This window comes from Blastococcus sp. MG754426 (assembly GCF_021699055.1).
GTDB lineage: Bacteria > Actinomycetota > Actinomycetes > Mycobacteriales > Geodermatophilaceae > Blastococcus.
In genome coordinates, this window is sequence record NZ_SSXC01000027.1 from 1 (window position 1) to 46,024 (window position 46,024).

Genomic DNA, 46,024 nt, shown 5'->3' on the forward strand with positions numbered 1-46,024 from the left:
GGCCGTGGGGGCGGCGGTGGCGGGAACTCCGGCCGCCGGCCCGACCCCGCCGACCTCGCCCAGCTGGAGCGTTCCCCGGTGCGCTGGGGTCGCGTGGCCGCCCTGTTCCGCCCCTACCGCGGGCAGCTCGCCGTCGTGGTGGGACTCATCGTGGCGTCCTCCGCGGTCGCGCTCGCCACCCCGTTCCTCATCCGCCTGGTCATCGACGAGGCGATCCCCCGGCAGGACGTGCCGCTGCTGCTGTGGGCGGTCGGCGGGATGCTGGCCGTCACCGTCGTCACGGCCGTGTTCGGCGTCGTCCAGACCTGGCTGTCCACCACCGTCGGGCAGCGGGTCATGCACGGCCTGCGGACGGCGGTATTCACCCACCTGCAGCGCCAGCCGCTGGGCTTCTTCACCCGCACCAGGGGCGGCGAGGTGCAGTCGCGGCTGATGAACGACATCGGCGGCATGCAGTCGGTGGTCACCTCGACCGCCACGTCCTTCGCGGCCAACGCCACCACGGTCGTCGGCACGGTGGTCGCCATGGTGGTGCTCAGCTGGCGGCTGTCGCTGCTCTCGCTGGTCGTGCTGCCGCCGGCGGTCTGGCTGACCCGGCGGGTCGCCCGCATGCGCCGCACGATCACCGCCCAGCGGCAGCGGCACCTCGCCGACCTGCACTCCCAGGTCGAGGAGGGGCTCAGCGTCAGCGGCGTACTGCTGGGCAAGACCCTCGGCGCGGGGCCCGCGCAGTCGCAGCGCTTCGCCGGCACGTCGGAGTTCCTGGTGGACCTCGAGGTGCGCTCGCAGCTCGCCGGCCGCTGGCGGATGGCCACGATGAGCGTCGTCTTCGCCGGTATCCCGGCGCTGATCTACCTCGCCGCAGGGCTGCCGGCGACGTCGGGCGGGATGACCATCGGCACGCTGGTCGCCTTCACCACCCTGCAGGGCGCGCTCTTCCGCCCGCTCATGCAGCTGCTGGACATCGGCGTCTCGCTCACCGCCTCCATGGCGCTGTTCAGCCGGGTGTTCGAGTACCTGGACCTGCCCGTCGACATCGACGACCCCGCCTCCCCCGTGCCGCTGGACCCGGCCGGGGTGCGTGGTGAGGTCCGCTTCGAGCACGTCGGCTTCCGGTACCCCGACGGCGTCCGCCCGGCGCTCGACGACGTCGACCTCACCGTGCCCGCCGGCTCCACCCTGGCGCTGGTGGGCGAGACGGGCTCGGGCAAGAGCACGCTCGCCTCGCTGGTCGCCCGCCTCGACGATCCCACGACCGGCCGGGTGGTGATCGACGGCGTCGACGTCCGCGACCTGCGGCTGGCCGACCTCGCCCAGGTCGTGGGCGTCGTCTCCCAGGAGACCTACCTGCTGCACGGGACGGTGCGGGAGAACCTGCTGCACGCCCGGCCCGGCGCCACCGACGCCGAGCTGGTCGACGCCGCCCGCCGGGCCCAGGTGCACCACGTCATCGCGGCGCTGCCCGACGGCTACGACACGGTGGTGGGGGCACGCGGGCACCGCTTCTCGGGCGGGGAGAAGCAGCGCCTGGCGATCGCCCGCACGCTGCTGCGCGACCCGCGGGTGCTGGTGCTCGACGAGGCGACCAGCGCCCTGGACAACGAGACCGAGCGGGCGGTGCAGGCGGCGCTGGACGAGGCGGCCCGCGGCCGCACGACGATCACCATCGCGCACCGGCTCTCCACCGTCCGCGACGCGGACCGCATCGTCGTCCTCGACGCCGGCCGGGTCGTCGAGCAGGGCACGCACGAGGAGCTCCTGGTGCTCGGCGGCCGGTACGCCCGGCTGGCCGGCCTCGCGCAGCGGGACGCCGCCCTCGCCGGCTGACGCAGGACCCCGTCGCCCCCCAGCACTCGCTCCGCTCGCGCCGGTTCCCTGCGACGGGGCCGTTCCAGCACGTCACCTGCTCGCGGCGGGACCCTGCAGCGGGGCCTTTCCGGTCGTGACGCTCGCCGCACGTGGAATCCCCCGCGCGCGCCCGGCGGTTGCGCCCTGTCATGGACCTGTTCTCCCCCGTGCGGCTCGGTGACCTCGAGCTTGCCAACCGCGTCGTCATGGCCCCGCTCACCCGCATGCGCTCCGGGCGGGCCGCCGTCCCCCGCGACGTCGTCGTCGAGCACTACGAGCAGCGCGCCGGCGTGGGCCTGATCATCACCGAGGGGACGTTCCCGAACGAGGAGTCGCGGGCCTTCGCCGGCCAGCCGGGCATCGTCACCGACGAGCAGGCCGCCGGCTGGCGGCGGGTCGCCGACGCCGTCCACGCCCGCGGCGGCCGCATCGTCCTGCAGGTCATGCACGGCGGGCGGGTCTCCCACCCCGAGCTGACCGGCACGCGCGTCGTCGGGCCGAGCGCGATCGCCATCGACGGCGAGGTGCACGTCGGCGGTGGGGTCAAGAAGCCCTTCCCGGTGCCGCACGCGCTGACCACCGAGGAGGTCCGCGCCACGGTCGCCGACTTCGTCGCCGCCTCGCGCCGCGCCGTCGACGCCGGCCTGGACGGCGTGGAGCTGCACGGCGCCAACGGCTACCTGCTGCACGAGTTCCTGTCGCCGGCGTCCAACCGGCGCGAGGACGCATACGGCGGCAGCCCGGAGAACCGGGCCCGGTTCGTGCTGGAGGTCGCCGGCGCCGTCGCCGCGGAGATCGGCGCCGGGCGGGTGGGCCTGCGCATCTCGCCGGAGCACAACATCCAGGGCGCCCTGGAGACCGACCGCGCCGACGTGCTGGCCACCTACGGCGCGCTGGTCGACGGGCTGCGCCCGCTGGGCCTGGCCTACCTCAGCGTGCTGCACGTCGAGCCCGCCGGTGACCTGGTGCAGGAGCTGCGCCGCCGCTTCGGCGGGCCGCTGATCGCCAACAGCGGCTTCGGGACGGTCACCACCCGCGCGGAGGCGGTGCAGCTGATCGAGGATGCGCACGCCGAGGCCGTCGCCGTCGGCCGGCCCGTGCTGGCCAACCCGGACCTGGTCGAGCGGTGGGCCGGCGAGCACCCGGAGAACGAGCCCGACCCGCGCACCTTCTACACCTCCGGCCCGGAGGGCTACACCGACTACCCGACGCTGGCCACCGCGGGGCGCTGAGCGGCAGGGGCCGGGCGGTCCGCCGCCCGGCCCTCCTGCTCAGTCCAGGTCCGCCTGCCAGAGGTCGGGGCCGAACACCTCGTACTGGATGTCCTTCGGCGGGATGCCGCGGTCCATGAGCCGGCTGCGCAGCGCCTGCATGAACGGCAGCGGCCCGCAGAGGTAGTACAGCGCGCCCGCCGGCAGCTCCACCTCGTCGAGGTCCACCTGGCCCTCGTGCACGCCGTCGACCGGCAGCGAGCACTCGCCACCGCGCTCGAACCAGACGTCGATCCGCCCGTTGGGCAGCGTGCGGATGTCGTCGAGCACCTGGCGGCGCAACGCCCAGGAGGGCTCGTCCAGCGCCGCGTGCCACAGCCGGATGTCCAGGTGCGAGCCGGCGTTCACCAGGTGCGAGAGCATCCCGGCCATCGGGGTGATGCCGATGCCGGCGCTGGCGAAGACCACCGGCCGGCCGGAGTCGTCGAGGACGACGTCGCCGAAGGGCAGGGACATCTCGATCCGGTCGCCCACCTGGACCCGGTCGTGCAGCAGGTTGGACACCTCGCCGTCGGGCTTGCCGCCGCCGTGCACCCGCTTGACCGCGAACTGGCGGTGCTCGCCGTCGTCGGCGGCGGTGAGGCTGTACTGCCGGGGTTGGCGGACGCCGTCGGGCATCACCGGGCGCACGGTCACGTACTGGCCGGGCAGCGACGTCTTCACCAGCCGGTCGTCGACCCGCTTGACCTTGACGGTGAGGACGTCCTCGGTCTCCCGGATCCTGTCGGTGACCTCCCACTCCCGCCAGACGGTCTCGGGCCGGACGCCGCGGGCGCTGTAGAGGCCGCGCTCCTGGTTGATCAGGGCGTTGGCCATCAGCCAGTACACCTCGTCCCAGGCGGCGGCCACCTCCGGCGTGACCGCGTCGCCCAGGACGTCGGCGATCGCCCAGAACAGGTTGTCGTGGACGACCTGGTACTGCGCCGGCGTGATGCCCAGCGAGGCGTGCTTGTGCGCGATCCGGCTCATCAGGTGCTCGGGCAGCTGGTCGGGGTGGTCGACCAGCGCGCTGGCGAAGACCGCCACGGAACCGGCGAGCGCCACCTGCTGGGTGCCCTCGGCCTGGTTGCCCCGGTTGAACGTGCCGTCGAGCAGTTCGGGGTGCTCGCCGAACAGGTGCGCGTAGAACCGCCGCGCGATCTCCTGGATGTTCTCGGCGACGACCGGCAGCGTGGCCTGGATGACGGGTGCGGACCTCTCGGAGAGCATGTCGCTTCCTTCCCCCTCGGTTCTCGGACCACCGCCACGTTAGGCAACCCGGGATGCCTGGGCAGTCCGGAGCGGTCGCCGCGGAGGGGCTCCCGCCGTAGGGTCACCGCCCCGGGCGCGGGAACAGGTCCGTCCGACGAGCAGCGGGGGTGGGAACGCGATGCCTGCGCAGGAAGGCGCGGGGGCGTGCGGTGACGCAGCCGCGGGGCTCCCGGACGGCCACCTGGCGTGCGCCTTCGTGCAGGCGGTCGACGCACTGCTGTGCATCATCGACGCCGAGGGCAGGATCGTGCTCGCCAACCCTGCGCTGCAGCGCTTCACCGGCCTCGACCGGGACGACCTGCTCGGCCGGCGGTTCGTCGACGTCTGGGTCATCCCGGGCGACGTCCCCTATGCCGAGGACGCCGTACGGCTGGCGATCGCCACCGGGACGGCCCACCCGCTGGAGGCCGACTGGATCGACGGGCGCGGCCAGCTGCGGCGGATCACGCTGCGCAACACCGTCCTGCGGGACGAGGCCGGCCGGCCGTACGCGATCGCCTGCGTCGGGCTCGACGTCACCGAGGAGCGGGCCCGGGAGGCGTGGCTGCACGAGCAGACCCGCACCGATCCGCTCACCCGGATCGCCAACCGGGGGGCGCTGTTCGACGTGCTCGGGCTCCGCCTGGAGATGACCGGGTGCGGGCTGCTGTTCTGCGACCTCGACGAGTTCAAGCAGGTCAACGACCGGTACGGGCACGGGGTGGGTGACCGCCTGCTCGCCGAGGTGGCGACCCGCCTCGTCGAGGTCGCCGGCGCGGAGAACCTGGTGACGCGCTTCGGCGGGGACGAGTTCGTGATCGTCTGCCCCGCCGGGAACGAAGCCGAGCTGGTCGACCTCTCGCGCCGCGTCGTCACCCGGATGAGCCTGCCCTTCCCCGGGCCCGACGGGCCGCTGTCGATCGGGGTGAGCGTCGGGGTGGCCGTCGGGCGCCCCGGGGAGCCGGCGGACGACGTCATCGCCCGCGCCGACCGCGCGATGTACGGCGCGAAGAGCAACCAGCGCCGGCGGGCGCGCCGCCTGCCCTGATCCGCCGTGCCCGCCCGGGTTCGCGATGAGTTACGGCGCCGCCGGTCGTCTAACCGGCGACCCACCCGTTCCAGCAAGGAGCACCCCATGCGTCCGCTCGTCGTCACCACGTTCCTGACCCTCGACGGGGTCATGCAGGCACCCGGCGGCCCGAGGGAGGACACCACCGGCGGCTTCCGCTGGGGCGGCTGGCTCGTGCCACACTTCGACGAGGCCATGGGGGCCCGGATGGAGCGGTGGTTCGCCCCCGCCGGGGACTTCCTCCTGGGCCGCGGCACCTACGAGATCTTCGCCGCCCACTGGCCGAAGGTGCCGACCGACGGCGACCCCGTCGGCACGGCGCTCAACACGCTGACCAAGCACGTGGCCTCGCGGACGCGCTCCGCACCGCTGGAGTGGGACACCGCGCGGCTGCTCGAGGGCGACGTCCCCGCTGCGGTGCGGCGGCTCAAGGCCACGGACGGCGGCGAGCTGCAGGTGCACGGCTCGGCCGGGCTGGTGCACACGCTGCTGCGCGAGGACCTCGTCGACGAGCTGCGGCTGATCACCTTCCCGGTCGTCGTGGGCGCGGGCAAGCGGCTGTTCCCCGACGACGCGGCGGCGCGGTCGTGGCGGCTGACCTCCTCGGAGGTGACCTCGACCGGGGCGGTCATGGCGGCCTACCAGCGGGTCGGTGAGCTGCAGACCGGGGACCTGACGCTGCCGGGGTGAGCCGAGGGCGGCGGGTTCCACGTGGAACCCGCCGCCCGGGTCCGGGATCAGTAGGCGACGGTGAAGTGGGCCCGCCGGTGCGCCGGCTGCTCGATCTCGTCGACCAGTGCGCGCGCGAAGTCGGCGCCGCTGATGTACGAGCCGGCCTCGTCGTCGGTCAGCAGCACCTCGCCGCCGACCCGGTAGGTGCCCCGGGGCTCGCCGGGGGCGTAGGCGCCGAAGCCGGCGGGCGGGCTGACGTAGAACCAGTCGAGGCTCTCCGTCCCCCGCAGCTCGGCCAGCGCGCCGGCCATCTCGACGCTCTCCGGGCGGTACTCGGCCGGGAAGTCGGGGGTGTCGTACACCAGCGGGCCGTCCGCGCTGACGCGGAGCGACCCGGTGCCCCCGACCACGCCCAGCCGGACGCCGGCCCGCTCGGCCTCGGCGGCCAGCGCGGCGATGCCCCCGCGCACCTCGCCGGCCATGTCGCCGCGCGGCGCCACGGCGACCACCACGACGTCGGCCGCCTCGAGGGCCGCGGCGCGGGTGGCCGGGTCGAGCAGGGAGCCCTGCTCGTAGCGCACGCCGTCGGTCCGCTGCTCGGGGAGCGACCGGCTCCAGGACGTCACCTGGTGCCCCCGGCGGGCCGCCTCGGCGACCAGGTGGCCGCCCGCGTAGCCCGTGCCGCCGAACACGCCGATCCGTGCCATGTCGTCTCCTCCGCTCGACCTTGCCGTCGCGCGGAGGAACCCGCTTCGGTGGTTGAGCATTCCACCACCGCGCCACCGGCGGGCATCGGTGGCGCACCACGGCCGCGCCGGGGAGTGTGGTCATGATCGGTTGAGGGCGCGACGACGAGGTCGCGGGCGAGCGAGGAGGTCCCATGGCGGAGGTCCACGGCAGGTGCGACGAGCGGTTCGCGGGGGTGCGCGAGGCGCTGGCGCAGCAGCTGGACGGCGAGGAGCTCGGCGCATCGGTCGCCGTGGACCTCGGCGGCGAGACCGTCGTCGACCTCTGGGGCGGCTACCGCGACGAGGCGCGCACCCTGCCGTGGTCGGAGCACACGATCGTCAACGTCTGGTCGACGACGAAGTGCGTGCTGGCGCTGGCCGCCCTCGTGCTGGCCGACCGCGGCGAGCTGGACCTCGACGCGCCGGTGGGCGACTACTGGCCGGAGTTCTGCGCCAAGGGCAAGAAGGACGTCCGGGTCCGCCAGCTGCTCTCGCACACCTCCGGTGTCTCGGGCTGGGAGCAGCCCTTCTCCATCCGCGACATGTACGACTGGCCGTCGGCCACCGAGCGGCTGGCCCGGCAGCGGCCCTGGTGGGAGCCGGGGACGGCGTCGGGCTACCACGCGAACAACCAGGGGCACCTGGTCGGCGAGGTGATCAGGCGGATCACCGGCACGACGTTCAAGAAGTTCGTCGCCGACCGGATCGCCGACCCGCTGGGCGCGGACTTCCAGATCGGGGCCCGCGAGTCGGAGGTGTCGCGCATCGCGCCGGTGGTGCCCCCGCCGCCCCCGGACGTCGACCCGCGCACGCTGGACCCCGAGTCGGTGTCGGTGAAGACCTTCACCGGCCCGCTGGCCTCGGCCAAGGCCGCCAACAGCCCCGAGTGGCGGGCCGCGGACCTCGGCGCCCTCAACGGGCACTCCAACGCCCGCGGCGTCATGCGGGTGCTGCGCACGCTCGCGCTGGGCGGTGAGGCCGGCGGGGTGCGGCTGCTCTCACCGGAGACCGTGGACGAGGTCTTCCAGGTGCAGGCCGACGGCGTGGACCTCGTGCTGGGCGCGCCGTTCCGGTGGGGGACGGGCTTCTGCCTCGGCTCGCCGACGGTGCCCTACGTGCCTGCGGGCCGGACCTTCTTCTGGGGCGGCTGGGGCGGCTCGCTGGCGGTGGTCGACCTCGACCGGCGGCTGACGATCACCTACATGATGAACAAGATGGGCGGCGGGTTGATCGGCTCGCCGCGCAGCGAGGCCTACGTGCGGGCCGTGTACGACGCGCTGGGCTGATGGACCTCGACGACGTCCTGCCCCGGCCGGAGCACGTCACCCGGCAGGCGCGCTGGATCCCGGCGGAGCCGGCCGCCGTCTGGGGCGCGCTGCACGAGGTGCGGCTCTCCCAGCTGCCGGTGACGCTGGTCCTGGGCGCCGCCCGGTTCCTGCCGGTGGTGCTCTCCGGCCGCGGGCTCGGGCAGCTGCACGACCGGCCGTTCCTCGACGCCCTGCCGGTGCCGCTGCTGGGCGCTGAGGCCCCGTCGGCGGTGGTCTTCGGTGGCCCGCTGCAGGCCTGGCGCCTGGACGGCGGCGAGGACGGGCCGGCTCTCGACGCGCAGGCGTTCCGCCGGTTCACCCAGCGCGGCTGGGTCAAGGCGGCGATCGACTTCCGGCTGACCCGCCGCGGCGCCGGGACCGAGCTGAGCTCGGAGACCCGCGTGGCCTCGACCGACGAGGTCACCCGGCGCCGGTTCGACCGCTACTGGCGGCTGATCCGGCCGGGCAGCTCGGCGGTCCGCTGGGAGGTGCTGACGGCGGTCGAGCTCAAGGCCACCGGCCGCCTGCCCTGATCCTCGTGCGTGTGCGCAGGCACCGGGTCCTGACGCCGCTCATCCGGCGCCGGCGCACACCGTCGGAGAGGGGGCCGGGCCGGTCGGGGAGGATCGGCCCGTGCCGTGGACCGAGGCCGACATCCCCGACCTGACCGGCCGCACCGCGGTGGTGACCGGCGCCAACGGCGGGCTGGGCCTGCAGACGTCGCTGGCGCTGGCCGGCGCCGGTGCGCACGTGGTCCTCGCCGCGCGGGACCCGCGGAAGACCGACGCCGCGGTCGCGCGCATCGCCGAGCGGTACCCGGCGGCGTCGCTGGAGGTGGTGCCGCTGGACCTGGGAGACCTCTCCGTGGTGGCGACGGCGGCGCGGCAGGTGCTCGCGGCCCACCCGCACCTCGACCTGCTCGTGAACAACGCCGGGATCATGGCGATGCCGCAGCGCAGCACCGCCGACGGGTTCGAGCTGCAGCTCGGGGTGAACCACCTCGGGCACTGGGCGCTCACCGCGCACCTGCTGCCGGCCCTGCTGGCGGCGCCGGCGGGACGGGTCGTGACGGTGACCAGCACGGCGCGCCACCGTGCCCGGCGACTGGACCCGGCCGACCCGCACCTGCGGAGCGGCTACGGGGCCTGGGCCTCCTACGCCCGGGCCAAGATGGCCAACCTCCACTTCGGGCTGGGGCTCCAGCAGCGGTTCGAGCGGGCGGGGGTCCCCACCGCCTCGCTGCTCGCGCACCCCGGGCTGACCGGCACCGACCTGCAGGCCCGGGCGGTGCGGGAGGGTGGCGCCGGGTGGGTGGGCGCGTTCTTCGAGGCGCTGACGGCGCGGTCGGGGATGACCCCGCTCGAGGGCGCCCGGCCGCAGCTGCGGGCGGCGACCGATCCCCGGGCCCGGGGCGGTGAGCTGTACGCGCCCCGGTTCGGCTCGACCGGCGCGGCGGTGCGGCGCCCGGTGCTGCGCCGGTGGGGCCTGCAGGAGCAGATCGACGTCCTGTGGGAGGTGTCGGCGCGGGAGACCGGCATCCCCGTCGAGGTGCCGCCCGCCTGACTGCTGCCCGGGCGCCGGAGTGGCGCGCTCGGCCACGACATGCGGGAAGCCGGGCTCCCGGGAGGCCGGTGAGGCCCCGTTTCCCGTAGGTCGGCCCACCCCGGTCCGGTCCGGGACGCCGACCGTGCGGGTCAGCGGGGGAGCGGGCCGTGCCCGGGTTCGCTGCCGTCGGGCACGTGCCGCTCGGTGCCCCGCCCGACCCGTTCCCCGCAGACGTCGCACACCCAGGAGGCGCTGATCCGGTGCCCGTGGTGGTGCAGCTCGACCGGGGGCGTGTCCGCGACGTGGCGGTCGCCCCACTGCATGAGCGCCTGCAGCACCGGCAGCAGGTCGCGGCCGGACCGCGTGAGGTGGTAGTCGGCGCGCGGCGGCGTGCGGCTGTACTCGCGCCGCTCGAGCACGCCGGCGTCGACGAGGGCGGCCAGCCGCGCGGCCAGCCGTTCCCGGGGGGCGCCGGTGCCGCGCAGGATCTCGCTGAACCGGTGGGCCCCCAGCGACACCTCGCGGACGATCAGCAGCGCCCACCGGTCGCCGACGACGTCGAGCGCGCCCGCGATGGAGCAGCGCCGGCCCGGGAGCTCGTCCAGTCGCGTCGTCACCCCTACAGGTTCGCATGTCGAACCGAGTCGTGTAGCGTCCCGGCCCATCCGGTTCGGAAACCGAACCATCGACGACGCAGGGGTGCCCATGAGCACGACGGCGGAGCGGCAGGGGGCGAGGGCGACCCGGCCGGGGCTGGTGCTCCTCGTGGTGTCGGCGGCGGTGTTCCTCGCCGCCCTCGACCTGTTCATCGTCAACGTGGCGTTCCCCGCGCTGAGCCGGTCGCTCGACGCCTCCACCACGGCGCTGTCCTGGGTGCTCAACGGCTACACGATCGGCTTCGCCGCGCTGCTCGCCCCGGCGGGCCGGGTCGCCGACCGCGTCGGCCGGCGGCGGGTCTTCCTCACCGGGCTGGCGACCTTCGGCGCCGGCTCGCTGGGCTGCGCGCTGGCCTGGGACGTGGGCAGCCTGGTCGCCTTCCGCGTCGTCCAGTCCACCGGTGCGGCCCTGGTGACGGCGACGTCGCTGGCGCTGCTGCTGCACACCTTCCCCCCGGCCCGGCGGGCGCAGGCGATCGCGGTCTGGTCGGCCGTCGGCGGGGTCGCCGCCGCGCTGGGGCCGCCGATCGGCGGGCTGCTGGTCGAGGCGTCGTGGCGGTGGGTGTTCCTGGTCAACCTGCCGGTCGTCGTCGCCGCGCTGGTGGTGGGCCTCCGGGTGCTGCCCGAGTCGCGGGACGAGGCCGAGACCCGCCGCCCCGACGTCGTCGGCACCGCCCTGCTCGTGCTGGCCGTCGGTGCGCTGGCGTACGCGCTGGTCGACGCCCCCGAGCGGGGCTGGGGCGACGCCGTCGTCCTCGGGGCCTTCGCCGTCGCCGTCGTCGCGGGCGTCCTGGTCGTGGCCCGGGCGGCGCGGGCGCCGCGGGGCACGGTGCCCGTGCTGCCGCTGCCGCTGTTCCGCGCCCGGGCGTTCGCGCTGGCCTGCCTGTCGATCGCGGCGTTCATGGCCGCCTTCGCCGCGATGCTGCTGGGCAACGTGCTGTGGCTGACCGGCGGCTGGGGCTACACCGCCGTCGAGGCCGGCTTCGCCCTCGTGCCCGGGCCGCTGCTGGCCGCGCTCGCCGCGGTGCCGGCCGGGAGGCTGGGCGCGCGGGTGGGGTGCGGTGCGGTGGCCGCGGCCGGGACGGCGCTGTTCGCGCTCGGTGCCCTGTGGTGGCTCACCCGGGTGGGGGCGGAGCCGGGCTACCTGACCGCCTTCCTGCCCGGGCAGCTGCTCACCGGCCTGGGCGTGGGGCTCACCCTCACCAACCTGTCGGCCGCGGCCTCCTCCGCGCTGCCCCCGGGTGCCCTGGCCACCGGCACCGCCACGTTCGGGGCGTCCCGGCAGCTCGGCGCGACGCTCGGCGTGGCGCTGCTGCTGGCCGCCGTCGCCCGCAGCGGCGGGGAGCTGCCCGGCGCCGACCGGGGCTGGCTGCTCGTCGTCGTCCTCGCCGCCGTGGCCAGCGCGCTGTCGCTGGCGATCGGCCGCGCCCGGCACCCCGAGCTCACCCCCGTCACCCGAGAGGAAGTGCCGTGACCACCACGACCACCAGCGGACGCCGGCTCGCCTTCGACCCGACCTGGCGCTCGTTCACCGCGACGCAGGGTGGGCTGGTCGTCGGCCACCTGCTCGACGCCGCCGCCGCGCTGGCGGGTGCGCCCCCGCGTGCGGGCACCGCCCACCTGCTCGGCGGGGTGGCCGCCGGTGTCGAGGCGGAGGTGACCGCCGTGGCGGACCGGGCCGGCCGCACCGGCAGCGTGCGCAGCGAGCTGCGGCAGGACGGCGAGCTCCGAGCGGTGGCCCAGGTGCTCACGCTGGCCCGCCCGGTGTCCGCCGGCATGGAGCACGGGGCGCCGGACGAGCAGCCGCGGGTGGCCGACGGCGTCCCCTTCGAGCTGCCGCGCGAGTACGTGCCGGTCGCCGAGCACACCGAGATCCGGGCGCTGGGGGCATCCCGGCCGCTGGCCGGGGGGAGCGAGCCGCGGTTGCACGCCTGGGTCCGCATCCGCGGCGCGCAGCTCCCGCCGCTGGTGCAGCTCGGCGTGCTGCTGGACGCGCTGCCGCCGTCGCTGTTCGCCGTCCGCACCACCCCGGCCGCGATGCCGACCGTGGAGCTGACCGCCCACCTGGCCGGGCCGGTGCCGGCGACGGGAGCGTGGGTGCGGGTCGACCAGCGGACCGTCTGGTGCGACGACGACGTCGCCGTCGACGACGTCGAGCTGCGGGCGGAGGACGGCGCGCTGGTCGCCCGCGGCCGGCAGACCCGGCGGCTCCCCGCCGGCTGACCGGTGGTGCTCAGCGGGCGGGCGCCTGCACGTCGGCCGACGGCGGCTGGGTGAACTGGCGGACCGCCGCCAGGAACGCCGCCGGGTCGTCGGCGAACAGCCCGACCCGGCGCACCGTCGCCTCGCCCTCGGGGAGGCGGACGGCGACGGGCCGGTCCAGCTCGACCTCCACGTTGGTCCGGTCCTGCATCCACAGGTCGAGGGACCCGGCGTCCCGGTCCAGTCTGGGGGCCTTCTCCTCCCGCGTGCGCAGCCGGCGGGAGACGGCGTCGACCGCGTCCCAGGGCAGGTCGACGTCGACGTCGGCCGTGAACCGGGCGCGGATGCCGTCCGGGCCGACGGCGTGCGGCCGCGTGACGTGGGCGGCGAGGAACCCGATCATCCAGGTGAGCCCCCAGATGCCGAGGACGAGCAGCGGGATGCGCACGAGCGGCCACCGGTGGACCAGCACGTCGACGACGACCAGTTCGATGGCCGACACGACGATGAAGGTGATGATCACCGGCAGCACCGACCGGTGGTAGGTGAACGCCGCTGCGCCGGCCGGGACCCGGGGGCGGCGGAAGGCCCACCGGTAGAGGCTCTGCCAGATGCCGATCTCCATCTGCACCGCGCGGGCGGCCAGGTGGCGGACGAGCTGCCCGGTGGTGCGGCGGCCGGGGTCGGGGGTGGTCACGGTCGGGCCTCCGGGTCCATCAGCTCGTGCAGGCGGGCGGCGACGGCGTCCAGGTCGGCGCGGAACCGCTCCAGCCGGGCCGGGTCGAAGCCGTCGACCAGGTGGGCGGCGATCCGGCGGTGGTCGGCGTCCATCTGCGCCGTCGTCCGGACGCCGAGGTCGGTGAGGGTGACGAGGGTGATCCGCCGGTCGGTCGGGTGCGGCTCCCGGCGGACGTAGCCGCGCTCCTCCAGGGCGTCCACGAGGCCGGTGACGTTCCGCGGGGTGACGTCGAGGGCGGTGGCGAGCGCGCGCTGGCTGGACGGGCCGCGCCGGTGGACCTCCCACAGCAGGTGGGTGCGGGCCGGGGTCAGACCGGCGGGCTCGAGCTCCCGGGCCATGTCGGCCTGGACGAGCAGCGCGATCTCGAGCAGGCGGTCGAAGACGGCGACGTCGGCGGACACGACTGTGAAGGTACTACACGATTACCGTCATTCCGGGGTCTGCCGACCTGTCGAGCAGGCACGGGCATCTGGCACCGCCTCGCCCATCCCTGGTGACGTGGACCACAGTCCGGGTAGCCTGGTTGAACATTCCACTATCTCGGCCGGTCCCGTGCCAGGGCCTCGGCCGCTCCGTCGAAGGGATCCCGATGACCGCTCTCCCCACGGACGCCGCCGAGCCGGGAGTCTCCGTCACCACCGACGTCCTGGTCGTGGGATCCGGCCCGGCGGGGGCGTCGGCCGCGCTGTTCCTCGCCTCGTACGGCACGTCGACCCTGCTGATCACCAAGTACGGCCGGCTGTCGGACACCCCCAGGGCGCACATCACCAACCAGCGGACCATGGAGGCGATGCGCGACATGGGGCTCGAGGAGCGCCTCGTGCGCGAGGCGACGCCCTGGGCGTCCATGGGCAACACGACCTTCTGCACCAGCCTGGCGGGCGAGGAGCTGGGCCGGATCCCGTCCTGGGGCACCGACACCGTCCGGCACGCGGACTACGAGCTGCAGAGCCCGTGCACGATGCTGGACGCGCCGCAGACGATCACCGAGCCGATCCTGGTGCAGGCCGCCCAGGAGCGCGGTGCGCGGGTGCGGTTCGACACGGAGTACCTCGGCCACGTCCAGGACGCCGACGGCGTCACCACGACCGTGCGCGACCGGCTCACCGGCGCGGAGTTCACGGTCCGGTCGAAGTACCTCGTCGGGGCAGACGGCGCGCGCAGCAAGGTCGCCGCCGACCTCGGCCTGCCCTTCGAGGGGCCCGGCGCGGTCGCCGGGGCGCTGAGCATCGTCTTCGAGGCCGACCTGTCCCGCTTCGTCGCCCACCGCCCGTCGGTCCTCTACTGGATGCTGCAGCCCGGCGCGGAGAAGGAGGGTGTCGGGCTCGGGGTGCTCCGCATGATCAAGCCCTGGGACGAGTGGATGCTGATGTGGGGCTACGAGGTGGCGGCCGGGCCCCCGGAGCTCACCGACGACGTCGTCCGGGAGCTGGCGGTGAAGCTCGTCGGCACCGACGACTTCGAGATGCGGGTCAAGTCGCGTTCGCCGTGGACGGTCAACCACCACTTCGCGACGACGCTCGCCCGCGGGCGGGTCTTCTGCGCCGGCGACGCCGTCCACCGGCACCCGCCGACGAACGGGCTGGGCTCCAACACCTCCATCCAGGACTCCTACAACCTGGCCTGGAAGCTCGCCCACGTCGTCGCCGGTACCGCGGACCCCTCGCTGCTGGCGAGCTACGACGCCGAACGGGCGCCCGTCGCCCGGCAGATCGTCGAGCGGGCCAACCAGAGCATCGCGGACACCGGGAAGATCCTCACCGCCCTCGACCTGGAGCACACCGAGGCCGACGCGCTCGAGCGCCAGCTCGCGCTGTGGAAGTCGCCCGGGCCGGAGGGGGAGAAGATCCGGACGGCGCTGCGCGAGGCGATCGCCTACAAGGCCTACGAGTTCGACGCGCACGGCGTCGAGCACAACCAGCGGTACGCCTCCTCGGCCGTCGTCCCCGACGGGACGCCGATGCCGGAGTACCGCCGGGACCCCGAGCTCTACGCGCAGCCCACGACCTGGCCGGGCGCGAAGCTCCCGCACACCTGGGTGACCCGCGACGGCCACCGGGTCTCCACGCTCGACCTCGTCGGGCACGGGCGGTTCAGCGTCGTCACCGGCATCGGCGGCGAGGCGTGGGTGGACGCGGCGCGGTCGCTCGGCGAGGAGTGGGGCCTGGCGATCACGCCGGTGTCGATCGGTCCGGGTCAGGCGTTCGAGGACCCCTACGGGACCTGGGCCGAACTCAGGGAGATCGAGGACGGCGGCGTGCTGCTGCTGCGGCCGGACGCGTACGTCGCGGCGCGGCACGCCTCCGCGCCGTCCTCGCCGGAGCAGGCCGCCGGCTGGCTCCGGGACGCCGTCGGCGCCGTGCTCGGCCGGGCTGCGGGCTGACCTCCCCGGGCGCGCGACCCCGGCTCAGGTCTCCGGTTCACGCGGGGCCCGGGTGAGGGCGAGCACGCTGCCGGCGACGCCGATGAGCAGGAGGGCGAGCCCCACGCTGACCCAGCCGAAGGTGTCCCAGTAGACGTCCTCGAGCTGGATGAGCAGCGCCGCCTCGTCGACGACCAGCGCCAGCCCGATGCCGTAGCCCAGGCCCATCGCCGTGCGCACCCGCGGGCTCCGGTCACCCAGGCCCAGGAAACCGATGACCGCGAGCAGCAGGATGCCCCACACGTAGTGGTGGATGTGCACGCCGCCGGCCGAGACGTCGCCCAGGCCGGCGATGTCGACGTCGATGCGGATGAGCCAGGTCAGCAGGCGTAGCAGCGCGAAGGTGGCGGTGAACCCCCACCAGGCGAGGACGTAGCCGCGCCGGGTCGCGGCCACCTCGCGCAGGCGGTGGGGCCGGCGCTGCTCGGGCACACGTGCCCCTCTCGGCTCGGTCGGGATTCGGTGGCCATCCTGCCCGGATCAGCGGCGGGCGGCCGGATCGGCCGTGCGGCGCTCGCCCCGCCGAAGCCGGTCCTGCGGCCCCGGCCTCCCAGGCGCTCGGCGAGGTCCCCTGCGGACTTGCCGGCGCGGCTCGTGGGCGCCCTGTCCCGTCAGCGCTTCGTGCCGTGCGCGGCGACGGAGAGCGGCTCCCAGGCGCGCCACTCGGCCAGCCGGGACTCGTAGTCGCGGGTGGCGATCCCGAGCGGCCCGTCGCCGAAGAAGACGCGGAGCGGCGGGTGCTTCGCGTCGACCAGCTGCAGCACCGCTTCCCGGGTGGCCAGCGGGTCGCCCGGGTTGCCGGCGCGGGCCTTGCGCTGCTCGGCCGCCTTCTGCCGGAACTCGTCGTAGGCCGGGTTCGCCGTGGCGTGCCTCGCCGAGGAGCCGCCCCAGTCGGTGGAGTAGGCGCCGGGCTCGATGATGGTCACCTTGATGCCGAAGTCGGCGACCTCCGCGGCCAGCGACTGGCTGAACCCCTCCAGGGCCCACTTGGAGGCGTTGTAGATGCCGATGTTGGGGAAGGCGCTGATCCCGCCGATGCTGCTCACCTGCAGGATGTGGCCGGAGCTCTGGGCGCGCAGGTGGGGCAGCGCGGCCTGGGTGACGAACAGGGCGCCGAGGACGTTGGTGTCGAACTGGGCGCGGGCCTCGGCCTCGCTGATCTCCTCGACCATGCCGAACTGGCCGTAGCCCGCGTTGTTCACGACGACGTCGAGGCCGCCGAACCGCTCGTGGGCCCGGTCCACCGCGGCGACGACGGCGGCGCGGTCGGTCACGTCCAGCCGGATCGGCAGCACCCGGTCGCCGAACCGCTGCACCAGGTCGTCCAGGCTCGCGGTGTCCCGGGCGGTGGCGGCGACGCGGTCACCGCGCTCGAGGGCGGCGATCGACCACTCGCGGCCGAAGCCGCGGGATGCGCCGGTGATGAACCAGGTCCTGGGCATGCGGGGTCTCCTTCGTCGGGCGTCCGCGCCCGTCAGCGTGCGTCCCCCCGTCCTGTTCCACGGCGGGCGTGCCGAAACCGGTGCGCGGAAACACGCGGAGATGCGTCCCGCGGGCACTCTCCGGCGTTCCCGCGGGAACGGCCGGGGAGTGCTCGGCGCGTCCCGCCCTGCCCGTGTGCTCCGTCGGCCGGCCGGGGCTGGACGAGCAGTCGGTCCCTGCCCACCCACGCGGGGCAGGGACCGACGGCCGCGGACTCAGCGACGGCGGCCGAGGCGGTAGCCGACCAGGATGCCGATGAGCGTCAGCGCGGCCCCGCCCAGAGCGCCCAGCGCGAGCGTCTGCACGTCGCCGGACGGCCCGGCGGGAGCGCCCGCGCGGCCGGCGAACACCTGCGGCGCGGCCTCGGCAGCCGGGGCGGCGTGCTTGCCGGCCGGCTCCGCCTCCGTCGAGCTCACGGCGGCGGCGGACGGGACCGCCACCGGCACCGCGGCCCCGGTCAGCTCGGCGTCGATCGCCTTGAAGAACTGGCCGGCCATCCGCTTGGCGACCCCGGTGATCATCCGCTGGCCCACGCCCGCCACCGGCCCGCCGATCACGGCGTCCGCGGAGTAGGTGAGGTCCGTGGCGCCGTCCTCGGCCGGCGCCAGGGTGATCGTCACCGTCGCCCGCGCGTTCCCCGGCGCACCCGCGCCCGACGCGTGCATGACGTAGGACTTCGGGTGCTCCTTGTCCGACAGGCGCACCTCGCCGGCGTACGTCCCCTTGATCGCGCCGACGCCGACGGAGACGTTCATCTTGTACTCGTCGTCGCCGACCTGCTGCAGCGACTCGCAGCCGGGGATCGTCCGCGCGAGCACCGCCGGGTCGGTGATCACGGCCCAGACCTTCTCGGGGTCGCCGTGCAGCACCGCAGAGCCGTCGAGCTTCACGCCATCACTCCAGTCCCCGCCCGGCGCCCGGCCGTCGCGGTCATCTCCGAATCAGGGGAACGCACCAGGTCGTACAGCTCGGTGGGCGAGATCGGCATGGCGGCGATCCGCCGCCCCACCGCGTCCTCGATCGCCGAGGCCAGCGCCGCCGTCCCCGGGATGACGCCGGCCTCGCCGGCGCCCTTGATGCCCAATGGGTTCAGCGGCGAGGGCGTCTGCTGGTGGTCGATGTCGATGTCGGGCACCTCGGAGGCGTACGGCATCAGGAAGTCCATGAACGAGGCGTTCTGCAGCTGCCCGTCGGCGTCGTAGGCCATCCGCTCGTACAGCGCCCCGCCCACGCCCTGGGCGACCCCGCCGTGCACCTGGCCCTCGACGATCATCGGGTTCACGACGTTGCCGCAGTCGTGCACCACCGCGTACTTCACGACGTCGATCTCCCACGTCGCCGGGTCGATCTCCACGATCGCCGCGTGCGCGCCCGAGGCGAACGTCGAGCGGATCGGTGAGTAGTAGTCGCGGTGCTCGAGCCCGGGGGCGTCGCCCTCGGCCACCGGCGGCTTGTCGTCGTCGCCGGCCTTCGCGAACTGCGTCGCCTGCTTGGCGGCCTCGTCGAACGCGTACCGCAGCGGGTTGGACAGCACGGCGACGGTGCGCAGCGGGATCGACGTCCCCGGCACGCCCTTGACCTGCACCAGGCCCGCGTCGATCTCCAGGTCCTCCGGGGAGGCCTCCAGCACGTCCGCGGCGATCCGCAGCGCCTTCTCCCGCACACCCCGGGCGGCCAGCGCGATCGCGTTGCCGCTCATCACCGCGGCCCTCGAGGCGAACGTGCCGACGGCGTAGCCGAAGCGGCGGGTGTCGCCGGTGGTCACCTCGACGTCCTCGATCGGCACCCCGAGCTCCGAGGCGACGATCTGGGCGAACGCCGTCTCGTGGCCCTGCCCCTGCGAGGTCAGGCCGGTCGACACGAGCACCTTGCCGCTGCCGAGCACCTGCACGTGCCCGCCCTCGTAGGGCCCGGGCCCGGTGCCCTCCACGTACATCGCCATGCCGACGCCGAGCAGCCTGCCGCGCGCCTCGGCCTCCTCGCGGAGCCGCTCGGCCTCGGACCAGCCGACCAGGTCCTTGAGCTTGTCCAGGAGGCCCGGGTAGTCCCCCGAGTCGTAGATGACCGGCCGGCCGTCCTGGAACGTCAGGTGGTGGTCGTAGGGGAACTGGTCGGGCTGGATCAGGTTCCGCTCGCGGACCACGGAGCGGTCCAGGCCCAGCTCGTCGGCGATGCGGTCCATCGTCCGCTCCATCGCGTAGCAGCCCTGCGGCCGCCCGGCGCCGCGGTACGGCGTCACGATCACGGTGTTGGTGAACACCGACTCGACGACCACCCGGTACACCGGGATCGCGTACGGCCCGACCAGCTGGGTCGCCGTCACGATCGGCACGATGATCCCGTAGGGGGTGTAGGCGCCGTTGTCGTGCCAGATGTGCACGTCCAGGGCGGTGATCCGGCCGTCGTCGTCGTACCCGACGGTGATCTCCTGCCGCTGCTGGCGCTCGTGCGCCGAGCCGATGAAGTGCTCGCGCCGGTCCTCGGTCCACTTGACCTCGTGCCGGAGGTTGATCGCGGCCATCGGCACCAGCAGCTCCTCGGGCCACGGGTGCACGATCTTCACGCCGAAGCCGCCGCCGACGTCCGGCGCGATGACCTCGACCGCGTCCAGGCTCAGCTCCAGCTTCGCCGCGATCGCCGCGCGCACCGACGTCGACGCCTGGGTGCTCGTGTAGACCCGCAGCGAGCTGTCGTCGGGGTCCCACTTGGCGTGCACGCCCTTGCCCTCCATCGGCATGCAGGCGCTGCGCTCGATGTACTGGGTGAAGCTCAGGGTCCGCGGGGAGCTCGCCAGCACGGGCTCGACGTCGCCGGTCTCCTGGTGGTGCCGGGCCGCGACGTTGTCGGGGATCTCCTCGTGCACGGCGTGCGCGGCCTCGCGGGCGGCGTCCACGCCGACGACGACGGGGAGCTCCTCGTAGGTGACCACGATGCGGTCGCAGGCGTCCTCGGCGACGTACCGGTCGGTGGCGACCACCATGACCACCGGCTCGCCGACGTGGTTGACCTCGCCGTTGGCCAGCGGGAACCCGGTGCGCGGCGCGTGCAGCTGCGGGTGCGGGATGAGCACCGGCAGCGGCTCGGCCATGGGGCCGGTGAGGTCCTCGTAGGTGTAGATCGCCACCAGGCCCTCGACGTCGAGCGCCTCGTCCACGTCGATCGAGACGATCCGCGCGTGGGCGTGCGGCGAGCGGACGAACGCCGCGGCCAGCGCCTTCGACCCGATGTCGTCCAGGTAGCGGCCCCGGCCGGTGATCAGCCGCTGGTCCTCCCGCCGGCGGACCGGCTCACCGAACAGCTTCGTCGTCACCGCAGACCCCCCTCCCGTGCGTTTTGTGCACATAACGCCGCTCGCGCGACGCGCGGCGGGCGGCAGAACGCGGCGTTATGTGCACAAAACGCCGTCGGACCCATCAGGCGCCGTCCTTCATCGCGGCCGCCGCGTGGTGCACGGCCTTCTTGATGTTGGCGTAGCCGGTGCACCGGCAGAGGTTGCCGCCGACCATGTCGTCGACCTCCTCCTCGGTGAGCTCGGCCGAGTTGTCGCGGCCCTCGAGCCCGGCCGCGATCGTCATGAGGAAGCCCGGCGTGCAGAACCCGCACTGCAGGGCGTGGCACTCGCGGAACGCCTCCTGCACCGGGTGCAGCACCTGCCCGCCCTGGTGGTCCTCGCGCGCCAGGCCCTCCACGGTGCGCACCTCGGCGCCGTCCACCTGCACGGCCAGCATCAGGCACGAGCGCACCGCGGCGCCGTCCACGACCACCGTGCAGGCGCCGCAGACGCCGTGCTCGCAGCCGACGTGGGTGCCGGTGAGCCCCAGGTCGTGGCGCAGCGCGTCGGAGAGCAGCCGGCGCACCGGCACCGTGGCTTCACGTGGAACACCGTTCACGGTGACCGTGATGGTGCGCTCGCTGTCGATGCTCGTCATGCGGCCCTCCCCATGTCGTCGGCTCGGATTCGCTCCGCTCCTCGCTCGCTGTCCCCCGCAAGCGGGAGGTGCCCCCAGCTCGCTGCGATGCTCACTCGCGCGCCGCTCTCGCGCCGGCCTCGGCGGCGGCGTCCGCCAGCGTCCGCTCGGTCAGCACCCCCACCAGCAGCCGCCGGTAGTCGGCGCTGGCGTGGATGTCGGTGTCCGGGTCGACCAGGGTGCGCGCGAGCGCCCCGGCGGCGGCCCAGTCGGCCTTCTCCGCCGGCGAGCCGGCGACGGCCTCGGTCAGGTCGTGCACCTCGGGGGTCAGCCCCACCGAGACGTAGGAGGCCAGCACCCGCTCGACCCGGCGGTCCTCGGACAGGGTGACGACGACGCCGGCGCCGCAGACCGCGTAGTCGCCCTTGCGCCGGGCGACCTCGGCGAACGCGGTGCCCGACCGCGGCGGCAGGGCCGGGAACGTGGCGGCGGTGACGACGGCGCCCGCGGGGATCGAGGTCTCCAGGGGGCCGACGAAGAAGTCCCGCCAGCCGACGACCTCGCTGCCGGCCGTCGTCGCCACGGTGACCGATCCGTCGGTGAGCGCGAGCACCGAGGTCATCTCGCCCGAGGGGTCGGCGTGCGCGATCGAACCGACGGTGGTGCCGCGGTTGCGGATCGCCGGGTGGGCGACGTTCGCCGTCGCCCGGCCCAGCAGCGGCTGCACCGCGGCCGCGCCCCCGTGCCGGAGCAGCGCGTCGTGCCGGACCAGCGCGCCCACCGTCACGGCGTCGTCGGTCACCTCGACGGCGTCCAGGTCGGGGATGCGGTTGATGTCGACCAGCGTGGCGGGTGCGGCCAGGCGCATGGACAGCAGGGGCAGCAGCGACTGGCCGCCTGCGAGCACCTTGGCGCCCTCGTCGGACAGGACCGCCAGCGCTTCTCCCAGGGTGCTGGGATCGGCGTAGCGGAAGGGGGCGGGCTTCACCGGCTCCGGTCACCTCCGTGCTCGCTGCGAGAGGTCACTCTGTCACCGGCGGGAGGGTCGGCGAAAGTACCTCAGCGCTAAAACTTCGTTGCGGGCTTGCGGACCTCATCGGTTCCGCCGGACGGCGGCCCCGAGCGCGGGCCACCCCGGGACGCACGCCGCCCCCGGTGCCCGGACGCTTGGGTCCGGGTGCCGGGGGCGGCGGGGGGAGCGGGTCAGCGGTTGCGGGTGTCCGTCCCGGGGGTGTTGCCACCCAGCACGCCCGGTCGGCCCACCTCGTCGACCGACGACGGGTCGGAGCTGACCTGGTCGCCGGCGTCGTGCCCGAAGGTGCTGCCGGCGGCCGGGTGCGCGCCCTCGCGGAGCAGCGCCGCCTTCATGTCCGCCGGGGCCAGCGCCCGCGCCACGTGCCAGGCGACGACCGCGACGATCGAGCCGAGCGCGATGCCGGTGAGGGAGAAGTCCTCGGAGAAGTTGAGGGTCACGTTGCCGATGCCGATGATGATCCCGGCGGCCAGCGGCACCAGGTTGATCGGGTTGGCGAAGTCGACCCGGTTCTCCTTCCAGATCTTCGCGCCCAGCAGGCCGATCATGCCGTAGAGGACGACCGTGATCCCGCCGAGGACGCCACCCGGGACGATGTTGATGAGCGCGCCGAACTTGGGGATCAGGCCGAGCAGGATCGCCACGAGCGCGGCCACGTAGTACGCCGCCGTCGAGTAGACCCGCGTGGCGGCCATGACGCCGATGTTCTCGGCGTAGGTGGTGGTGGGGGAGCCGCCGACCGACGTGGCGACCATGGTGGCGAAGCCGTCGGCCCCGACCGCCCGGCCCATGTACGGGTCGAGGTCGCGCTTGGTCATCTCCGCGACCGCCTTCACGTGGCCGGCGTTCTCCGCCACCAGGGCGATCACCGCGGGGATCACCAGCAGGCTGAAGTTCAGCGAGAAGGACGGGGCGGTGAAGTCGGGCAGGCCGAACCAGTCGGCGTCGGCGACCGAGTCGAAGTTGATCCGGTCGCGGGTGCTCTCCACGCCCGTGCCGTCCGGCGAGGTGATCGGGCCGGCCGTGACGTCCAGCAGCACCGACAGCAGGTACCCGAAGACGAGGCCGAGCAGGATCGAGATGCGGGCGAGGAAGCCGCGCAGCGCCAGCGAGGCGATGATCACGAAGGCCATCGTGGCCAGGGCGACCCACTGGTCCTGCGGCCAGTACACGCCGGCGGCGACCGGGGCCAGGTTGAAGCCGATCAGCATGACCACCGCGCCGGTCACGGCGGGCGGCAGCACCTTGTTGATCAGGCCGAGCCCGGCGAAGTGGATGAGCACACCGACGAGCGCCAGGACGGCACCGGCGACGAACAGCGCGCCGACGACGTCGCTCGAGTCGCCGCCGTTCGCCCGGATCGCGGCGACGCCGCCGACGAAGGCGGCGCTGGTGCCCAGGTAGCTCGGTACCCGGTTCTTCACGATCAGCAGGAAGATGATCGTGGCGACGCCGCTCATCATGATGGCGAGGTTGGGGTCCAGGCCCATGATGATCGGGAAGACGAAGGTCGCCCCGAACATCGCGACGACGTGCTGCGCGCCGATCCCGACGGTGCGCGGCCAGGAGAGGCGTTCGTCAGGGGCGACGGCCTCTCCCAGTGGGGGCGTCTTACCGTCCCCGTAGAGCTTCCAGCCGAACGACATTGAGTGCCTCCTCGACGTGCACTTCCGATGCGGTCCGGTGCTGGTCGACAGGGGTGTGCCCGCACCGGAGGGCGCCAATGTGGCACGGCTCGCACCCTGGCGGAAGTACCTCAGTGCTAAATCGTTGTTGCAACGAGATGCCGATACTTCACCGCTGAGAGATCTGTGGGTACGGTGCCGAGGATGAGCCCCTCAGCCCCCTCCGGTGGAGACGCCGCGGTCTCGGTGCAGCTGCGATCCGGCGTCTACGCCGACTCGGTCAAGCTGATGCAGGTGAGCCGCCGGATCGGTGCCCGGGAGGGCGTCTCCGCCGTCCTCGTCGCCATGGCCACCCCGCTGAACCTCGAGCTCGCGGCGAACATGGGCCTCGCGCCCGAGGAGCCGACGAGCCCCGAGCAGCTGCTGATCGCCGTCCGCGCGGCCGACGAGGGGGCGCTCGCCGAGGCGCTCGCCGACGTCGACGCCGCCCTGGCCGAGCGGGAGCGCTCGACCGGCACCGCCGCCGCGATCCCGCACCGCACCACCGGCGCCGGGCTCGACGAGCTCTCCCCCGAGTCGCCGGCCCTGGCGATCGTCAGCGTGCCCGGCCAGTACGCCGCCGCCGAGGCCGCCGACGCGATCGCCGCCGGGCGCAGCGTCCTGGTCTTCTCCGACGGCGTCCCGGTCGAGCAGGAGGTCGCCCTCAAGCGCGCCGCCCACGACGCCGGGGTGCTCGTCATGGGGCCCGACTGCGGGACGGCGATCGTCTCCGGCGTCGCCCTCGGCTTCGCCAACGTCGTCCGCCCCGGGCCGGTGGGCCTCGTGGCGGCGAGCGGCACCGGCGCCCAGCAGGTCTCCTGCCTGCTCGACATGGCCGGCGTCGGCGTCTCGCACGTGCTCGGCGTCGGCGGGCGCGACCTCAAGGAGGAGGTCGGGGGGCTTGCCACGCTCGACGCGCTCGCCGCCCTGGACGCCGACCCCGCCACCGAGCGCGTGCTGCTGGTGTCCAAGCCACCCGCGCCCTCGGTGGCCGCCGCGGTCACCGAGGCCGCCGGCAAGCTGTCGGTGCCGGTGCGATCCGCCGTCCTCTCGCCCGAGAGCCCCGACCTGACCGCCGCCGTCGAGGCGCTGCTCGCCGACATGGGGCTCGACGTCCCGGTGTGGCCGTCGCGTCCGGGCCCCGCCGAGGCCGCCGTCCCCGGCGCAGCGCTCAAGGGGCTCTACTCCGGGGGCACGCTGGCCGACGAGGCGATGCTGCTGGCCTCCCCGGCGCTCGGCGGCATCCGCTCGAACATCCCGCTGCAGCCGGACCTCGACCTCGGTACGGACCTGTCCGCCCCCGGCCACCTGGTCGTCGACTTCGGCGACGACGCCCTCACCGTGGGCCGCGCGCACCCGATGATCGACCCCACGCTGCGGCTGGAGGCGATCGAGGCGCTCGCCGCCTCCGACGAGCCCGCCGTCCTGCTGCTCGACGTCGTCCTCGGGTACGGCGCGGACCCCGATCCCGCCGGCGCGCTCGTGCCGGCGCTGACCGCCGCCCGCGAGCGGCGCGCGCTGCCGGTCGTCGTCGCGCTGATCGGCACCGAGGGCGACCCGCAGGGCTGGTCGCGGCAGGCCGACGCGCTCGCCGCCGCGGGCTGCGCGGTCTTCTCCTCCAACGCCGCGGCCACGCGGTACGCCCTCGACCTGCTGGGAGCCTCCGCATGAGCCTGCAGAACCTGCTCTCCGGCCCGCCGGCGATCGTCGCCGCCGGCGTCGACGTCTTCTCCGAGGCGCTGCGCGCCCAGGGCGCCGACGTGCACGACGTCGACTGGCGCCCGCCGGGCTTCGGCGACCCGGCCGACCTCGCCGCGCTGGCGCTGGACCCCCGCCGGGCCGCGGCCAACCGCACCGCGGTCGAGCGGCTCATGGCGGCCGGCTCCGTGCTCGTCGACGTGCGGCCCGCCCGCGAGGTGATCGGCCTCACCGACCGCACGCTGCTGCACTCCGGCCCGCCGCTGGAGTGGGAGAACGCCTCCGGGCCGATGCGTGGCGCCCTGGTGGGCGCCTGCCTGTTCGAGGGGTGGGCCGCCGACGTCGAGGAGGCCGAGATCCTCCTCGCCACCGGCGCGGTCACCCTCGACCCCTGCCACCACCACCGCACCGTGGGCCCGATGGCGGGCGTCACCAGCCCGTCGATGTGGATGTGGTGCCTGGAGGACCCGGTCACCGGCGGGCAGGCGTTCTGCAACCTCAACGAGGGCCTCGGCAAGGTGCTGCGCATGGGCGCCTTCAACGAGGAGGTGCAGGCCCGGCTGCGGTGGATGCGCGACGTCCTCGGTCCGGTGCTGTCCAAGGCGGTGCGCGGCTCGATCGACGCCGGCAACGACCCGCTCGACGTCAAGGCCGTGCTGGCCCAGATGCTGCAGATGGGCGACGAGGCGCACAACCGCAACCGCGCCGGCTCCCTCATGGCGCTGCGCGAGCTGTCGCCGGCCATCGTGGCCAGCGGCGCGCCGTCGTCCGACATCGCCGACGTGCTGCGCTTCATCGGCGGCAACGAGCACTTCTTCCTCAACCTCGGCATGCCGACGGCGAAGCTCGCGCTCGACGCCGCCCGCGGCATCCCCGGTTCGACGATGCTCACGGTGATGTCGCGCAACGGCACGGAGTTCGGCATCCAGACCTCCGGCACCGGCGACCGCTGGTTCACCGGCCCGGCCAACACCCCGGTCGGCCTGTTCCTCGGCGACTACGGGCCGGACGACGCCAACCCCGACATCGGCGACTCCGCGATCATGGAGACCTACGGCATCGGCGGGTTCGCGATGGCGGCGGCGCCGGCGATCGTCCGGTTCGTCGGTGGCACCGTGCCCGACGCCCTGGCGACGACGGAGCGCATGTACCAGCTGACGCTGGCGGAGAACCCGGCGATGCAGATCCCGATCATGGGCTTCCGCGGCTCGCCCACGGGGATCGACGTGCTCAAGGTGGCGCGCACCGGGTGGCTGCCGCAGATCAACACCGGCATGGCCGGCCGGGTCGCCGGCACCGGCCAGGTCGGCGCCGGGCTGGTGCAGCCGCCGCAGCAGTGCTTCGAGCAGGCCCTGGCCGCGCTGGCCGAGGAGGCCCGCACCGCCTGATCCCGCGGCGGACGCGAGGAACTCGTGGCCATCAGCGGCTGGTGACCACGAGTTCGTCGCATCCGGTCAGAGCATGCCGCGGGAGCGCAGCTGGCGGAGCCCGGCGAAGACGTGCCGGCGGATCAGGTCCTGGGTCTTCTCCGGCATGTCGAGGAACCGCAGGCTCAGCTCGATGCCGCCGTCCTGGCGCGGGATCCGCCGGATGACCTCGCCGCGGCAGGCGACTTCCTCCCGGTCATCCAGGCGCACGACCAGCGGGAGGACCGCGCCGACGCGCAGCGGGTTGCCGGCGTCGGGGCCGCCGTCCGCCACCGGCTGCTCCGGCGCGACGCCCGCCGTGGGCTGCCCGGCCGGCGCGGGGGCTCGCGCGGGCTCGCGCGGGGCGAACAGCGCCCGGATCCCGCCCTCGCTGATGTCCACGGTCAGGCCGTGCAGCACGTCCGGCCCGACGGTCATCTGCACCTGCAGGCTGAGCGGCGCGCGCACCGCGGACCGCCGCTGCCCCCGGGTCGACGGGCCGACGGGGCGCAGCCGCCACTGCGGCGGGTGCAGCTCCGCGGCGATGAGCTCGGTGGGGAGGGAGCGCAGCTCCTCCGGCCCGCGCCAGATCACCTCGACGTGCTCGCCTGCCTCCAGGCGGACCCGCCGCCGCGAGCGGTCCTCGCCGATCGACACCACGATCTCGGTGGGGTCCGAGGACTCGACCAGGCTGATCAGCACGTCCCCCCGGCTCGTGGCCAGCAGGTCCACCACCGTGCGCGCTTCCGGGTAGTCCACCCCTGCGTCCACCAGCATCACGGCCCCTCCTCCTTCTAGAACGGACGCGTCTTGGATCGCGCGCAGGCTAGTGGGCGGAGAGGGGCGCTGCCCCGCATTCCCGGCGGAACGGCGGCCGGCGTGTCGTCGTACCGGGAGGCGGCGGCTCAGGCGGGGCCGCAGGTGAGCAGGTGGTCGACGGCGGCGGCGAACCCGTCCACGTCGTCCAGCGCCTCCGCGAACGGCACCCGCAGGTCGTAGCAGCCGCTGCGGCCCTGCACCCGGAACCGGACGCCGAAGCGGTCCAGCCCCAGCAGTCGGACGTCGTCGTGCCGCCCGGCCCAGCGCTGGACCCGCCCGCGGAGCCGCCCCAGTGGCGCCCGGTGGCGGGCCACCAGCTCCGACTCCGCCCCGCTGACGGGATCGGGCCGGGCGGCCCGGAAGTCGTCGGGGTCGACGTCGGCGCGGGTGCCGGACTCCTCCAGCTCCACCTCGGCGAGGTCCAGGCGCACCAGCGACGCGCCGAGGCCGACCTCGAACAGGACGTCGGCCGGCGAGCTGCCGGCGAAGTCGAGCACCAGCCGCGGCACGTCCCGCTCCTGAACCGGCGCGAGCCACCCGCCGAGCTGCACCAGGCCGCGGACGGGGTGGCGCAGCGGGAAGGGCGCCCGGTCGGCGACGGTCAGCCGCGCGGGGACGTCGCCCAGCGGGGAGCTCCGCAGCGCCGCCACGACCCCGCCGTCGGTCGGGACGACGAGCAGCACGTCGCCGTCGGCCGTCGTCGTCGCGGCCAGCACCGCGCAGGACCCGGTCCCGGCCACGTGGAGGGCGGCGGAGGAGCGCACCGCGACCGTGCGGGCGCGCTCGGCCGCCGGCGGCTGCCGGTCGACGGCCGCGGAGGAGGGGGTGGGGCCGGCCGTCATGGACCACCTCGGGGTGCTCGCGGATGAGTAGTAAGGTGAGCCTAACCAAACCGGAGGTCCCGAGTGAACACGCCCCGTCCCAAGGTCCGGCTCAGCCGCGCGCTGGGCATCCCGCTCACCCCGAAGTGCGTGCAGTACTTCGAGCGCCGCCCCTACCCGCCGGGCGAGCACGGGCGGAAGCGTCGCAAGGACAGCGACTACTCCACCCGCCTCAAGGAGAAGCAGCGGCTGCGCGCCCAGTACGACATCAGCGAGACGCAGCTGCGCGCCGCCTTCGACCGCGCGAAGCGCTCCGGCGGCAAGACCGGCGAGGCGCTGATCCAGGACCTCGAGTCGCGGCTGGACGCCACGGTGCTGAGGGCCGGCTTCGCCCGCACGATCTACCAGGCCCGCCAGTTCGTCACCCACCAGCACGTGCTGGTCAACGGCAAGCGGGTCGACCGGCCGTCCTACCGGCTCGCGCCCGGGGACTTCGTGCAGATCGCGGAGAGGTCGCGGACGAAGGAGCCGTTCGTCGTCGCCGCATCCGGCGCGCACGCCGAGGCGCCGACGTACCTCGAGGTGCGGCTGGCCGACCTGACCGCCCGCTACGAGCGGACGCCGTCGCGCGAGGAGGTGCCGGTCGTCTGCGAGGAGCAGCTGGTCGTCGAGTACTACTCCCGCTGACCGGTGCGCCCGGGCCCGTGCCCGCCGTGCGCCGGTCGCCGCGGGCCCGCGTCGGGCCGGAGATCCGGCGACCGCGCGTGCATCCGGTGGGGTGGCGCCCGGTCGTGCCCGATTCACCTGCGGTCGGTCCAGGTGCGAGGATGCGAGCGGCGCGCGCGGACAGCCACCGGTTCGGTGGTGCGGGCGTGCCCGGCGGGTGGGGAGCGGTGCGCTGAACAGCCAACTGGCGGAGCTGATCCCCGGTCACCCCCGGTCGGAGCTCCAGCGGATGGTCCTCGAGCACGACTGGGCGCGCACCCCGCTGGGCCCGCAGCAGGACTGGTCGCCGACGCTGCGCACCGCCGTCGGCCTCTGCCTGAACTCCCGGTTCCCCATGCTGCTCGTGTGGGGGCCCGAGCTCGTCATGATCTACAACGACGGCTACGCCGCGATCCTCGCCGGCCGGCACCCCGCGGCCCTCGGCGGGCGGGTGGCCGACGTCTGGCCCGAGGTCTGGGCCGACATCGAGCCCATGATCACCGAGGTCCTCGCCGGGGGCGCCACGTACGACGAGGACCTCCCGCTGACCATGACGCGGCACGGGTACGACGAGGAGACCTACTTCACCTTCGCCTACAGCCCGGTCGTCGAGCCGGGCGGCGGCGTGGTCGGCTTCCTCGACACCGTCGTCGAGACGACGTCCCGCGTCCTCACCGCCCGGCGGCTCGGCGTCCTGCAGCGGCTGGGCAGCCTGCCGCGCGCCGCGCACGGGGACACCACCGAGGCGGTCGTCACCGCGCTCGGGCTGCTCGCCGATGCCCGGTCCGACTGCCCGTTCGCCCTGGTCTACCTCGCCGACGACGAGGGCGTGCCGCGCTTCGTGGCCGGGCAGGGACTCGCCGGGCACGAGGGGCCGGCGCCGGTGGAGGTCCCGGAGCAGGTGTTCCGGGCGATGGCCACGGGGGAGGCGCAGGCGGTCACCGGCCTGGCCGCCCTCCTCCCGGGCGGACAGGCCTCCGGTGCGAGCCCCGCCGGGCGGGACGCCGTCCACACCGCCGTCGTCCTGCCGCTCACCGCCGCCGGCGCGGAACGGCCGATCGGGGCCGTGGTCCTCGGCGCCAGCCCCCACCTCCCGCTCGACCACGACTACCGCGTCTTCATGGCGCTGGTCGCGGGGCAGGTCGCCGCGACCGTCGCCGACGCGCAGGCGGTCGCGGCCGAGCGGCGCCGGGCCGAGGAGCGGGCGCGGTCGGACCAGGCTCGCGCCCAGTTCTACACCGACGTCGCCGTCACCCTGCAGCGCGCGGTCCTCGGCCCCACCGTGCTGCCTCCGGGCTTCGCCGTCCACTACCAGCCGGCGACCGGGACCCTCGAGGTGGGCGGCGACTGGTACGACGTGGTCGACCTGCCCGGCGACGGCTACGGGGTCGTGGTGGGCGACGTGGTCGGGCGCGGGCTCTCCGCCGCCGCGGTGATGGGTCAGCTGCGCAGCGCCGGGCGCGCCCTGCTGCTGGAGAGCAGGTCCCCCTCGCAGGTGCTCGCGGCGCTCGACCGGTTCGCCGACATGGTCCCCGGTGCCGCCGTCAGCACGGTGTTCTGCGCGGTCGTCGATCCCGCCACGGGTGCGCTGCGCTACAGCAGCGCGGGTCACCCGCCGGCGGTCCTCGTCGACGCCGACGGCCGTACGAGCCTGCTGCGGGACGCGGACTCCCTGCCCCTCGCGGTCGTCGACGAGCTGCACCGGCCCGAGGCCGAGGCGGTGCTCCCGGCCGGCTCCACGCTGCTGCTCTACACCGACGGCCTGGTCGAACGCCGGGACGAGGCGATGGACGAGGGGATCGAGCGGGCCGCGGCGGCCCTGGTCGAGGGGCGGCACCTGGCCCCGGCCGAGCTCACGGCGCTGCTCACCGAGCGCCTGCTGGGTGACGCCCCGGACGACGACGTCGCGTTCGTGGTCGTCCGGCGCAGCTGAGGCGGGCGGAGCGGGCCGTGGACGTCGTCCGGACGAGCAAGCGGCTGTCGTTCGTACTGCGCCACCGCCCCGACTCGGTCGGCCTCACCCTCGACGAGGCGGGCTGGGCCGACGTCGGCCGGCTGCTCGCCGCGCTCGGGATCACCCGGGAGGAGCTCGAGCACGTGGTGGCCGCGAACGACAGGCGCCGGTTCGCCTTCGACGGCACCGGCACGCGGATCAGGGCCAGCCAGGGTCACAGCGTCCCGGTCGACCTCGGCTACCTCCCCGAGCCGCCGCCGCAGGAGCTGTTCCACGGCACCGTCGAGCGGTTCCTCCCGGCCATCCTGCTCGAGGGGCTGCGGCCGGGCCGCCGGCACGCGGTCCACCTGTCCGCCGACGTCGTCACCGCGCGGGCGGTCGGCGGGCGACGCGGCCGCCCGGTCGTGCTCCGGGTGGACGCGGCCGGCATGACCGCGGACGGCGCCGCCTTCCGCCGGTCGGCCAACGGCGTGTGGCTGGTGGACGCCGTTGCCCCGCGCTACCTCACCGTGGTGGGCGCCGCCACCGACCCGGGAGGGGAGCCGCCGCTCACCCGTCCAGGACGCCGCGGAAGGTCTCCTCGGTCTCGGTGAACAGCTCCGCCAGGCCCTCGCCGTCGATGAACTCCTCCGGTACGTAGCGCTCGTCCAGCGCCTCGACCACGCTCGCCTCCTCAGCGGCGCTGCGGAGCGTCTCCTCGAGCGTCTGCTGCACGTCGTCGGGCAGCCCGGCGGGCGCGATGACCCCGAAGGTGGTCGTGCTCTGGACGAGCTCCGGGTACCCCTCCTCGACGAAGGTGGGGGCGTCGACGTAGGGCAACGGCTCCTCGCTGCCGACGGCCAGCACCCGCAGGTCGCCCGCCTCGATGGCCGGCAGCACGTCCTGCGAGAGGTTGAGGAAGCCGGCGGTCACGTTGCCGCCGAGCAGCGCCGTCTGCACCTCGGAGTTGCCGTCGAACGGGACGACGGTCAGCGGCACGTCGTAGAGCTGGGTGATCCGCCGCGTCTCGGCGGCGTGCGTGTTGGTGGCGCCGGGCGTGCCGACGGTGACCGCACCGGGCTCCTCCTGGGCGGCGCCGAACAGCGACGCCAGGTCCTGGTGGGGTGAGTCGGCGGGCACCACGATGCCCGACGGGACCCGGGTGACGACGCCGATCGGGGTGAAGTCCTCGCGGGTGTAGCCGACGTCGTTGGTCAGGTAGTTGAGCACCGCCGTCGGCAGCGCGGTCATGGAGAGGGTGTGCCCGTCGGCGTCCTGCTGGATCAGCTCCTGGTACGCGGTCGCCCCCGAGGCGCCCGGGAGGTTCTCGACGACGACGGTCTCGCCCAGCTCCTCCTGCATGTGCGAGGCCAGGGCGCGCGCCGCGATGTCGGTCGGCCCGCCCGCGGTGTACGGGACCAGCAGCCGGACGTTCTGGGACGGGAAGCCGCCCTCGCCCGGCCCGGGGTCGTCGGAACCGCACGCGGTCAGGGCGGTGGCGGTGAGCAGGGCGGCGAGCACGCGGGAAGTTCGCATGGGGGCTCCTGATGTGGGGACGGCGTCGCCGTCGCACCGGGTCACCGCCCGTGTCCGGCGGTGCGCCCATCGTGCGGCATCCCGGCCGGCCCGGCATCTGCGCCGCCCGTCAGGCGGGGAGCCGCACCGCCAGCAGGGCGATGTCGTCGTCGCCCCGGCTCCCCAGGGCGCTGAGCAACCCGTCGCACATGCGGCCCAGCGGTTCGCGGCCGATGTCCCGCAGCGTCCGCACCAGCCAGGTGGTGCCGTCGTCGAGGGTCATGCCGCGGCGCTCGACCAGCCCGTCGGTGTACAGCAGCAGCGTGTCCCCCCGGCGCAGCAGCACGTCGTGGTCGGTGCGGGCCGGCCCGTCGCCGGGGCCGGCTCCCAGCAGCCGGTCGGGCATCCGCTCCAGCACCTCGACCCGCCCGTCGGCCCGCACGACCACCGGCGGCGGGTGCCCCGCGTTGGACCACTGCAGCGGCACCGCGTCGGCGCCCCCGTCCCGCGGGTCGACGGTGGCCACGGCGACCGTCACCAGCGTGTCCAGGCCCAGGCCCGCGAGGACGTCGTCCAGCGCGGTGAGCGCGGCCGCGGGGGAGCCGTGCCCGACCCGGGCCAGGGCACGCAGCATGCCGCGGGTCTGCGCCATGGTCGCCGCCGCCGGGGCGTCGTGCCCGGCGACGTCGCCGATGACCAGCATCGTCCGTCCGTCGGTGAGCGGGAAGGCGTCGTACCAGTCCCCGCCGACCTGGGCGTCCCGCGCGCCGGGCAGGTAGCGGGCGGTGGTCTCCAGCCCCGGGACGGTCGGGACCTCGCCCAGCAGGGCCCGCTGCAGCGTCTCCCCCGTACGGACGGCGGCCCGCGTCGCCGCGGCCTCCGCGCTGAGCCGGGCGACGTGGGCCTCCCGGCGCAGCCGCAGCTGGCAGGTGAGCACGGCGAGGGCGCCACCGAGGGCGACGGCGACCAGGCGGATCGTCTGCGCCACCGCCGTCTCGGCGGTGTACTGCTGGCTGTAGAGGCCCAGCAGGGTGGCGACGACGAAGGCGGCCGCGGCATAGGCGACCGTGGCCCGCCGTCCCAGGAAGGTGGCCGACGCGAGCGGGGCGATGACGCTGAGGCCGAGCACCACCTGGCCGCGGCCGCTGACGATCTCGGCGGCGACGACGAGCAGCAGCACGAGGGCCGGGAGGGCAGCGTTGACGCGCCGTGACCGCTTCACCGCATCCCCCTCGAGCCGCCCGGCGACGGGGCGCGTACGGCGCTCAACCTAGAGGACGGGCACCGGTGGACAGGTCGTGGCGGACGCGGTCACGCCCCCGTGCCGGGCAGCGCGTCCAGCGGCAGCCCGACGTAGAGCATGCCGATCAGGGCGCCTCCGTCGTCGTGCAGCCCGGTGTAGGCGGTGAAGTACGGCCGCTCGGCCACCGTGGCCGCGCCGGTGTAGGTCTGGCCGGCGAGGACGGCCGCGAGCACGGGGTTGGGGCGGCCGTCGGGGTCGGTCCGGGAGATGGCGGTGCCGATGTTGCGCCGGCCGGCCGGGTCCAGCACCGTCGTCGCCACCCGCACCATGCCGGCGTCGCCGTCCAGGCGCTGGAACAGCGTGCAGCTGCCCCCGACCTCGCGGACCACGTCGTCCACGAGCACCGCCGGGCGCCGGGGGTCGTCGGTGCGCTCCAGCGGCCGGTCGCCGAGGAGCAGGTCGGGGAGCTCCGCGGTGCGGGTGGCCCCGGTGGCCTGGTCGCGCACGGTCAGCCGGGTGCGGCCCTCGCCGAGCCGCGCGCCGCCGAGGCCGGCCAGCCGCTGCTCGGCCACCGCCAGCGCCCGGCGGACGTAGACCACCCGCTGGCTCTCGGCCAGCTGCCCGACGGCCTCGCTGATCCGGGCGGAGCCGCCGGCGGCCCGCTCGACGTTCTGCACGACGCGGTCGGTGGCCGCCCGCTGCTGCTCGACGGCGGCGGCGATGGTGTCCTGCGCCTCGGCGATGGAGCCCAGCGTGCCGGTGATCCGGCGGACCGCCTCGACGGCCTGCTGGGTCTCCCGCCGCACCGCGGTGATCTGCGCGTCGATGTCGCGGGCGGCCTGCGCCGTCCGGTCGGCGAGCTCCTTGACCTCGTCGGCGACGACGGCGAACCCGCGGCCGAGCTCGCCGGCGCGGGCGGCCTCGACGGAGGCGTTGAGCGCGAGGAAGCGGCTCTGCTGGCTGATCGCCCCGACCAGCCGGACGAACCGGGTGATCGACTCGCTGGCGGCCTGCAGCGCGGCGATCCGCTCGTCGACGGCGCGCGCGTCGTGCACGGCCTCCTCGGCGACGACCGAGGCGCGGCCGGTGCTGGCGGAGATGTCGCCGATGGCGGCGCGCAGCTCGGCGAGCGAGGCGGCGGCCTCCGCCGAGGTGTCGGAGACCTCGCGGGAGGCCCGCGCGAGGACGCCGGCCTGCTGGGCGGCGTCCTCCATGCTGGTGTCCCGCTCGGCGGCGCGCCGGGGTGCCCGCGGTGCCGGGACGGCCGCCGCCGGGGCGAGCGGAGCGGGGCCTGACGACGCGGACGGACGCACGACCCGTTCCCTCCTGCAGTTGCACCTGCCCGCGGGCCGGGGAGGTTCCGGGACACGCTAGGCCGTACCCCCGCCGCCCCTGGAAGGCGCGCCGGGAGGTGGCCGAGACGACTCGGCCGAGCCATTCCGGAGCCATTCCGGAGCCATTCCGGTCACCGTCCCGGAACTGTCGACTCGGCGACTCCGGCTTCTTCTGGGACAGGAGTTGAGAAGGCGCGGGGCCCTGCCGAGAACTGGGGCGTCAACGAATCGGCGCAGCCAGCACGTGGACCGGGTGACCAGCATCCCGGCGGGTCTGGGCCACTGAGAGAACAGGACCACTGCCATGCGCCTGTCGCGCGTTCTGCTCGCCGGTGTCGCGGTCGCCGGCGTCGCCGCCACCTCCTCCGCCTTCACCGCGGGCAACACCAACAACGCGACGAGCGATGACGTCGTCGGCTACATGGACTACACGGCGACGGGTGTCACCGTCAGCAACATCGCCTACACCCCCCTCGGCACGGACGCCTCGAAGCTCGACATGATCGTCTTCACGATCACCGAGGACGCCACCGACATGAACGCCCTCCTGACTCTCCGTGCGGGAGCCACCCAGATCACCGGTAGCCCCTTCACCTGTGGCTACGAAGCGGTCGCCACGACCACCCACACCATCAAGTGCGACGTCTCCAACACGATCGACATCGAGACGATCACGGAGGTCGGCCTGACGGTCACGTCCAAGTAGTCGATCCCTCTTCGGCGGAGCGGCTCGCAGAGCCACTCCGCTCCCCGTGGACAGGGCCCCATGACCGCCGCATCACGAGTCGCCAGCACCAGCGCCGTCATCGCGCTGGTGCTGGCGACCGTGTGGTTGTTCTGGCCCGCCGGCCTCGGCGGTGGCACGACGTACGTCTCCACCTTCGGGGACAGCATGGAGCCAGGGTTCTCCGCCGGTGACCTCGCCATCCTCAGCAGGGCCGGTTCCTACTCGGTGGGCGATGTGGTCGCCTACCAGAGCGAGTCGCTGAACACGATCGTCATGCACCGCATCGTCGCCGCGGACGCCGAGGGGTTCGTGACCCAGGGCGACAACAACGACTGGCTCGACGAGGACCGCCCCGCCCAGGAGGAGATCCTGGGCCGGCTGTTCGTCCGCATCCCCCAGGGCGGCACGGCGCTCGAGGCGATCGCCTCCCCGTGGGTGCTCGGCGCCGTCGGTCTCGCGGCCTCCCTCGTCCTCTCCGCGGCACGCCGGAAGCGCGGCGGCTCCCGCGCCCGGGTGCTCCGCCGCCGGCTGCCCGCCCTGCGCCGGCCGTCCCTCGCCGTCCCGTCCTTCCCCGTGCCGTCGATCTCCGTGCCCGCGGTGCGGCTGCCCCAGGTCCGCCGCGGCACGCCGACGGCGCTGGTGCGGGCCCGCGCCCGGCAGGCCGCGCTGGCCGCCGGGGCCGTCGCGCTCGTCGCCGCGCTCGGCGCCGGCGCCCTCTTCGCCGTCCCCGGCACCGAGACCGTCGAGGAGCCGGCCACGGTCACCCAGCAGGGGCGCTTCTCCTACACCGGGACCGCCGAGCGCGGCACCACCTACCCCGACGGGACGGTGGCGACCGGCGACACCGTCTGGACCAGGCTCTCGACCGGGCTGACCGTCTCCTACGAGGACACCGTCACCGGCCCCGACCTCACCGGCCTCCAGGGCGCGCTGCGCCTCGACGTCACCGTGCAGGCCGCCGACGGCTGGACCACCTACCTGACCAGCGGCCCCGTCGTCGGCTACGCGGGCGGGGTGGCGACGGCGTCGGTCGACGTCGACGCCGCCCGCGCCGCCGAGGTGCTGGCGCAGCACTACGCCGAGGTCGGGGCCTCGGGCAGCACCGCGACGCTGACCGTCACCCCCACCGTGGCGCTGTCCGGCAGCGTGCGCGGCACCGCCTTCGAGGCGGGTTCCCCGGCCGGGCTGGACTTCGCGCTGGACCCGACGGCGCTGCGCCTGGCCGGCGACCCCGGGACCGTCCTGACCACGCTGACCCCGACCTCCGTGCCGGTGACGACGGTCGGCCCCCGCTCGTTCGACGTCCTGGCGCTGTCGGTGCCGATCGGCGTCGCACGGGGCGTCGCGCTCGCCGTGCTGGTGCTCGCGCTGGCCGTCGCCGGCGTCGGGGCTCTGCTCGGCCGGGCGGGCCGCGGTGACGCCGCCGACGAGTTCGTCGTGCGGCACGCCGACCGGATCGTCCCCGTGGCGGGGCTCGCCGCGGGCGGCACCGTCATCGACGTCTCGGACGCGGACTCCCTCCGCCGTGTGGCGGAGCGCTTCGACACCGTCGTCCTGCACCACGCCGGCCCGGACGCGGACGTCTTCGCCGTCCGCGACGTGGACGCCACCTACCGGTTCGTGATCCCCGGGGGAGCCGAGCGCCGCGGGCGGCCGCCCGTCCCCGCGCCGTCCCGGCCGGTCGCGGACCAGGAGCTCACCTCACCGCTCCCGCCGGTGGCGGGCCTGCACGGCCTCGTGGCCTGATCCTCGCGAGGAACGACTTCGGGGAAGCAGGGCCCCGGACGACCGTCCGGAGCCCCACCTCCCCGAAGTAGGCGTGCCGCTGAGAGCTGATCAGGCCTTGACGATCGCGGCCACCGGGCCACCGCCGGACGGGCCCTGGTGCACCGCGGCCACCGAGACGAACACCGCCGGGTCGCCGGTCACCGACGCGGTCACGCCGCCGACGCACGCCTTGATCTGGCGGTGCCACGAGACGTCGGAGTCGTCCAGCATCGCGTTGCGGCGCCCGCGCACCTTGCCGTCCGGCGAGGCCTCGCACTTGAGGAACACGTTGACCAGCCGGTCGCCGAGGTCGGTGTGGTGCGGGCGCTCGGGCAGCTCCAGGCCGGCGTCGCGGATCGCGGCCCAGATGCCGTCCTGGTCCAGCGCGTCCTTCATGACCGAGTGGCCGACGCGGTAGCTGCCGCCGTGGCCGCGGGCGTTGCCGACGACGACGATCTGCGCCCGGTCCAGCTCCACGCCCGACGAGCACGACGCGACCGACGAGTACAGCGACAGGTCGCGCATGATCTGCTCCTGCGTCGGCAGCTCGATCTCGCCGAGCGCCACCGCGATCCCCAGCGCCGTCGTGCCGTTGGAGATGTCCATCGAGCCGTGCGGCTCCTCGAGGATCGTCGTCTCCCCGCGCTGGTGGGCGTCGCGGATCGTGTCGATCGTCAGCAGCGGCGTCTTGGTCTGCACGTAGTGCACGTCGGCCGGGTCGGTGATGCCCGCGGCCGCCATCGCCTTCTTCACGCCCTCGGCGACCTTCTCGACCATCGCGACGCGGCCGATGTCCTCGGGCAGCAGGACGTCGCTCATGGCGTAGCCCACGGTCAGCCGCGGCTCGTCGGTCTTCTCGACGGCGTCCTCGGGCAGCGTGGCGAAGATCGTGGCGTGCGGGCTGATGACGCCGTCGGTGCCGCCGGACCACACGATCGGGATGTCGCCGACCTCCTCCTTGCTCCGCGAGCCCTTCTCGAGCAGGACCTCGCGGAAGGCGCGGTCGGCGATGATCCGCGTGTAGTCGTTGATCCCGCCGTTGCCCTCGGTCTTGCCGATGACGGCGACGACGCGGTCGGCCTCCATCACGCCGTCGTCGATGAGCTTGGCGAGCTCGGAGGCGTCGCTGACGTTGTGCAGCGGGACCTTGCGGACCTCGATCGGTGCGGGCATGCGGGTTCCCTTCAGGTGGTGGTGACGACGGTGCCGGCGTCGTCGCCGCGGACGGCGTCGGCGATGTGGTCGAGCGAGGTGATGACGGAACGGGCACCGCCCGCCTCGACGAAACGTAGGGCGGCCTCGACCTTGGGGCCCATCGAGCCGCGGGCGAACTCGCCGGCGGCGGCGAGCTCGCGCAGCTCCGCGACGGTGACCCGGCCCAGCGGGCGCTGCGCGGGGGTCCCGAAGCCGACCATCACGTTCGGGACGTCGGTGGCGATGACCAGGGTGCCGGCGTCCACGTCGCGGGCGAGGATCGCGGCGGTCAGGTCCTTGTCGATGACCGCCTCGACGCCGCGCAGGGCGTGGCCGTCCACGCGGTCGTCGACGACCGGGATGCCGCCACCGCCGGCGCAGACGACGACGAACCCGGCCGCGGCCAGGGCGTGGATGGCGGCGGAGTCGACGACGGACAGCGGCTCCGGCGAGGCGACGACGCGGCGCCAGCCCTTCTCGCCGCGGTCCTCCCACGTCTGCCCGAGCGAGATGAACCGTTCCGCCCGCTCGCGGGGGAGGAAGCGGCCGACCGGCTTCGAGGGCTCGGCGAAGTGCGGGTCGTCGCCGTCGACCAGCGTGCGGGTCACCAGCGCGGCGGTGCGCTGGGGCAGGCGGCGCGCGGCGAGGGCGGCGTCGAGCTCGTCGGCGACGGTGAAGCCGATGGTGGCCTGGGTCTGGGCGACGTTCCAGTCCAGCGGCACCGGCGGCACCTCGTGCGCGGCGAGCTCGTTCTTCACCAGGAGGTTGCCCACCTGCGGGCCGTTGCCGTGGGTGAGCACCACCTGCACGCCGGCGGCCACCACCTCGGCGACGTGCCCGGCGGCCTGCCGGATCGCGTCGCGCTGCGCCTCCGGGGTCGCGGAGCCGTCGGGGCCGGTCATGGCGTTGCCGCCGAGGGCGATCACCACGCGGGTCGACGTCACCCCGCCGACCCTAGCGGCATTTTCCTTAGCGGTGAAGTAGTTGGCCGGAGGAGGTCAGCTCGGATCGACCGGTTCGTCGTCGTACGGACCCAGCGGCCGCTGCGCCCACAGCACGTCGCGCCACCGGCCGTGCTTCCAGCCGATCCGCCGGTAGGTGCCGATCGGCTCGAAGCCCATCGCCGCGTGCAGGGCCTCGCTCGGGTCGTTGGGCAGCGTCATGCCGGCGACCGCGGTCCGGTAGCCGCGCGCGGCCAACCGCTCGAACAGCGCGGTGTAGAGCGCCCGCCCGCCGCCGCGCCGCCCGCGGCCCGGCGCCAGGTAGACGCTCACCTCGCAGGACCACCGGTACGCCGCGCGTTCCTTGTAGGGCCCCGCGTAGGCGTACCCGACGACGGCGCCGTCGTCCTCCAGCACCAGCCAGGCGTGCGTGCGCAGCGCCGCGGCGATCCGGCCGGCCATCTGCTCCGGCGTCGGCGGCTCGGCCTCGAAGGTGATCGCGGTGCCGGTGACGTAGGGCCCGTAGATGGCCGCGCAGGCGGCGGCGTCGGCCACCGTGGCGTCCCGGATGGTCGGAGGAGCACCCATGGGCAGCAACGTAGGGCGGGGACGCCGCCGCGCGGGCGTGAGGTCGCCCACCCCGGCCGGCCGCGGTCCGTGCGCCCCGCCGGGCTGGGCTAGCGTCCCGCGCCGTGCCCGCCGCCCCGTCGTCGACGACCGTCGCCGGGCTGGTGACCGCGCTCGTCGGCTTCCTGAGCTCGTTCGCCGTCGTGCTCACCGGGCTGCGCGCGGTCGGCGCCACGCCGGGGCAGGCGGCCTCGGGCCTGGTCGTCCTCTCGCTGGCGATGGGGCTGGCCACCGTGCTGCTGGCCCAGCGGACGCGGATGCCGATCACCGTCGCGTGGTCCACGCCGGGTGCCGCCCTCCTGGCGACCGCCGCCGCGCCGTCCTGGGAGGTGGCCGTCGGCGCCTTCGTCGTGGTCGGCGCGCTGGTGCTCCTCACCGCGGCGTGGCCCCGGCTGGGTGCCGCGATCGGGGCGATTCCCCCCGTGCTGGCCCAGGCGATGCTGGCCGGCGTCCTCGTCCCGCTGTGCCTGCAGCCGGTCCGGTCCGCGCTGGAGATGCCCTGGCTGGTGGTCCCGGTCGTGCTGGTCTGGGCGCTGCTGCTGCGGTTCTCCGCGCGCTGGGCCGTGCCGGCCGCCTTCGCCGTCACCCTCGGCATCACCGGGTGGCTGGCCTGGCGCGACGGAGGCGTCGACGCCGCGGCGCTGGTCCCGGTCCTCGAGTGGACGACGCCGGACCTCACCTCCACCGCCGCCGTCGGGCTGGCGCTGCCGCTCTTCCTGGTCACCATGGCCTCGCAGAACGTGCCGGGGATGGCGGTGCTGGCGGCCTACGGTTACCGGGCGCCCTGGCGGTCGGCGATGGCCGTCACCGGGGCCGGCACGCTGCTCGGCGCCCCGTTCGGCGGGCACGCGATCAACCTCGCCGCCATCAGCGCGGCGCTGGCCGCCGGGCCCGAGGCCGACCCCGACCCGTCCCGGCGCTGGCTGGCCGCCCGCACCGCCGGCCTCGCGTACGTGGGGTTCGCGCTGGTGTCGGCCGCCGTCGCCGCGCTGGTGGTCACCGCCCCGGCCGGCTTCGTCGCCGCGGCCGCGGGCCTGGCGCTGTGGCCGGTGCTGGCGGCGTCCCTGAGCGGTGCGCTGGCGCGGGCCGAGGACCGCATCCCCGTCGTCGCCACGTTCCTCGTGGCGATCAGCGGCGTCACCGTGGGCGGCATCGGGTCGGCGTTCTGGTCGCTCGTCGTCGGCCTGGCGTTCTGGGCCTGGTACCGGCCGCAGCCCGCCGCCGCCCCGGCCTGATGGTCAGCGGCGCCAGAAGTCGAAGCGGTCGCGCCCCGGCCGGAAGCCGGCGGCCTCGGCGACGGCGACGGCGAGGTCGAACTTCTGCCCGACCGCCGTGGGGGCGTGGGCGTCGCTGCCGAAGCTGACCGCCTCGCCGCCCTCCTCGCGGAACCAGCGGACCTGGTCGGCCGAGGCGAGCGGGCTGCTGGTGTTGATCTCCAGGGCCCGGCCGCTGCCGGCGAGCGCCCGGAACACCGCCCGGTACTCCTCCTCGTAGTCCTTCTCCACGTACCGGTGCGAGCCACCCGGCCAGTACCGGCGCGGGAAGTCCACGTGCGCCAGCACCTGGAAGACGTCGCTGCTCTCGATCATCCCGACCATCTCGCCGAGGTAGCGGCGCATCGTCGCGTCGGCGTCCACGTGCAGCAGCCGTCCCACCCCGACCAGCCGGCCCTCGTCGGAGAGCGAGTGCAGCGAGCCGAGGATCCGGTCGACGGGGGAGTCCTCGAGGTGCTGGGCGATGCTGGCGGCGAACAGGTGCGGCTCGCCGGTCTCGATGCCCGACCAGATGCGCAGCTCGGGGAACCGGTCGCGCACCTCGGCCAGCTCGGCGAAGTACCCCTCGACGTCGATGGGCAGCTGGTGGGCCGGGTAGCGGTCGACCAGCCCCTCCGCGGTGGCCCGGTCCTCGTCGTGCCACACGGTGAAGTCCAGGTGCTCGGTGAACGCGATCGCCGGCAGCCCCTGCGCGATCGCCCGCTCGCAGGCCTTCCGCATGGTCGAGGAGTCGGGCGTGTCCCACGACCAGTGGGTGTGCACGTGGTTGTCGGCCGGCAGCTGCCCCTGGTGTGCCCTCTCGAGTGCCATCGCCTGTGGATTCTCCCCCGCCGTCCCCAGGTCCCGCGCGGCCACCCGTTCCGTCCCTGCCCGTGCCTACTGTCGTCGCCATGAGCACCGCCGCACCGCCGTCCTCGATCGCCGGCTCGGTCCAGGAGGAAGCCCTTGCGATCCTCCGCGAGCTCACCGGCCGCCCCGACGCCGTCTTCCGCGAGGGGCAGGACGCCGCCGTCGCGGCGCTCGTCGAGCGCTCCCAGCGCGCGCTGGTCGTCCAGCGCACCGGCTGGGGCAAGTCCGCCGTGTACTTCGTCTCGACGGCGCTGCTCCGCCGCCGCGGTGCGGGCCCGACGCTGCTGGTGTCGCCGCTGCTGGCGCTGATGCGCGACCAGGTGGCCGCCGCGGCCCGCGCCGGCATCCGCGCGGTGGAGATCTCCAGCGCCAACATGACCGAGTGGGACGACATCGCCGCCCGCCTGGCCGCCGACGACGTCGACGTCCTGCTCGTCTCCCCCGAGCGGCTGACCAACCCGCGCTTCCGCGAGGAGCAGCTGCCCGGCCTCGTCGCCCGCTGCGGGCTGGTCGTCGTCGACGAGGCGCACTGCGTCTCCGACTGGGGGCACGACTTCCGCCCCGACTACCGCCGCATCCGCGACCTGCTGGGCACGCTGCCCACCGGCACACCCGTGCTCGCGACCACCGCCACCGCCAACGAGCGCGTGGTGGAGGACGTCGCCGAGCAGCTGGGCGCCGGCGGCGTCGAGGTGACGACGGTCCGCGGCCCGCTCTCCCGCGACTCGCTGCGGCTGGGCGTGCTGCGGCTGCCGTCGGACCGGGCGCGGCTGGCCTGGCTGGCCGCCCACCTCGGCGACCTGCCGGGCAGCGGCATCGTCTACACGCTCACGGTCGCGGCGGCGGAGGAGACGGCGAACCTGCTCCGCGACGCCGGCCACGAGGTCCGCGCCTACACCGGGCGGCTCGACGACGCCGACCGCAAGGACGCCGAGGAGGCGCTGCGCGAGAACCGGGTCAAGGCGCTGGTCGCCACCTCGGCCCTCGGCATGGGCTTCGACAAGCCCGACCTCGGGTTCGTCGTCCACCTCGGGGCGCCGTCGTCGCCCGTCAGCTACTACCAGCAGGTCGGCCGTGCCGGGCGCGCCGTCGAGCACGCCGACGTCCTGCTGCTCCCCGGCCCCGAGGACATCGCCATATGGCAGTGGTTCGCCACCTCCTCCATGCCGCGGGAGGACCACGCGGCCGCCGTGCTGACCGCGATGGCCGACGGCAAGGCCTGGTCGGTGGCCCGCCTGGAGACGGTCGCCGACGTGCGCCGCTCCCGCCTGGAGCTGCTGCTCAAGGTCCTCGCCGTCGACGGCGCGGTGGAGCGGGTGCAGGGTGGCTGGCGCTCCACCGGGCAGCCGTGGGTCTACGACGCCGACCGCTACGCCCGGGTCACCCGCACCCGGGAGGCCGAGCAGCGCGCGATGCTCGGCTACGCGAAGCCGGTCGACGAGGCCGAGTGCCGCATGGCGTTCCTCCAGTCCGCGCTCGACGACCCGACGGCGGCCCCGTGCGGCCGGTGCGACGTCTGCGCCGGCCCCTGGTACGCGACCGACGTGCCCGAGGGCGCGGCCGAGCAGGCATCGGCGGCCCTGGACCGGCCCGGGGTGGAGCTCGCGCCCCGCGCCATGTGGCCCACCGGCGCCGACCGGCTCGGGGTGGGCGTGAAGGGCAAGATCGCGCCGGGCGAGCAGCTGCACACCGGCCGGGCGGTCGCCCGGCTGACCGACCTCGGCTGGGGTCAGCGGTTGCGCACCCTGCTCGGCGACGACGGCCTGGGCGGCGTGGTCGAGCTCGAGGCGCCGGGCATCGAGGAGGACCCGGACGCCGCCTTCGACGTGCCGGTGCGGCGCTCGGTCTCCGACGTGCCGCCCGACGACGAGCTGCTGCGGGCCTGCGGACGGGTGCTCGCCGCCTGGGACTGGGCTGAGCGCCCGGCAGCGGTGGTGGGGATGCCGTCGCGACGTCGCCCGCAGCTGGTCAGCGGGGTCGCGCAGGGCCTGGCCCGCATGGGGCGGCTGCCCTACCTCGGGGAGCTGTCGCTCGCCCACGGCGGGCCGACCGGTCAGCCGGGGGGCAACAGCGCCTTCCGGCTCGCCGCCGTGTGGGACCGGGTCGTCGTGGGGCCGGAGCTGCGGGAGCAGCTGGCCGCGCTGTCGGGGCCGGTCCTGCTGGTGGACGACCTGGCGGACTCCCGCTGGACCATGACCGTGGCCGGCCGGGAGCTGCGGCGGGCCGGTGCCTCGGCGGTCCTCCCGTTCGTGCTGGCGCTCACCGCCTGAGTTCTCCACAGCTTTTCGCACACATGTGCGAAAAGCCCGGGTAGCGTCTGTCCCATGACGCTGGCGCACCAGCCCTCCATGTGGGACCTCGCCGAGGAGGCCACGCTCGGCCCGCTCGATGCCGTCGTGCGACACCGGCTGGACCGCGGGGCGTGGGTCGACCACCTGCCCGGTTGGGTGTCCGGCTCGGACGAGGTCCTCGAGGTGCTGCTGGGCGACATCGGCTGGCGGGAGGACCGTCGCCGGATGTACGAGCGCGAGGTCGCCGTCCCACGGCTGCTCCGGTGGTACGGCGGGGACGAGCAGCTTCCGCACGCGCTGCTCACCGAGGCTCGCGAGCAGCTCAACCGGCACTACGGGCCCGAGCTGGGCGAGCCGTTCGTCTCCGCCGGCATGTGCCTGTACCGGGACGGGCGCGACAGCGTGGCCTGGCACGGCGACCGCATCGGGCGTGGGCGCTCCACCGACACGATGGTCGCCATCGTCTCGTTCGGCTCACCGCGGCCGCTGCTGCTCCGGCCGGTCGGCGGGGGCGAGTCCCTGCGGTTCCCCCTGGGGCACGGCGACCTGGTCGTGATGGGCGGTTCCTGCCAGCGCACGTGGGAGCACTGCATCCCGAAGACGACGCGGCCGGTGGGCCCGCGGGTCAGCGTCCAGTTCCGCCCCCGCGGCGTCGCCTGAACCGCCGGCCCCGCCCCGGCTCGGCGAGGGGGCCCGGCGCCGGCGTCGGCCGGGCCGGCCAGGCGCCGGCGGGCGTGCGGGGGGCCACACCGGACCCCCCTGCACGACCCCTCCGAGGCCGTGTATGGTTCCTCCTGCACCGAGCGAGAACGGACCGGGCCGCGAGGCCCGGGAAACCGCCGGCAGAGCCCCTGAGGCCGAGCTGCTGCGGAGCCCGGTGTACAGTGGAAAAACCGCCGCGAACGAAGGCCGAGAAATCGGCCGGAAGTCGTGCGCGTCCGCTCCTTGAGAACTCAACAGCGTGCCGAAAGTCAGTGCCAAGTAATACCCCGTGCCGGCCCCGTCGTGGGTTGGCTGGGATTCCTTTGGTTGATTGATATCGAGAGTGTCAGCTCTCGGTTCTCAGCCGGTATCAAATCATCTACGGAGAGTTTGATCCTGGCT

The 46,024-nt window shown here is 74.7% G+C and carries 41 protein-coding genes; 20 read left to right on the forward strand and 21 right to left on the reverse strand.

The window, feature by feature from the left end; translation table 11 throughout:
- Positions 1 to 1,827: ABC transporter ATP-binding protein (locus tag E9549_RS10965; RefSeq protein ID WP_304505754.1), on the forward strand; the 1,827-nt coding region annotated here is incomplete at its 5' end.
- A 131-nt stretch (positions 1,828 to 1,958) separates the two neighbouring features.
- Positions 1,959 to 3,080 carry an alkene reductase gene (locus E9549_RS10970; RefSeq protein ID WP_236826570.1) on the forward strand — a complete coding sequence of 374 codons (1,122 nt, stop codon included), beginning with the start codon at positions 1,959 to 1,961 and terminating at the stop codon, positions 3,078 to 3,080.
- Between the two features lie 39 nt (positions 3,081 to 3,119).
- Here the strand turns inward: E9549_RS10970 and E9549_RS10975 are convergent, their stop codons facing one another.
- Positions 3,120 to 4,328: a globin domain-containing protein gene (locus E9549_RS10975; protein ID WP_236826571.1), complete on the reverse strand. Its 1,209-nt coding sequence runs from the start codon at positions 4,326 to 4,328 to the stop codon at positions 3,120 to 3,122.
- Between the two features lie 160 nt (positions 4,329 to 4,488).
- Between E9549_RS10975 and E9549_RS10980 the strand changes: the two genes are divergently transcribed.
- Positions 4,489 to 5,397: a GGDEF domain-containing protein gene (locus E9549_RS10980; protein WP_236826572.1), complete on the forward strand. Its 909-nt coding sequence runs from the start codon at positions 4,489 to 4,491 to the stop codon at positions 5,395 to 5,397.
- A gap of 87 nt (positions 5,398 to 5,484) precedes the next feature.
- Positions 5,485 to 6,108: a dihydrofolate reductase family protein gene (locus tag E9549_RS10985; protein ID WP_236826573.1), complete on the forward strand. Its 624-nt coding sequence runs from the start codon at positions 5,485 to 5,487 to the stop codon at positions 6,106 to 6,108.
- A 47-nt stretch (positions 6,109 to 6,155) separates the two neighbouring features.
- Here E9549_RS10985 and E9549_RS10990 read toward each other — a convergent pair whose 3' ends face one another.
- Positions 6,156 to 6,797 carry an NAD(P)-dependent oxidoreductase gene (locus E9549_RS10990; RefSeq protein ID WP_236826574.1) on the reverse strand — a complete coding sequence of 214 codons (642 nt, stop codon included), beginning with the start codon at positions 6,795 to 6,797 and terminating at the stop codon, positions 6,156 to 6,158.
- A 173-nt stretch (positions 6,798 to 6,970) separates the two neighbouring features.
- Between E9549_RS10990 and E9549_RS10995 the strand changes: the two genes are divergently transcribed.
- The 3 genes from E9549_RS10995 (at position 6,971) to E9549_RS11005 (ending at position 9,688) form a co-directional block, all read left to right on the forward strand.
- The gene (locus E9549_RS10995) at positions 6,971 to 8,104 is read left to right on the forward strand and encodes a serine hydrolase (RefSeq protein ID WP_236826575.1); all 1,134 of its coding nucleotides are present in this window, start codon (positions 6,971 to 6,973) and stop codon (positions 8,102 to 8,104) included.
- Positions 8,104 to 8,658, forward strand: coding sequence for a hypothetical protein (locus tag E9549_RS11000; protein WP_236826576.1), 555 nt, complete (start codon positions 8,104 to 8,106; stop codon positions 8,656 to 8,658). The genes E9549_RS10995 and E9549_RS11000 overlap by 1 nt, the downstream gene beginning before the upstream one ends.
- 100 nt (positions 8,659 to 8,758) lie before the next feature.
- Entirely contained in the window at positions 8,759 to 9,688 is a 930-nt protein-coding gene (locus tag E9549_RS11005) for an SDR family NAD(P)-dependent oxidoreductase (protein ID WP_236826577.1), read from the forward strand.
- Positions 9,689 to 9,819: 131 nt separating this feature from the next.
- On the opposite strand, the gene E9549_RS11010 is transcribed toward E9549_RS11005, so the two are convergent.
- Positions 9,820 to 10,287 (reverse strand): helix-turn-helix domain-containing protein, encoded by a 468-nt coding sequence (locus E9549_RS11010; protein ID WP_236826578.1) that lies wholly within the window; start codon positions 10,285 to 10,287, stop codon positions 9,820 to 9,822.
- An 88-nt stretch (positions 10,288 to 10,375) separates the two neighbouring features.
- On the opposite strand from E9549_RS11010, the gene E9549_RS11015 reads away from it, so the two are divergent.
- Entirely contained in the window at positions 10,376 to 11,800 is a 1,425-nt protein-coding gene (locus E9549_RS11015) for an MFS transporter (protein ID WP_236826579.1), read from the forward strand.
- Positions 11,797 to 12,549 (forward strand): thioesterase family protein, encoded by a 753-nt coding sequence (locus E9549_RS11020; RefSeq protein WP_236826580.1) that lies wholly within the window; start codon positions 11,797 to 11,799, stop codon positions 12,547 to 12,549. Before E9549_RS11015 ends, E9549_RS11020 begins: the two co-directional genes overlap by 4 nt.
- A 10-nt stretch (positions 12,550 to 12,559) precedes the next feature.
- Here E9549_RS11020 and E9549_RS11025 read toward each other — a convergent pair whose 3' ends face one another.
- Together E9549_RS11025 and E9549_RS11030 are read right to left on the reverse strand one after the other, a co-directional pair.
- Positions 12,560 to 13,225: a hypothetical protein gene (locus tag E9549_RS11025; protein ID WP_236826581.1), complete on the reverse strand. Its 666-nt coding sequence runs from the start codon at positions 13,223 to 13,225 to the stop codon at positions 12,560 to 12,562.
- A complete protein-coding gene (locus E9549_RS11030) occupies positions 13,222 to 13,668 on the reverse strand; it encodes a MarR family winged helix-turn-helix transcriptional regulator (protein WP_236826582.1) in 447 nt (148 codons plus the stop codon). Before E9549_RS11030 ends, E9549_RS11025 begins: the two co-directional genes overlap by 4 nt.
- 188 nt (positions 13,669 to 13,856) lie before the next feature.
- Between E9549_RS11030 and E9549_RS11035 the strand changes: the two genes are divergently transcribed.
- The gene (locus E9549_RS11035; protein ID WP_236826583.1) at positions 13,857 to 15,650 is read left to right on the forward strand and encodes an FAD-dependent monooxygenase; all 1,794 of its coding nucleotides are present in this window, start codon (positions 13,857 to 13,859) and stop codon (positions 15,648 to 15,650) included.
- 24 nt (positions 15,651 to 15,674) lie between these two features.
- Here E9549_RS11035 and E9549_RS11040 read toward each other — a convergent pair whose 3' ends face one another.
- From E9549_RS11040 to E9549_RS11070, 7 genes are all read right to left on the reverse strand, one after another.
- Positions 15,675 to 16,121, reverse strand: a complete 447-nt coding sequence (locus E9549_RS11040) for a hypothetical protein (RefSeq protein WP_236826584.1) — start codon at positions 16,119 to 16,121, stop codon at positions 15,675 to 15,677.
- Positions 16,122 to 16,300: 179 nt separating this feature from the next.
- A complete protein-coding gene (locus E9549_RS11045) occupies positions 16,301 to 17,131 on the reverse strand; it encodes an SDR family oxidoreductase (RefSeq protein ID WP_236826585.1) in 831 nt (276 codons plus the stop codon).
- A 255-nt stretch (positions 17,132 to 17,386) separates the two neighbouring features.
- Positions 17,387 to 18,061, reverse strand: a complete 675-nt coding sequence (locus E9549_RS11050) for a CoxG family protein (RefSeq protein ID WP_236826586.1) — start codon at positions 18,059 to 18,061, stop codon at positions 17,387 to 17,389.
- Positions 18,058 to 20,481: an aerobic carbon-monoxide dehydrogenase large subunit gene (cutA, locus tag E9549_RS11055; RefSeq protein ID WP_236826587.1), complete on the reverse strand. Its 2,424-nt coding sequence runs from the start codon at positions 20,479 to 20,481 to the stop codon at positions 18,058 to 18,060. The genes E9549_RS11050 and cutA overlap by 4 nt, the downstream gene beginning before the upstream one ends.
- Positions 20,482 to 20,584: 103 nt before the next feature.
- Positions 20,585 to 21,100, reverse strand: coding sequence for a (2Fe-2S)-binding protein (locus E9549_RS11060; RefSeq protein WP_236826588.1), 516 nt, complete (start codon positions 21,098 to 21,100; stop codon positions 20,585 to 20,587).
- Positions 21,101 to 21,191: 91 nt separating this feature from the next.
- Positions 21,192 to 22,067: a xanthine dehydrogenase family protein subunit M gene (locus E9549_RS24145; protein ID WP_236826589.1), complete on the reverse strand. Its 876-nt coding sequence runs from the start codon at positions 22,065 to 22,067 to the stop codon at positions 21,192 to 21,194.
- A 215-nt stretch (positions 22,068 to 22,282) separates the two neighbouring features.
- Entirely contained in the window at positions 22,283 to 23,758 is a 1,476-nt protein-coding gene (locus tag E9549_RS11070; protein ID WP_236826590.1) for a uracil-xanthine permease family protein, read from the reverse strand.
- Positions 23,759 to 23,941: 183 nt separating this feature from the next.
- Between E9549_RS11070 and E9549_RS11075 the strand changes: the two genes are divergently transcribed.
- Both E9549_RS11075 and E9549_RS11080 read left to right on the forward strand, forming a co-directional pair.
- Positions 23,942 to 25,447 (forward strand): FdrA family protein, encoded by a 1,506-nt coding sequence (locus tag E9549_RS11075; RefSeq protein ID WP_236826591.1) that lies wholly within the window; start codon positions 23,942 to 23,944, stop codon positions 25,445 to 25,447.
- Positions 25,444 to 26,862: a DUF1116 domain-containing protein gene (locus E9549_RS11080; RefSeq protein ID WP_236826592.1), complete on the forward strand. Its 1,419-nt coding sequence runs from the start codon at positions 25,444 to 25,446 to the stop codon at positions 26,860 to 26,862. The genes E9549_RS11075 and E9549_RS11080 overlap by 4 nt, the downstream gene beginning before the upstream one ends.
- A gap of 66 nt (positions 26,863 to 26,928) precedes the next feature.
- On the opposite strand, the gene E9549_RS11085 is transcribed toward E9549_RS11080, so the two are convergent.
- Positions 26,929 to 27,657 (reverse strand): PilZ domain-containing protein, encoded by a 729-nt coding sequence (locus E9549_RS11085; protein WP_236826593.1) that lies wholly within the window; start codon positions 27,655 to 27,657, stop codon positions 26,929 to 26,931.
- A 128-nt stretch (positions 27,658 to 27,785) separates the two neighbouring features.
- Entirely contained in the window at positions 27,786 to 28,541 is a 756-nt protein-coding gene (locus E9549_RS11090; protein WP_236826594.1) for a DUF2470 domain-containing protein, read from the reverse strand.
- A gap of 63 nt (positions 28,542 to 28,604) precedes the next feature.
- Between E9549_RS11090 and rpsD the strand changes: the two genes are divergently transcribed.
- The 3 genes from rpsD to E9549_RS11105 all read left to right on the forward strand — a co-directional run bounded on the left by rpsD (position 28,605) and on the right by E9549_RS11105 (position 31,772).
- Complete coding sequence (gene rpsD / locus E9549_RS11095) at positions 28,605 to 29,207, forward strand: 30S ribosomal protein S4 (RefSeq protein WP_236826595.1); 603 nt, start codon at positions 28,605 to 28,607, stop codon at positions 29,205 to 29,207.
- A 268-nt stretch (positions 29,208 to 29,475) separates the two neighbouring features.
- Positions 29,476 to 31,158: a PP2C family protein-serine/threonine phosphatase gene (locus tag E9549_RS11100; protein WP_236826596.1), complete on the forward strand. Its 1,683-nt coding sequence runs from the start codon at positions 29,476 to 29,478 to the stop codon at positions 31,156 to 31,158.
- Positions 31,159 to 31,175: 17 nt separating this feature from the next.
- The gene (locus E9549_RS11105; RefSeq protein WP_236826597.1) at positions 31,176 to 31,772 is read left to right on the forward strand and encodes an RNA 2'-phosphotransferase; all 597 of its coding nucleotides are present in this window, start codon (positions 31,176 to 31,178) and stop codon (positions 31,770 to 31,772) included.
- On the opposite strand, the gene E9549_RS11110 is transcribed toward E9549_RS11105, so the two are convergent.
- The 3 genes from E9549_RS11110 to E9549_RS11120 form a co-directional block, all read right to left on the reverse strand.
- Positions 31,729 to 32,694, reverse strand: a complete 966-nt coding sequence (locus E9549_RS11110; RefSeq protein WP_236826598.1) for a tripartite tricarboxylate transporter substrate binding protein — start codon at positions 32,692 to 32,694, stop codon at positions 31,729 to 31,731. The two genes, E9549_RS11105 and E9549_RS11110, sit on opposite strands and share 44 nt — an antisense overlap.
- Before the next feature lie 109 nt (positions 32,695 to 32,803).
- Positions 32,804 to 33,895, reverse strand: a complete 1,092-nt coding sequence (locus tag E9549_RS11115; protein WP_236826599.1) for a PP2C family protein-serine/threonine phosphatase — start codon at positions 33,893 to 33,895, stop codon at positions 32,804 to 32,806.
- 89 nt (positions 33,896 to 33,984) lie between these two features.
- On the reverse strand, positions 33,985 to 35,130 hold the full coding sequence (locus tag E9549_RS11120; protein ID WP_236826600.1) for a Cache 3/Cache 2 fusion domain-containing protein: 1,146 nt from the start codon (positions 35,128 to 35,130) through the stop codon (positions 33,985 to 33,987).
- 424 nt (positions 35,131 to 35,554) lie between these two features.
- Here E9549_RS11120 and E9549_RS11125 point away from each other — a divergent pair, with 424 nt between their 5' ends.
- Together E9549_RS11125 and E9549_RS11130 are read left to right on the forward strand one after the other, a co-directional pair.
- Entirely contained in the window at positions 35,555 to 35,956 is a 402-nt protein-coding gene (locus E9549_RS11125) for a hypothetical protein (RefSeq protein WP_236826601.1), read from the forward strand.
- Positions 35,957 to 36,016: 60 nt separating this feature from the next.
- A complete protein-coding gene (locus E9549_RS11130; protein WP_236826602.1) occupies positions 36,017 to 37,723 on the forward strand; it encodes a signal peptidase I in 1,707 nt (568 codons plus the stop codon).
- 90 nt (positions 37,724 to 37,813) lie between these two features.
- On the opposite strand, the gene E9549_RS11135 is transcribed toward E9549_RS11130, so the two are convergent.
- Genes E9549_RS11135 through E9549_RS11145 form a run of 3 tightly spaced genes read right to left on the reverse strand, consistent with a single transcriptional unit; the run spans position 37,814 to position 40,467 of the window.
- Entirely contained in the window at positions 37,814 to 38,917 is a 1,104-nt protein-coding gene (locus E9549_RS11135; RefSeq protein ID WP_236826603.1) for a ring-opening amidohydrolase, read from the reverse strand.
- A gap of 11 nt (positions 38,918 to 38,928) precedes the next feature.
- Positions 38,929 to 39,882 (reverse strand): carbamate kinase, encoded by a 954-nt coding sequence (locus E9549_RS11140; protein WP_236826604.1) that lies wholly within the window; start codon positions 39,880 to 39,882, stop codon positions 38,929 to 38,931.
- A gap of 54 nt (positions 39,883 to 39,936) precedes the next feature.
- Entirely contained in the window at positions 39,937 to 40,467 is a 531-nt protein-coding gene (locus tag E9549_RS11145) for a GNAT family N-acetyltransferase (RefSeq protein ID WP_236826605.1), read from the reverse strand.
- A gap of 104 nt (positions 40,468 to 40,571) precedes the next feature.
- On the opposite strand from E9549_RS11145, the gene E9549_RS11150 reads away from it, so the two are divergent.
- Positions 40,572 to 41,741, forward strand: coding sequence for a benzoate/H(+) symporter BenE family transporter (locus E9549_RS11150; protein ID WP_236826606.1), 1,170 nt, complete (start codon positions 40,572 to 40,574; stop codon positions 41,739 to 41,741).
- A 3-nt stretch (positions 41,742 to 41,744) separates the two neighbouring features.
- Here E9549_RS11150 and E9549_RS11155 read toward each other — a convergent pair whose 3' ends face one another.
- Entirely contained in the window at positions 41,745 to 42,590 is an 846-nt protein-coding gene (locus E9549_RS11155; protein ID WP_236826607.1) for a PHP domain-containing protein, read from the reverse strand.
- Positions 42,591 to 42,670: 80 nt separating this feature from the next.
- Between E9549_RS11155 and E9549_RS11160 the strand changes: the two genes are divergently transcribed.
- Together E9549_RS11160 and E9549_RS11165 are read left to right on the forward strand one after the other, a co-directional pair.
- Positions 42,671 to 44,899 carry a RecQ family ATP-dependent DNA helicase gene (locus tag E9549_RS11160; RefSeq protein ID WP_236826608.1) on the forward strand — a complete coding sequence of 743 codons (2,229 nt, stop codon included), beginning with the start codon at positions 42,671 to 42,673 and terminating at the stop codon, positions 44,897 to 44,899.
- Between the two features lie 54 nt (positions 44,900 to 44,953).
- The gene (locus tag E9549_RS11165) at positions 44,954 to 45,580 is read left to right on the forward strand and encodes an alpha-ketoglutarate-dependent dioxygenase AlkB (protein ID WP_236826609.1); all 627 of its coding nucleotides are present in this window, start codon (positions 44,954 to 44,956) and stop codon (positions 45,578 to 45,580) included.
- Positions 45,581 to 46,024: the final 444 nt, after the last annotated feature.

Excerpts from the sequence above, each read along its gene's own strand:
- E9549_RS10975 (WP_236826571.1), bottom strand. The coding sequence starts at position 4,328 with ATGCTCTCCGAGAGGTCCGCACCCGTCATCCAGGCCACGCTGCCGGTC.
- E9549_RS10980 (WP_236826572.1), top strand. The coding sequence starts at position 4,489 with ATGCCTGCGCAGGAAGGCGCGGGGGCGTGCGGTGACGCAGCCGCGGGG.
- E9549_RS10985 (WP_236826573.1), top strand. The coding sequence starts at position 5,485 with ATGCGTCCGCTCGTCGTCACCACGTTCCTGACCCTCGACGGGGTCATG.
- E9549_RS10990 (WP_236826574.1), bottom strand. The coding sequence starts at position 6,797 with ATGGCACGGATCGGCGTGTTCGGCGGCACGGGCTACGCGGGCGGCCAC.
- E9549_RS10995 (WP_236826575.1), top strand. The coding sequence starts at position 6,971 with ATGGCGGAGGTCCACGGCAGGTGCGACGAGCGGTTCGCGGGGGTGCGC.
- E9549_RS11000 (WP_236826576.1), top strand. The coding sequence starts at position 8,104 with ATGGACCTCGACGACGTCCTGCCCCGGCCGGAGCACGTCACCCGGCAG.
- E9549_RS11015 (WP_236826579.1), top strand. The coding sequence starts at position 10,376 with ATGAGCACGACGGCGGAGCGGCAGGGGGCGAGGGCGACCCGGCCGGGG.
- E9549_RS11035 (WP_236826583.1), top strand. The coding sequence starts at position 13,857 with ATGACCGCTCTCCCCACGGACGCCGCCGAGCCGGGAGTCTCCGTCACC.
- E9549_RS11045 (WP_236826585.1), bottom strand. The coding sequence starts at position 17,131 with ATGCCCAGGACCTGGTTCATCACCGGCGCATCCCGCGGCTTCGGCCGC.
- E9549_RS11060 (WP_236826588.1), bottom strand. The coding sequence starts at position 21,100 with ATGACGAGCATCGACAGCGAGCGCACCATCACGGTCACCGTGAACGGT.
- E9549_RS11070 (WP_236826590.1), bottom strand. The coding sequence starts at position 23,758 with ATGTCGTTCGGCTGGAAGCTCTACGGGGACGGTAAGACGCCCCCACTG.
- E9549_RS11075 (WP_236826591.1), top strand. The coding sequence starts at position 23,942 with ATGAGCCCCTCAGCCCCCTCCGGTGGAGACGCCGCGGTCTCGGTGCAG.
- E9549_RS11080 (WP_236826592.1), top strand. The coding sequence starts at position 25,444 with ATGAGCCTGCAGAACCTGCTCTCCGGCCCGCCGGCGATCGTCGCCGCC.
- E9549_RS11085 (WP_236826593.1), bottom strand. The coding sequence starts at position 27,657 with ATGCTGGTGGACGCAGGGGTGGACTACCCGGAAGCGCGCACGGTGGTG.
- E9549_RS11090 (WP_236826594.1), bottom strand. The coding sequence starts at position 28,541 with ATGACGGCCGGCCCCACCCCCTCCTCCGCGGCCGTCGACCGGCAGCCG.
- E9549_RS11100 (WP_236826596.1), top strand. The coding sequence starts at position 29,476 with ATGGTCCTCGAGCACGACTGGGCGCGCACCCCGCTGGGCCCGCAGCAG.
- E9549_RS11110 (WP_236826598.1), bottom strand. The coding sequence starts at position 32,694 with ATGCGAACTTCCCGCGTGCTCGCCGCCCTGCTCACCGCCACCGCCCTG.
- E9549_RS11120 (WP_236826600.1), bottom strand. The coding sequence starts at position 35,130 with ATGGAGGACGCCGCCCAGCAGGCCGGCGTCCTCGCGCGGGCCTCCCGC.
- E9549_RS11125 (WP_236826601.1), top strand. The coding sequence starts at position 35,555 with ATGCGCCTGTCGCGCGTTCTGCTCGCCGGTGTCGCGGTCGCCGGCGTC.
- E9549_RS11130 (WP_236826602.1), top strand. The coding sequence starts at position 36,017 with ATGACCGCCGCATCACGAGTCGCCAGCACCAGCGCCGTCATCGCGCTG.
- E9549_RS11135 (WP_236826603.1), bottom strand. The coding sequence starts at position 38,917 with ATGCCCGCACCGATCGAGGTCCGCAAGGTCCCGCTGCACAACGTCAGC.
- E9549_RS11145 (WP_236826605.1), bottom strand. The coding sequence starts at position 40,467 with ATGGGTGCTCCTCCGACCATCCGGGACGCCACGGTGGCCGACGCCGCC.
- E9549_RS11155 (WP_236826607.1), bottom strand. The coding sequence starts at position 42,590 with ATGGCACTCGAGAGGGCACACCAGGGGCAGCTGCCGGCCGACAACCAC.
- E9549_RS11160 (WP_236826608.1), top strand. The coding sequence starts at position 42,671 with ATGAGCACCGCCGCACCGCCGTCCTCGATCGCCGGCTCGGTCCAGGAG.
- E9549_RS11165 (WP_236826609.1), top strand. The coding sequence starts at position 44,954 with ATGACGCTGGCGCACCAGCCCTCCATGTGGGACCTCGCCGAGGAGGCC.